This window comes from Streptomyces sp. NPDC037100 (assembly GCF_055606225.1).
The window spans coordinates 1-57,534 of sequence record NZ_JBVJSX010000018.1; the positions used below are offsets into that span (position 1 = coordinate 1).

Sequence of the window (57,534 nt, forward strand, 5' to 3'; positions counted from 1 at the left end):
AGACCGACCACGACTCCACCATCATCAAACTCCCCAACGGCCTGGAGGACCAGCTGCCCGCCCCGCTGGTCACCAAGGACAACGTGGACGACAAGACCCTGTGGGGCAACAACGTCGGCTGACGACCCGCATCTCCCACCCGCCGCGTCGGGGAACGCGCAGCCCTCGTCCCCCGACGCCCGCCCCGCCCGCGCGGGTACCCGCCCGCGCCCCTCGGCTCCAGCCTCCGTACACGAAGGACGGTATCCACCATGGCGGACACCGCGACCGCCCCGGCGACCGGCCCCGGCACTCCGGCCCCTGTGGCCGAGGCGACCGGCATCAGCAAACGATTCGGCGCGACCGTCGCGCTGCGCGACGCCCGTATCACCGTCGCCCCCGGCGAGGCGCACGCCCTGGTCGGACGCAACGGCGCCGGCAAGTCGACGCTCGTGTCCATCCTCACCGGCCTCCAGCAGCCCGACACCGGAACCCTGCGCTTTTCCGGCGAGGCGGCGCCCGCCTTCGGCGACATCGACGCCTGGCGCTCCCGGGGGGCCTGCGTCTACCAGCGCTCCACCATCATCGGCGACCTGACCGTCGCCGAGAACCTCTTCCTGAACCGGCAGAGCGCCTCAGCGGTGCAACCCATCCGCTGGAAGCAACTGCGCAAGCGTGCCGAGGAGTTGCTCGGCGAGTACGGCGTGGCCGTCGATGCGACGGCGCGGGCCAAGGACCTCACCGTCGAGCAGCGGCAGTTCGTGGAGATCGCACGGGCCCTGTCGTTCGGGGCTCGGTTCATCATCCTCGACGAGCCGACCGCGAAACTCGACGCCCGCGGCATCGACCGGCTCTTCGACAAGCTCCTCGACCTCCGGCGTCAGGGCGTCGCCTTCCTCTTCATCTCCCATCATCTGCAAGAGGTGTACGACCTGTGCACCACGGTCACGGTCTACCGTGACGCGGCCCACATCCTCACCTCGCCCGTCGCCGAACTCGGCCACCAGGCGCTGGTGGAGGCCATGACCGGCGAGTCGGCCTCCACGATCGCCGCCACCGCCGGCCGGCCTCCCGTCGCGCGGGCGGATACCCCGGAACTGCTGGCGATCGACGGCCTGACACTGCCCGGCGTCTGCGAGGACATCTCCCTGTCGGTCCGCTCCGGCGAGGTCATCGGGCTGGCCGGCGCCACCGCCAGCGGCAATGTGCAGGTGGGCGAGGCGATCGCCGGTCTGCACCGCGCCAAGGACGGCCGGATCACAGTCGGCGGCAGGAGCGTACGCACCGGCAGTGTGCCGTCCGCGCTCACCGCCGGGGTCGGTCTGGTCCCCGAGGACCGCCACCTCCAGGGGCTGGTGAACAACCGCAGCGTGGCGGAGAACGCGACCCTCACCGTCACCGACCAGCTCGGCCCGTTCGGCACGGTGCTGCCGGCCCGCACCAAGGCGTTCGCCCGGCGCATGATCCGGGACCTCGACATCAAGACCCCGGGAGCCGCCACCCCCGTCTCCGCGCTCTCCGGCGGCAATCAGCAGAAGGTCGTCGTGGCCCGCGCCCTGGCCACCGACCCGCACGTCCTGGTGGCCATCCGCCCCACCAACGGCGTGGACGTCAAGTCCAAGGAATTCCTCCTGAGCCGCATCCGGCAGGTCGCCGACGGCGGCAAGGCCGCGCTGATCGTCTCCGACGAACTGGACGATCTGAAGGTCTGTGACCGGGTCGTCGTCATGTTCCACGGGCGCGTGGTCGCCGAGTTCGACCGCGGCTGGAAGGACGAGGTCGTCGTCGCCGCCATCGAGGGTGTCAGCGGCGACACGGCCTCCGCCACCGCGTCTCCCGCATCCGCCGTACCCGCCTCAACCGGCGCAGACGAGCACGGAAGGTAGTCATGTCCGCCACCACAGATCTCACCCAGCCCGCAGTGAGCAAGGCCGAGCCGGCCGCCGCGGACACCACGCGCCGCCGGGTCGACCTCGGGCGCTTCCGTGAACTGTCCCTGGTTCCGGCGATCCTCGTCCTGGGCCTGATCGGGTTCATCGTCTCGCCGGCGTTTCTGACCGCCGACAACCTCATCGGTGTGGCCCAGCAGTCCACCGAACTGAGCCTGCTGGTGCTCGCCACGACCTTCATCCTGGTCGCCGGACGGATGGATCTGTCGCTGGAGTCGACCATCGGTGTGGCTCCGGTCATCGCCGTGTGGCTCGTGCTGCCGAGCAGCGGCGGGCGGTTCAGCGGGCTCGGTCTCTTTCCCGAGTGGACGGCGATCCCTCTCTGTCTGCTGGTCGGCGTGGTGATCGGTGCCGTCAACGGGTTCCTCATCCTGAAGCTGCGGCTCAACGGCTTCATCGTCACCCTCGGCGCCCTGACCATGCTCCGAGGCCTCCAGGTCGCCCTCTCCGAGGGCCAGTCGATCGTCGAACTGCCCTCCTCCTTCACCTACTTGGGCAAGGCGTCCTGGCTCGGCGTCCCTGCCGCCATCTGGGTGTGCGCGCTGCTCTTCGCCCTCGGCGGCAGTGCACTGGCCTGGCTCCGGCACGGCCGGGCGCTGTACGCGATCGGCGGCAACACGGAGGCGGCCCGTACCGCGGGCATCCGCGTCGACCGCATCGTGTGGATCGTCCTCATCCTCGGCAGCGTCCTCGCCGCGTTCGCCGGCATCCTCTACAGCGGCCACTACGGCTCCATCTCCGCCACCCAGGGCAGCGGCTGGATCTTCCAGGTATTCGCCGCGACCGTCATCGGCGGAGTCAGTCTCAACGGCGGCAAGGGCTCCGTGTTCGGCGCCCTCACGGGTGTCCTCACCCTCCAGCTGGTCGTGAACGTCATGACCCTGGCGGGCGTACCGGCGCTGTGGAACCAGTTCCTGAACGGCGCCATCATCATCGTCGCCCTGATCATCTCCCGGTTCGCCTCCGGCGAGAAGCAGGAATAGCCGCGTACCGCAAGGGGCTCCGCCGACCCGGCTCGGGCCGGCGGAGCCACCGGCCGGCGCATCCCCGACTCAGAGAGGCACCCTGGTGGCACTGACGGACGAGGCGATCGACAAGATCAAGGCGATGATCGTCGCCGGCGAACTCGCGCCCGGCTCCCGGCTCCCCAAGGAGGAGGTCCTCGCCGGACAGCTCGGCCTGTCCCGGAACTCCCTGCGCGAGGCGGTCCGGGCGCTGACGGCCATGCGCATCCTGATCACCCGGCAGGGCGACGGCACGTACGTCTCCAGTCTGGAGCCCCATCTCCTGCTGGAGAGTCTCTCCTTCGCCGCCGACGTCTCCCAGGGCCACACGGCTCTGCAGTTGCTCCAGGTACGACGACTGCTCGAACCGCAGGCGACGGGGCTGGCAGCCGCGCTGCTCAAGCCGGACGATCTCCGGGAACTGCGCAACATCCTCAAGCGGTCCCGGACCGTCGCCACCGTGGAGGAGTTCGTCGCCCACGACATCGCCTTCCACCTCAGGATCGTCGAGGCGGTCGGCAACCCCGTGCTGTCGATGCTGCTGCAAGTGCTCTCCACCCGCACCCAGCGTGTCCGCATCGTCCGCGGCAGCCAGACCCGTCAGGCCCTGAACAGCGCTCACGAGGACCACGAGCAGATCCTCAGCGCGCTTCAGTCACGCGACGCCCTGCATGCCGCCGCTGCGGCGACCGTCCACATCACGGCCGTGGAGCAGTGGCTGGCCACCAGTCTGACCGATGACCCGATCCGAGCGATCGACGACTGACCTCGCGATCCCCTTCGCCCCTGCCGCCATCCGGTCTCCCCCTCCCACGCACGGACCGGATGGCGGCAGGCCATTTCGGGCGGGAGTCAGGAACAGACCGAGGCCGCTGCTCGACTCGGATCCCGAAGCGGTCGGCGTCACTCAGGACCGGACGGTGCCGCCCACCGACATCGCCGTCGGCAGGACCGCCACGACGGCGAAGACTCTCGGCGGCCGCTCCCCCACTCCCCGGTCAAGGACTCGGGTCCCCGCTTCCTGCCCCTTTGGACTGCCGGTCAGACGGCACACCCTCACCCTCACCGAGACGGGCCGATACGGGGCTCGGGGCCCCCTCCGAAGGGAGGCGGCTCCGTGCGTCCGCCGGCCGGGGCCTGATCGCGCCTACCGCAGCGTGGACAGATCGACGGCGTTGGCCATGGCTTGCATTCCGGCGTCGTTGGGGTGCAGATGGTCACCGCTGTCGTAAGCCGGAAGCATCCGGGCGGGGTTGTTGGGGTCCCGGATGACGGCGTCGAAGTCGACGACCGCGTCGAAGGCGCCACTCGTGCGGATCCAGTTGTTCACTGTCACCCGGATGTTGGCCAGGGAACTGCTCTGCGTGGAGTGGGGCAGCATGGTGCCGCCGATGATCCTCACGCCGGCGGCGTGTGCCTGGGCGATGATGTTCCGGTATCCGCTGATCAGCTGGTCGGCGGTGAGGGAGGGGGTGCCGTTGATGTCGTTGATGCCCTCCATGAAGATCACGTCCCGTACGCCCGGCTGGCCGAGGGCGTCGTGTGCGAACCGGCTCACACCGGCAGGTCCCTGGGGATCCCAGCCGGTCGCGCGGAGCACCATGTTGCCCGAGATGCCCGCGTCGGCGACAGCCAGCCGCTGACCGCCGCTCGCCGACTGCAGCCTGGCAGCCAGGCGGTCCGGCCAGCGCCGGTTGGCGTCGGTCGTGGTGTTGTATCCGTCGGTGATGGAGTCGCCGAAGGCCACCACGGTTCCGGTGGTCACGGCGGCCGGCACGACGTCCACGCCAGACAGGTAGTGCCAGCTCCACATCGAGGTGGTGAAGTTGGTGGCGGCGTCCTCGCCGGCGTGGTTTCCGGAGCCGGCCGCCGACCGGTACGAGGTCTGGAAGGCGTCACGATGGAAGGTGGAGGCGCCCGTCGTGCCCCGCAGGTACACGCTCACCAGGAGGTCCTGCCCTGCGGTGACCGACATCGGGATGACGTCGCTGGTGAGTTCCGCCCCGGCGGCGACGGTCGGGCTGCCGGATCTGCCGAAGGTCACGGTGTGGTGCGTTCCCGGTACCGCTGCCGCGCCGCCGGACCGCACGGCCACGTCGACGGCACCTACGGACAGCGGAGTGGTGCTGCGCAGGTTGGACAGACGGATGCGCACCCCGGAACCGGCGACGCTGGTGTGGACGACCATCCGCAGCGTCTGCTCGGAGAAGGTGTCACCGCCGGCGGTCATGCCGGGGCCGAAGGCCACGACCCGGGAGCGTTCGGTGAGGCTCCACTGCTGGTTCCTGTTGCCGCTGCACGGCCACTGGACGAGCGGTGTGTTGTCGCCCGTCGAGCTGCCGGAGACGTCGAGGCACATTCCGCTGTTGACGGACGTGATCGCGGAGCCGTTGAAGTTCCAGCGCTGGTTGTTGTTGCCGCTGCACGGCCACTGGATGATCTGCGCGTCCGCCGCGGTGGACCCGCCCGACACGTCCATGCACTTGCCACTGTTGATGTTCACCAGCGAGAACGAACCGTCTCCCTGCGCGACGGCCTGCCACAGCTGGTTCGGGTCGCCGGAGGGGGCGTTCTGCACCACGGCCGCCGCGTCGGCCGGCGAGGCCGACTGGACCTGTGCGTTCTTGCCGCTGTGCGCCACGGTCAGCGCGTACACGTGGCCGTCCTGCGGTCCGGTGGCGGCCGTGGCCACGTCGACCGGGACGAGCGACATCCCCAGGACGGCGAGAGCCACTACTCCCGTGGTGGCCGTCCCGTTCCGACACCGTCTCATGAGCCTTCTTTCCATGTCGTGCTGCTCCTCATCGGTCACACGGTGCCAACGAAGCCGACGGCCCCCGCCGGAGCCGTTCGGCTCCGCATCACCGGAGGACTCGGCACGCCGGAGGGCCGCCCGAGCCGCCAGAGGGGGCCGGCCCGGGCGGAACCCTGGTCTTGCCTGACGGGGCGGCTGCCGCGTCACCGGGATGGGCATCCGGCCTCGGGGGCCGGCCGAAGGCGGCCCCCGAGGTGTCGAAGCCGCGGTGCTGCGGGCAGCGGCTGGTGCTTGGTTCGGGTCAGGTCCGCGTCCACTGCTGGTTGGTACCGGCGTGGCACGAATAGAGCTGGAGCTTGGTGTTGTTGGCGGTGCCCCCGTCGATCGCATCGATACAGAGACCGGACTCGACGCCCACGATGGTGCCGTTCGAGTTGAGGTTCCACTGCTGGTTGCCGCCGCCGTTGCAGGACCAGATCTCCACGGGGGTACCGTTGGAGGTGCCATGGTCCTTCGCGTCCAGGCACTTGTCGCCGAACACCCGCAGCTCCTTGGCCGGGGTCAGAGTCCACTGCTGGTTCTCGCCCCCGTGGCAGTCCCACAGCTGCGGCAGAGTGCCGTTGGTCTGGTTGTAGCCCGGCACGTCCACGCAGCGGCCGGAGCCGACGCCGACGAGCTTCGTGGTCGACCCGATCGACAGGTTGTCGAACTGGCCCGTCTCTCCCTGGCTGTTGCCGTAACCGGCCTGTCCCGCGGTGTAGGTGCTGTCGTTGACCGACCCCACCTTCACGCCGTCGATCCAGGCGGTGATCGTGTCGCCGTGGAAGCCCAGCCTCAGTTTGTGCCAGGAGTTGGTGCCCAGCGCGGAGACCGTGCCGCTGGCCAGCGTCACGAAGTTGTTGTCGGTGTTGTTGCGCAGAATGGACCAGGCACCGGTGTCGCTGACCCGCAGGTAGTAGCCGTTCAGGCCCTCCGGACCGAAGGAGTGCTGCCAGGTGGCGCGGCCGATGAGCTCCGTGTAGCCCGCCTTCTCCAGCAGTACGTCGCTGGAGACCTGATAGTCCTTCCAGCCCAGGTCACCGAAGAGCGCGTAGGGGTGCGACAGGGTGGCCCAGGTGATGGGCGCCTGTGCCGACATCTGGCGGACGCACTTTCCGGCCCGTCCGCCGCCGCAGCCGGCGACCTCGTAGGCGCCCTGCTGGTCCTGGATGTACTTGGCCTCGGTGCCGGTGGCGTAGCTTTCGTAGGAGTCGGCGTACGGAAGCGCCAGGGAGCCCTTCGCCGGACTGACGGCGGTGCCCTTGCCCTGCCCTGTCGTGGTGGTGACGGTGTAGACGTATCCCGGCTGGACGGTGAGCGAGTAGGCGCCCCCGGAGGGGGTGATGTCGTTGAGGCGCACCATCGCGGTCGAGGGGTCGGTGGAGTTGACGTTGGTCGACCAGACATGGACGGTCCCGGTGGACAGTCCGCCGGTCACCGTGAAGTTGAGCGTCTGCGCCGCGGACGCCTGTGTGGTCTCGATGACGGTGCTGTAGTCGGTGTTGTTGGTGGACTTCAGCGTCACGTAGCTGCCGTTGGTGGCGCTGCCGCCGATGTAGCCGGTGGAATTGTCGAGGTACTTCCAGCCCGGTGAGGTGAACTGGGTGGTCTGAGCGGTCACCCACAGGCTCCGGCCCGTGGAGTACCAGCCGGACCAGGGCTGGTTGGCGACCATCAGGCCCATCGTCGAGTAGGGCAGGTTGGGCGTCATGGCAGCGATGACCGGCCAGTTGATGGTCGCGGTCATCCTGCCGTCGATGTAGTCCCGGTTGTTCGCGCGGGCCATGGCCGCGGCGCCGCTGTTGTAGTCCTGTGAGCCGTTCTCGCTGGCCCACAGCGGCTTGCCGGTGGCCTTGGCGTTGGCGGAGCTCGGGCAGGAGGTCTGGGGGGTGCCCCAGCCGCACGGGTAGTGGGAGCCGATGACGTCCACGGCGGAGGCGAACGTGGAGTCCTTGAGCATGTCGTCGGCTATCGCCCAGCCCTGGTCGTCCGAACCCACGATCTTGATCGAGGAGTAGCCGGCCTGGTTGAGCGCCGAGCGCAAATTCTTGTACCAGCCGATCTGGTAGCCGCGCTCGTTCCAGCCGCCCAGGTAACTGATCTTCAGGCCGTGCGACTTGGCGCAGCCCAGCCAGGAGACCAGATAGTTGATCATGTCGGTGGACCAGAAGTTGCCGCCGCCGATCCAGCCCGGCGCCCCCCAGGCGAGGGCGGCCAGCTTGATTTCGGGGTTGCGGGCCACCGCCTGCTCCATCAGCCAGAACTCGTATCCGGCGTTGCAGTTGATCGTGCCCCTGGTGTGCTCGATACTCTTCTCGGCGCCGCTGGTCGAGTTGGTGTCGCCGCCGATCTCCGCCTTGAGGATCTGCAGGTTGGCGCCGTAGCCGGGCTTGAAGAGGTAGTCCAGGATCTGGCTGCGCTGCGGCTCCGGGTAGTCGATCAGCAGTCTGCTGTTGCCCCCGCCACCGCTGATGGCGCCGATGCCGTCGAAGGTACGCCCGGCCGAGGTGCCGTCGAGGGTGATCGACGTCGCTGCCTGGGCCGGGGCGGCGACAAGCATGGACCCCATCATTGCCATGACGAGCGCACACACCACGGCAAACGTCCGCCGCAGGCGCGCGGAGCGGCACGGCGCCGCCTGCCGGAGGCAGCCGTTGCGCCCGGTGGGCGGATGTCTGTGGAGCAGCATCCAGTTCTCCTCAGGTTGTTTGATGATGGCGGATTCCGTTGGAGGGCGGGGGGTGACGGATCGCGTGGCCGGACACGCTCACCGGGGGAACGGATCTGCAAATACACCCCATGTATGTGAAAGGTTTGTTCACCATCCGTTGGACCCTCACGGCATCGACGCTGAAGGTATGTGCGAGCCTGTCCAGCGTCAATGCTTCTGACACCCCGGATACCTGCTGATCCGTAACGAGGGACCACCCGAGGGTGGCCGAACAGGCGCAACTCGATCCGCCGCATGAACCCGTAAAGACATCCGATGTATCGCAGGGGTCCCGCTATCGTCTTCTCGCGCCGGCCCCCAGGCCGCGACCATCCACAAGGGGCGTCACCTCATGGCCGATCAGGAGAAGCCACAAGATCGCACTTCAATGGACGGGGGTGGCTCCTCCCAAGGGAAGGGCCGAAACGGAGGGCGCCGATCGGGGCGACGGGCGGCGTCCTACTGCCGTGGTGCAGGAGCTAGCCCGCCGTCGGGATCAGCCACCGCAGCCCGCATCTGCCCCAGCCACGGCCGGCCGCCCAGGACGAGGAGTCCGGACGCGGCCTCATCCCCGTCGACACCGTCGCCGACGACTGGGGCGTCCGCCCCTACGAGCAGGGGAAGACCACCTGGTTCGCCCTCCGGCTGTGACCGGCGATACCCCGGCGTCCCGCCCCCGCACGGCGGGCTCTCCGGCAGCGGCCCACAGCACCTGGCCGACCGCTCGTGGCGGGGCGCGCGAGCACAAGCGACCGGCCGAGGCGACGATCGCGGCTGACCTGCCGTCAGCGCCGTTCGCGGCGCCGAGCCGAGTCGACGCGGCGATGACCTGCGGATTCCGGCAGCTTGATCCCCTACACCACTTGGCGGGACGCCATCTGTCACCAACGGCGTCGTGTGGCGCCTACTGGCGCTGCACCGCCACCCTCATCGGTGCTCGACAGGACAGCAGGCCGAGCATCGGACTCCGAGCCCGTCGCTCCCGCCGCGATGCGCATATCCGGCAGACGGCAAACGACCGCGCGCAGGGCCACCGCCGCCTCCGTGCGCGCCAAGGACGCACCCGGGCAGCGGTGAGCCACACCGGCCGGGCGTTCTGCTCGGGCGCAGATCTCGAAGAGGTCGCGGACGCAGGCATGCAGCGAGGCACCGAAGCCTGCTGGGCCTGGTGCGCACGATGCCCGGACCGGTGACATGGGCCCTGGTGGAATCGCCCTGGTGCGGCCGGAGTTCACGGTCCTCTTGCGCTGCTCCCGGGCGAAGGCGGGGTGGCGAGGCCACCGGCCCGTCACCGGTCGACCCGGGGGAAACTTGCAGTGAACGTCACCTGACCTGCGACGGGCAGGGGACCCGGCCGCGCGGATTCCGTGCGGCCAGTCCCGTTCGATGACCCCGCCGCGGGCGGTTTTCGACAAACGGATCAGGCGATCCGGGCCGCGGGTGCCGGCAGCTCGTCGGGAAGACGCCGACGCCGTGCGGCGTACCGCTGCCCGGCATGCAAAGGCACAGCGGGCTGTGCGGGGCGACCCGGCGCCTCATCACCGCGCCGATGCCGACAACGGCTCGCCACGGAGCGCGGACGTCAGCAGCACTCGGACTCCCTCCTCGGTGATCGCCGCGGGGTTGGCGTAGGGATCGCGCGTCGCCAGCTCGACCGCCCGCGGGATATCGGCCTCCGTCAGGCCCAGCTCGCGCAGTGAGCGCGGAACCGGCAGCGACCACGCGAGCTGCTGGAGCGCCACCGGCGCGCTGACGCCGTCATCGGCGCCGAGTGCGTGCGCCACTCGCGCCATCGCCTCAGCGGCGGTGGCGGCGTTGTAGGCGGCCGCGTACGGCAGCACCACCGTGTGGGTTTCGGCGTGGGGCAGGTCGAAGGCCCCGCCGAGCACGTGACAGAGCTTGTGGTGCAGTGACATCGCCACCGATCCCAGACACGCACCGCACAGCCATGCGCCGTACAGCGCCTCGCCACGCGCCGCGAGGTCCTTCGGAGCCGCGACCACGGCGCGGATCGAGCCGCTCAGCGCGCGGATCCCCTCCTCGGCCATCAGTGACACCAGCGGTGACCGGTCCGGCGCGTACAGCGCCTCCACCGCGTGGGCGATCGCGTTCATCGCGCTGGCCGCGGACACCGCCGGTGGCAACGCCAGCGTCAGTTCGGGGTCGTACACCACCGCCCGGGGCTGCACCCGGGGATCGCGGCCGGTGCGCTTGACGCCGTCGTCGGTCACGCCCCAGATCGGGGTCATCTCCGATCCGGCGTACGTGGTGGGGACGGCGAGCACCGGCAGGCCCAGGTCGAGCGCCATCGCCTTGGCCAGACCGATCGGCGAGCCGCCGCCGACGGCCACCACCGAGTCGGCGCCCGCCGCCGCGGCTGCCTCCACCGCCGCGCGCGCCACCGGCGCGGGCACATGCATGACGGCATGCGGATGGATTCCCGCGGCTCGGTGCCCGAGGGCATGGAGCGCCCGGCGCCCCAGCGCTTCGCCGCCGGGAGTGCAGACCACGAACGCACGCTCGAACCCGAGCTCGGCCGCCTCCTCACCGAGCAGGCCGAGCGCGCCGGCCCCGAAACGGACGCGTCCCGGAAGGCCGCGGTGGAGGAACGAACGCGTCTTCACTCCTGCTCCTCCGCTGCCAGCACGATGTCGAAGACGGCGACCGTCGAACCGTCACCCCCGGGTTCGAAGCGGATGATCAGTTCGGGCGCCACACCGAACACGGCGTCGGAGTCGAGGTAGTCGCTCTCGGCGTCGAACACCTCGGTCGTCAGCGGCCGGTAGCCGTCGGCGGTGACCAGCAGATGGATATGGGCCGCGCGCCACGGGTGCCTGCCCGTCGCCTCCAGCAGCGCTCCCACCGGCCCGTCGTCGGGGATGGTGTAGGGCACCGGCCTGATCGTGCGGATCTCGTAGCGGCCGTCGGCGTCGGTGGTGTACTTGCCGCGCAGGTTGAACTGGGGCTGCTTCGGATCCTGGATCGCGTACAGCCGGTTGGAGGCGTTCTGCCAGACGTCCAGGACGGCTCCGGCCACGGGATTGCCGGCCACGTCGGTCACCCGGCCGCGCAGCATCGCCGACGGGTCGCCGTCGTCGCGGTCGACCATCGTGGCGCCGAAGTCCCGGTGCGGGGAGCCCGCGGCGTAGAACGGGCCGGTCAGCGTGTGGATCGTGGTCGCGTCAGCGGTACTCGACGTCTCCACCAGGCTGGAGAGACCGAGTACGTCCGAGAGCAGCTCGAACTCCTGGCGCACGTCGTCACACATCTGTCCGACGGCGGTCAGGAACCGTACGGCCGCACGGCGCTCCTCGGTGTTGAGCCGGAGCTCACGCGCGAGCGCGTGCACATGCCGGACCACGGCCGTGATGATCTCCCGCAGCCGCTCGTCGGGCGTGTCCGCGAACGTCTCCAGCACCTGGTCGAGCAGCAGGTCGGGGCTGAATCGAACGGGGGGTACCTCGTTGCTCATCGGTGGAGTGCTCCTTCTGCGCCGGCGAGCCACACCGTGCCCTGCCCGTACAGCCGCTCCACCTGGGGGCCGGTCAGGCCCGGCATGTCGTCCTTGACCTGGTAGCCGATCCTCGTCTGCAGGTAGGCCAGGTGCCGGTACCCTTCCGGGAACCGGGCCAGGAGTTCCGGGTCCAGGCGCGGTGCCGCTGACGGATCGACCGGATCGATGCGGTCCTTCTCGTAGATCGGCTGGCGCAGCACCAGCCCCCACCGGCCCTGCCGGCGTTCGAAGAAGTCGTAAAAGCGACCGGTACACACCACGTCGCACAGCACACCGTCTACTTCGGCCCGCTGCGCGATCGTCATCTTGGTCTGGGCGACCGCGCGGTCGCCGCTGACGTCGATACTCGATCCGCCGAGAAAGTGCAGGATCCGCACCCCCCGCTCGAACCCCTCCACGCTCATCCGGATGAAGTCCTCGAACGGGCCCTGCCACCAGGTCGCCTCCATCCGCCCGTCCTCGTGCCACACGGTGCGGAAACGGTCCCAGTCGAGCGCGTCGCGCCACACCGCCCAGGACTCGATCAGCTCGCGGATCACGAGGCGGTCGGCTACGAGTCCATCCGCGGTGGGCCGCGTACTCGTTGTCATCTCTAGGGTCTCCGTCTGTTCAGTATTGCGTGATCGTCAGGTGCCGAGCCGTCCCGCGTGCCGGGCCCGCGGCTCGCCCTTGGCGAAGAGCACGGCGGTGATCGCCCGCACGGGCAGGTGCCCGGGTCACACCTTGGCGCGGGAGCGCACGCGCCCGCGGCGGGCCGGCGGCAGCGGGATCGGGGCCGGGCCGGGGACGACTGTGTTGGCGAGCGTGCCGATTCCCTCGACGGTCAGGGTGACCGTGTCCCCCGGCTTGAGAGGCGGGTAGTCGTCGCGGCCGTACCGGCCCCACAGCTCCATCAGACAGCCAGAGCCGCACGTACCTCCGCCGAGCACGTCGCCGGTCTTCACCCAGGTCCCACGGGAGGCGTAGGAGACGAGTTCCTCGAAGCTCCAGGCCATGTTCGCGAGCGTGTCGTGGCCGAGCTCCCGGCCGTTGATCCACGCGCGCATGTCGAGGTCCAGCCGGTCGTCGCGGCGGTAGCCCTCCAGCTCGTCCGCCGTGACGATCCACGGCCCGAGCGTGGTGGCGGTGTCCTTGCCCTTGCACAGCCCGAGCCCGAGGCGCAGCTCCGAACCGGCCAGGTCGCGGGCCGACCAGTCGTTGAGGATCGTGTAGCCGGCGATGTGTGCGCCGGCCTCCCCGGGGGCGAGGTTCGAGCCCGGGCGGCCGATGACGGCCGCCACTTCCAGCTCGAAGTCGAGGTCGACGCATCCCGGTGGCATCGTGACCTCGGCGTCGGGGCCGATGACGGCGTGCGGATTGGAGAAGTAGCAGAACGGCGACTCGTAGTAGACATCGGGGATCGTGGAGCCCGGATAGATGTACTGACGCACGCCCTCGGTGTGCGCCTCGAACACCGAGAAGTCACGCACGGTGGGCGGGTCGACCGGTGCGAGCAGCCGCGCCTGCGAGAGCTGGATCTCGTTCTGGGTCGCACGCGCGGCGATCCGTTCCCGCTCATGGGGTTCCGCCGAGAGCAGGTCGAGCACACCGACTTCCGACGCCAGGATCCGCGCGGCCTCACCGCCGGGCGACACCACGGCGGCCCGCACTGTGCCGTCCGTCTCGATACGGGCGATTCTCACTGGTGTACCTCCTGGTTCAGGGTTTTCCTTCGGCCGGTCGACGCGAGCCCGACGGGCGTGGCGCCGACCGATCTGTTCGCACACGGTTCCCGGTGCGCGTCGCGGCATCGTCCGGCCGCGGTCTCCTTCAGGCCGGCGGCCACGTCACGGGGTGACCGCGTGTTCCGCTGCGTTGTCCTCCGCGTTGGCGTGCGCGGCCGCCGGCCGGCGACGGGCGAGCAGCAGGCCGGCGGCCAGCAGGGCCGTGGCGACGCCCAGAACACCGACCGCGCTCGCGAGGCTGCCTACAGCGGACTCCACGGCGAGCAGTACCAGCGGGCAGACGAACTCGCCCCCGAAGAACGCCCCCGTCCACAGGCCGATGCCGCGACCACGGTCGGCGTAGTCCAGCCTGGACATCGCCATCGTGAGCAGCGTCGGCAGCGTGACGCCGGTACCAAGGCAGTTGAGCACCGCACCGACGACCATGACTGCGGGGCTGTCGGACAGGGCCATCACGCCGAATCCGACCGCGCACAGGGCCAAGGCCGCGGGCAGCCTGGTCGCGGGGCTTCCGGGCAGCCTGGTGGAGGCGAGCGAGCCCGTGACCGAGGCGGCGCTGGCGAGCGCGCCGGCCAGTCCCATGACTCCGCTGGAGCGCACCCCCAGGTCCTCCAGCAGGTACGCCATCTCGACGGGCACGGTGTAGAAGACCATGGCGCCGAAAACCGTGAGCACGCACAGTCCCACCATGCGACGTATGGGGAACGGCCGCCGCACGGGTCGGGTGGTGTCGCTGGACGCGCCGTCCCGTGGCTGGGGTTTGGGCAGGGCCGCGGCCATGAGCGGCGCGAGCAGCAGACCGATGCCGTAGATCCAGAACGGCGCACGCCAGCCCGCCGAACCGACCGCGCCGCCGAGGACGAAGAAGGCGGTCGCGGAGATGCAACCATAGGTGGTCTGCAGGGCGAGATAGCGATCGCGTCGGCGTCCGGTGTAGTAGTCGCCGATCAGCGTGGTGCAGCAGGTCATGATCGCGGCCTCGGCGACGCCCACCAGGACGCGGCTGGCCACGATGGCTTCGAGTGAGTCCAGCCAGAGCGGGGCCGTGCCGAACACCGCGAACAGCACTGTGGAGATCACCAGGAGGCGTTTGCGGCCCAGGCGGTCGACGACGACGCCGGCGAACGGAGCAAGCAGCGCGAGTGCCAGCGCGGGGACGGTCAGGACGACGGGGACCAATACCCTCGCCCCCGGCACCGCCTGGAAATGGTGCTGCATCTTCGGCAGCACGGGGGCGATCAGGATGGCACCGAGGATGGGCAGACAGCTGCCGGCCATGAGCAGCGTGGCACGCAGCCGGCCCGCCTGCTCGGCTTCGGGGACGGCGGTGTCGGCGGACACGGGGGACAGCGGGGAAAGGGATGGTCCAGGCATGCGGCGGCTCCACATTGCGGGGCAGGGGTGTCGGCGCGTGCCACCGCCTGTGGCCGTGCCACGTCGCGGGGCGTCGATGCACCCGAGGGAGGGATGTGCGCCCTGCATGGCGGGCGACAGCAACTGCCCCGACTATGTGCCAGAGCCACCCCCCTGCCAAGCCCTCACCGGATCGGTTCGCCGGATATGTTCATCCGCCCTGTGAATGCGAGGTCGTCGTTGCTCTTGGCGGTGATCGACGCCGCGACCCGCTTGGCCGTCTCCCGCAGCCAGATGTGCGCGGCGTCGCGGGTGTGTACCGGATGCCACCACAGCACCTCGCGCAGCGGCGCGGCTTCGTAAGGAGGTTCCATGATCCGCACCCGGAACGCGCTGCACAGGCGCTGTGCGAGGAGCTCTTGGACGAGAGCGATCCGGTTGGTGCCGGCCACCATGCTCGGCAGCAGGTGGAAGCTGGCGACGGAGACCTCGGTCCTCGGCTCGATGCCGAGCATGCCGAGTTGCCTGGCCGCCGGGGCGTCGTAGGTGCGCTGGTAGGTCACCCACGGCAGCCGTGCCAGATCCTCCAGGGTGAGCCGCTCGCCAACCTCGGGATTGTCCTCCGCGACCAGGAAGACCCAGCGGTCCTGGTACAGCTCGGTGGCCGGGAAACCGCTGATGACTCCGTGCGGCATGAACAGGCCGTCGGCCGCGCTGAGCATGGTGGCGGTGTCCACGGAGACCTCAACCGGGGGCGGGGTGAACCGCAGGCGGATGCCCGGCGCCTGCGCGTGGACGACGCGGGCCAGTTCGGTCCCGAAAACAGCCACCGCGTAGTCGGAGCCCAGGAGGTTGAACTCGCGGGAGTCCGTGGCCGGGTCGAAGTGGGCCTGGCTGGAGAAGAGGCGTTCCAACAGGTCGCAGGTGGCCAGGGTGCGGTCGAGGAGGACCTGGCCGAGAGCGGTCAGCTCGTAGTGGCCGCCGACACGCGCGAGCAGCTCGTCGTCGAAGTGCCGGCGAAGCCGCGCCAGGGCGGCGCTCATCGCGGGCTGGCTGAGGCCGATCCGCCGTCCCGCGAGGGTGACGTTGCGCTCCTCCAGCAGTGCGCGCAGGGCGACGACGAGGTTGAGGTCCAGGCTGGCCAGGTTCACGGTGCGCTCCCACCACTCACGAAAACGAATGCATAAACGCCACGGATGATCTGATCCACGGAATCGATTTCCCAGATTCAAGGAGGTGAGGCCACATTAGTCGCATCGCAATGAGGAGGACATCTCCATGAAATCCCACGTCTTTTCCCCACCCCTCGCCGGACCTTTCGCGCTGGGAACACTGTCCGCCCCTGACGGAACGCCCTTCCCGGCTCTCGTTACCCCCGACGGTCGCGTACTCGACCTGCGCTCGGCAGTCGGTGCCCCCGCACTGACAATCCGCACGCTGCTGGAGTCCTGGGACACGATGCTGCCGCGCCTGCGCACTCTGGCGGCGGACGCGTCCGCCGCCTGGCGGCCCTTGGAGGGCCTGCGGGTGCATGCCCCGGTGGAGCCGCGGCAGATCTTCCAGTCCGGCGCCAACTACCGCCAGCATGTGATCGATCTCGAGGTCGCCCACCGCGTCCCCGACGACCACCGCACGGTCGAGGAGGCCCGCGCCGAGATCGCCGCGATCATGGACCGGCGGGCGGCCGAGGACCTGCCGTACGTGTTCATCGGCCTGCCCAGCACGATCGCGGGACCGTATGACGACGTCACCCTCCCCGCCTGGGCCGAACAGCCGGACTGGGAGCTGGAGTTGGCGGCGGTCATCGCCAGGCCGGCCCACCGGGTGCCGGTCGAGAAGGCGCTGGAGTACGTCGCCGGGTACACGATCGCCAACGACCTCACCGACCGCGCCACCGTCTTCCGACGCGACATGAAGGCCATCGGCACCGACTGGCTGCGCTGCAAGAACGCCCCCGGTTTCACCCCGCTCGGGCCCTGGATCGTGCCGGCCGAGTCGATCGCGGACCCGGGCGACCTGCGGGTCACGCTCAAGCTCAACGGCGAGACCATGCAGGACGAGTCCACCAAGGACATGCTCTTCGGGGTCGCGCGGCTGGTGTCCTACATCTCCCGGACCGCCCGGCTCCTGCCCGGCGACCTCGTCCTGACCGGCAGCCCGGCAGGCAACGGCATCCACTGGGGCCGGCTGCTGCAGGGCGGCGACGTCATGGAGGGCTCCATCACCGGGCTGGGCATGCAGCGCACCCGCTGTGTCGCGGAAGGTGCCACGGCATGATCGACCGTACGGATCCCGAGGGCTCGATCGCCCAGGCCGCCAAGGCGTACTCCAACTGGGGCCGCTGGGGCGAGGACGACGTGCTCGGCACCCTCAATTTCCTCGACGAGGCAAAGCGCCGTGAGGGCGCCGCTCTCGTCCGGCGAGGCATCAGCTTCTCCCTCTCGCAGCGCTTCGACATGAACGGCCCGCAGAAGGGCTGGCGGCGCCGGACCAACCCGGTGCACACCATGCTCGACACCGGCACCGACGCGGCCCTGGACAACCAGGGATTCCCGCACGGCCATGGCGGTGCCGACGACGTGATCGCGATGCCGTTGCAGTGCTCCACCCAGTGGGACGGGCTGGGGCACATCTTCGACCACGGCAAGGCGTGGAACGGGCGGGACTCGGAGAAGGTGGTCACCGCCTTCGGCGACCTCGTCACCGGCATCGAGCACATGGCCCCCCACGTCGCCGGGCGCGGCGTCCTGCTCGACGTGGGCCGAGTCCTCGGAGAATACGGCGAGTTGCCCGACGGTTTCGCGATCGCCGAGGAGCACCTGACGGCGACCGCCGAGGCGCACGGGGTGACCGTCGGCCGCGGGGACATCGTCGTCGTACGGACCGGACAGCTGGCCCGCGCTCGCCGCGACGGCTGGGGCGACTACGCAGGCGGGGCCGCTCCCGGTCTGTCGTTCACCACGGCCGGCTGGCTGCACGGCACCGAGATCGCCGCGATCGCCACCGACACCTGGGGGTTCGAGGTCCGGCCGAACGAGTTCGAGCACGCCTTCCAGCCGCTGCACCAGGTCGTCATCCCCAACATGGGGCTGCTGATCGGCGAGATGTGGGACCTCGACGCCCTCGCCGAGGACTGCGCGGCCGACGGCGTGTACGAGTTCTGGCTCACCGCCGCCCCGCTGCCCATCACCGGAGCCGTCGGCTCCCCGGTCAATCCGATCGCCGTCAAGTAACCAACGGACAGGGAAGTTTCCCATGACGAAAGAGCCCGCTGTCCTCGTCATCGGCGGCGGTGCCTCCGGCAGTGCCGTGACCGTCCTGCTGCGCCGGGCAGGCATCGCGGTGGACCTGATCGAGGCCAAACCCGACTGGAACGCCACCACCGGTTCCGGCATCACCCTCCAGGGCAACGCCCTGCGCGCACTGCGCGAACTCGGCCTGTGGGAGCAGGTGAGCGCATCCGGGTCCGCCTTCGGATCGCTGGGCGTGACCGCCCCGGACGGCACGCTGCTGTTCGTCGCCGAGGACATCCAGACCGGCGGTCCGGATCTGCCCGCCACTCTGGGCATGCAGCGTCCCCAGCTGCAGCAGATCCTCATCGACGCGGTCCGCGCCTCAGGTGCCGGCGTCCGCCTCGGCATCACCGTCGAGACCCTGGACCAGGACGCCGACGGCGTCTCGGTGCGCTTCAGCGACGGCAGCGCGGGCCGCTATGACCTGGTGATCGGCGCCGACGGCCTCAACTCCGCCACTCGCGCCATGATCGGCGTCACCGACAAGCCCGAACCCACGGGTATGGCCATCTGGCGCGTCCCCGCCCCGCGCCCCGACAGCGTGATCCGCTCCGACCTGACGTACGGCGGCCCGGCCTACATCGCGGGATACACCCCCACCAGCCGGACCACCCTCTACGCCTTCGTGGTGGAGGCCAACCGGGACCGCGCCTCCATCCCGCCCGAGACGTACGCGGACGAGATGCGCAGGCTCGCGAAGGGCTACGGCGGCGCCTGGCCGGAGATCACCAAGCACATCACCGACCCGGCACAGGTCAACTACACCTGGTTCGACCGCCTGCTGGTGGAGGGCTCCTGGCACCGGGGCCGGGTCGTCCTGGTCGGCGACGCCGCCCACTGCTGCCCGCCCACCCTCGCCCAGGGCGCGGCCATGTCCCTGGAGGACGCCCTCGTGCTCGCCGAACTGCTCACCAGCGGGCGCGACTGGGACGACGAGCTGTTCCACGCCTACTACGAGCGCCGCGTCCCGCGCGTTCGGACCGTCGTCGACGCGTCCGTGCAGCTCGGTCAGTGGCAGCTGGACGGAGTGCGCGACGCCGACGTGCCGGGTCTGATGGTCCGCACGATGAACGTCCTGAAGGAGACGCCGTGACGACGCCCACTGTCGACGTTCACGCCCATGTGCTGCTGCCCGAGGTCGACGCGCTGGTGGCGGAGCTTCCCGGGCTGGCCCGGGCCAGGGCCCTCGACGCCCGCCGTAACGGCCCGGCCGCCCTCGCCGTCAACGGTCCCATGGTCGCCGAGCGCATACGGAAGCTGACCGACCCGGCCGTCCGGCTGGCCGCCATGGACACCCAGAAGGTGGACGTCCAGCTGGTCAGCCCCTCCCCCTCGCACTACCACTACTGGACGGACGAGGACACGGCCGAGAAGGTCTACCGGATCGCCAACGAGGCGACGGCCGCCCACTGTTCCGCAGCGCCCGACAGACTGCGCGGGCTGGGGCTCGTGCCCCTCCAGCACCCCGAGCCGGCCGTGCGCGGGCTCGAACACGCCCTGGACCAGGGCCTGCTGGGTGTCGAGATCTCCAGCCACACCCCCGGCCGAGAGCTGTCCGACCCGGCGTACGAACCCTTCTGGTCCCGCGCCGAGGAGACGGGCGCGCTCCTCTTCCTGCACCCGTTCGGCTGCACCCTCGACGAACGCCTCGACCAGTGGTACCTGTCCAACACCGTCGGCCAGCCCACCGAGAACGCCGTGGCCCTCTCGCACCTGATCTTCTCCGGTGTCCTGGACCGGCACCCGGAACTGAAGGTGATCGCGGCGCACGGCGGTGGCTACCTGCCCACCCACATCGGCCGCTCCGACCACGCCTGGTCCGCCCGCTCCGACGCGGGCGCCAACTGCGCGCACCTGCCGAGCAGTTACCTCAGACGGCTGTACTTCGACTCCCTCGTCCACGACCCGCACGTGCTGCGGGAGCTCGTGCGAGCGGCCGGCGCCGACCGGGTCCTGCTCGGCTCCGACTTCCCCTTCGACATGGGCACCGAGGACCCGGTCGGCGCCCTGCACGCCGCACGGCTGCCCGACGCCGACTTCCACGCTGTGCGCGGCGACAACGCGGCGGCACTGCTGGGCTTGACCTGACCCTCACACAGGAGGAAACCCACCATGAGCGCACGTCTGCTCACCCACCTCAGGCACGTCGACCTGGCCGTGCCCGACTACGACAAGCAGCTTGACTTCTACGGCGGCGTCTGGGGCCTGACCAAGGTCGCCGAGGACTCCGGCATCTCCTTCCTCGCCGCCGAGGGCTCCCCCGAGCAGTACGTCGTACGGCTGCGCAAGGCCGAAGAAAAGCGCCTCGACCTGGTCTCCTTCGGCGCCGCGAGCCCCGCCGACGTGGACGCTCTCGCCGAGCAACTTCTCGCGGGCGGCGTGCAGTTGATCTCCCAGCCGGGCAAGGTGGACACCCCGGGCGGAGGCTACGGGTTCCGCTTCTTCGACATCGACGGCCGAGCCATCGAGGTCTCCGCCGACGTGGAGGTGCGCAGGCACCGCAAGATCGAGGCGAAGGAGTCGATCCCGGTCAAGCTGTCCCATGTCGTCCTCAACTCCCCTGACCTGAACGTGACTCGGGAGTGGTACGAGCGCCACCTCGGCTTCCGCCTCTCCGACACGCTGCACTCGCCGCGCATCGGTGAGGTCATGCACTTCATGCGGATCAACAGCCTGCACCACTCCATGGCCATCGCCCAGTGCCCGCACACCTCCCTGCACCACATCTCCTTCGAGATGCGCGGCCTGGACGAGTTCATGCGCGGGTCCGGCCGCGTGATGCGGGCCGGTTTCCGCAAGATCTGGGGCCCGGGCCGGCACATGGCGGGTGACAACACCTTCACCTACTTCCTGGACCCGCAGGGCAACACGGTCGAGTACACCACCGAGCTGGAGGTCCTGGACGAGGACACCTGGCACCCCCACGTCTTCGACTTCTCCAAGCCCGAGGTCACCGACCAGTGGGGCACCGCCAACCCGATGAACGAACTGATCGCCAAGGAGTCGTTCAACGACGTCGACCGCGGCTGCTTCGTCGCCCCGCCGGTCTGACCGGCGAGGCCCTCGATCCCCGGGGGCGCGGTAGCCCTGTCAACTGCCCTGACTACCTTGCCGTGCCCCCGGGTCCTTGTGCCCACCCCTCCCGCCGACAGGAACCTGCCATGCGTTTCGCCGCGTACGAGTACCGAAACCGACGCCATGTGGCCGTCGTCGAGGAGGACGGCACGCTCTACCCCCTGCCCGGCGTCTCCTCCCTGACCGGGCTGCTGGCGAAGGGAGGCGGCCTGCCCCGGCTGCTCGACGCGGGTGCCGCGACACTCGACGTGCCGGCCGGGCCGCACGTCTCCGAGGTACGCCTGCTGGCGCCGCTCCAGCCGTCCACCGTGCGGGACTGCTGGACGTTCGAGGAGATGGTCGCCTACGCCTCGCGCGGCACGGTCGTCCGCCCCGGCGACGTCCTCGGATCCGGGACCTGCGGCAACGGCGGCTGCCTCGCCGAGCTGTGGGGCCTGCGCGGCAGGCAGGACCCGCCGCCGCTGAAGCCCGGCGACACGGTCACACTCACCGTGGAGGGCATCGGCGCCATCTCCAACACCGTGGTCACGGGCGCCGATCCCGTCCCGCTTCCCGCTGCCCGCCGACGCATTCGGGAGCGGCCGTGACCGAACCGCACCCCGAACGACTGCTCGGGTTCATCACCGGCGCCGAGATCCCGGCCGACGGCGGCCTCACCGCGCACGGCGGCGCCAAGGCCATTTCCGACGGGCTGGGCGAGCACATCTGAGCCGGCAGGAACAGAAAGGAACTTCATCCGTGGACAAGGTTTGTGCGAGCGCTGTCGAGGCGGTCGCAGACATCCCTGACGGTGCGTCGCTTGCCGTCGGCGGCTTCGGCCTCAGCGGCATACCCGACGTGCTCATCCAGGCGGTGTACGACCAGGGTGCGACCGGTCTGGAGGTCGTGTCGAACAACTGCGGAGTCGACGGGCGCGGCCTGGGTGTCCTGCTGGCCACCGGCCGCATCTCCCGCGTCACGGGCTCCTACGTGGGTGAGAACAAGGAGTTCGCCCGCCAGTACCTGTCCGGGGAACTGGAGGTGGAGCTGGTGCCGCAGGGCACGCTGGCCGAGCGCCTGCGCGCGGGTGGCGCGGGTATCCCCGCCTTCTACACTCCGGCGGGTGTCGGCACACAGGTGGCCAATGGCGGCCTGCCCTGGCGCTACGCCGCCGACGGCACGGTCGCACTCGCCTCCCCGCCGAAGGAGACCCGTGTTTTCGCCGGCCGTACGTACGCCCTGGAACACGGCATCACCACCGACTTCGCCCTGGTACGCGCCTGGCGCGGTGACCGCCACGGCAACCTCGTCTTCCGCAAGGCGTCGGCCAACTTCAACCCCCTCGCGGCGATGGCCGGCCGTATCACCGTCGCCGAGGTCGAAGAACTGGTGGAGCCCGGTGAGTTGAACCCCGACGCGGTGCACGTGCCGGGCGTTTTCGTCCAGCGGGTGGTGGAGCTGACCGGCGAACAGGCCGCGGACAAGCAGATAGAGAAAAGGACCGTACGCGCATGAGCACCACCCTCGGTACACGACCAGGCTGGACCCGGGACCAGATGGCCGCCCGCGCCGCCGCCGAACTCACCGACGGCTCCTACGTCAACCTCGGCATCGGCCTGCCCACCCTCATCCCCGGCCACCTTCCACCCGGCGTGCATGTCGTCCTGCACTCGGAGAACGGCATCCTCGGCACCGGTCCGTACCCGACCGAGGACGAGGTCGACCCCGACCTGATCAATGCCGGCAAGGAAACCGTCACCGTCCTGCCCGGAGCCTCCTTCTTCGACTCCGCCCTGTCCTTCGGCATGATCCGCGGCGGCCACATCGACACCGCCGTCCTCGGCGCCATGCAGGTCTCTCAGAACGGCGATCTGGCCAACTGGATGATCCCCGGCAAGATGGTCAAGGGCATGGGCGGCGCAATGGACCTGGTCCACGGCGCCCGCCGGGTCATCGTCCTGATGGAGCACACCGCCAAGGACGGCACCCCCAAGATCGTCGAGGAGTGCACCCTGCCGCTCACCGGCGAACGGTGCGTCCACCGGATCATCACCGACCTCGGCGTCCTCGACGTCACCGACAACGGCCTCGCCCTGATCGAGACCGCGCCCGGCGTCACGGTCGAGGACATCACGGCCCGCACGAACGCGCCCCTGCGCTTCGACCCCCTTTCCGCCGCCTGCTGAACTCCTCTGCAGGCCACCGCGAAAAGGGTATTGATCCGCCGGACGGATGGACGGATCCGGCAACCCGATGTTGAGAGGGCTAGGCGTCGGGGCAGATCTGGCCGATGATCGTCTTCAGGTGCCGACGCCCGCTGCTTGCGGCTTGGTCCGTCGGTGCACCCATGCGCCGCTGCCCGGTGAGGGTCCGCGGTACGGCTCGTCTCTCCCCCCACGGCTTCGTACGCGAGTTTCAGCGCATTCCTGGCATTCACCGTGAGGAGAAGGACCGCATATGCAGTTCCCCGTCCGCAGCAACCGGGCGCAGACCGTGGGCGGCGCGTTGAGCTGGCGCACCATCCGCGGGCGTGTGACGGTCGTCCTCGCCGTACCCACATGCCTGCTGCTGGTGGTGGTCGGCCTGGCCGTCGTCGGCCAGCTCCAGGCCTACCGGGACGCCCGCGGCACGAGGGCGCAGATCGAGGTGGCACTGCGCATCCAGGAGCTGGTGCACAACCTGCAGTCGGAACGCTTCTTCACCAACGGCCTGCTCGCCGGTGACAAGAGCCACCGCAACCGGCTCGACCGCAGCCGCGACCGGGTCGACGCCTTCCGGCGTGAGGTGCGTGAGGAGCCGGTCGTGGCCGGGGCGATGAGTCGCCTCGAACGGCTGACCGCGATCCGCGACGGCGTGGACTCCGGCTCGGCCGACCGGACGAAGACCCAGACCTACTACACCGACGTCATCGGTGCGCTCAGCGCCGCGGACCCCACCGCCGACACGGTCACGCGCGGCGACCAGCTGTTGCGCGACGACCTGGCCGCCCTGGAGGCCCTCGCCGAGGCGAAGGAGGCCGGCATGCAGGAATGCAGCCTGCTCAGCGGCGTCCTGGCCGCGGGGTCCTTCCGGGGGACGAACTACCCCGACTTCATGGACAGACACGCCACCCGCGTCTCCGCCCTGGGTCGCTTCTTCAAGATCGCCACTCCGGCGCAGCGCGACGCCGTCACGAAGATGTTCTCCTCGCCGGTGACCCGGCGCCTCGACTCCGTCGAGAACACGGCCATGAAGGCTTCCGACGGCTCACGGATCCGTGCCGACGCGACGGCTTTCGCCAATGACATCGTCCGCCTCGACTCCACCGTTCACCAGGCACAGCGCCGGGTCGACTCCGACGTGGAGGCCCGTGCCAAGACCCTCAGCGACGAGGCCACCGCATCCTTGGCCGGCTACCTCGCCCTCGGCGCGCTGGTGATCGCGGCCCTCATCGCCGCCGCGGTCATGGCCGACCGCTCCATCACCAGGCCCCTCGACGGGCTCGCCCGCGAGGCCGACGACATCGCCCGGCGCCGCCTCCCCGAGACCATGGCCCGCATCCAGGCCGGTGAACTCGACCAGATCGAGGACGAAAAGCAACCGCGCGGCAGCGCACAGGAGATCACCAGGGTCGTCGCGGCGCTGCACAACGTCGAACACACCGCGCTCGGACTCGCCGCCGAGCAGGCCGTGCTGCGCCGCAACACCGCCGAGTCCCTCGCCAGCCTCGGCCGCCGCAACCAGGGACTCGTCCGCCGCCAGCTGGCCCTGATCACCGCCCTGGAGCAGCAGGAGCTCGACCCCGAGGCGCTCGCCGAACTCTTCGAACTCGACCATCTCGCCACCCGTATGCGCCGCAACGCGGAGAGCCTGCTCGTCCTGGTGGACGAACGTGCGCCCCAGATCCGCACCACGACCGCCACGAGTCTTGAGCTGGTGCAGTCCGCCATCGGAGAGGTCGAGCAGTACCGACGGGTCACCATGGCCCAGATCGAGCCCTGCCGGATCAGCGGCCGTGCCGTCGCCGAGCTCTCCCACCTGCTCGCGGAGCTCGTCGAGAACGCCCTCACGTTCTCCGCACCGGAGCAGCCCGTGGAGGTCCATGGCTGGGGCGACCGCGGCGAGTTCAACATCGCCGTCGTCGACCACGGCGTCGGCATGTCCGCCGAGGACCTCGCCCGTGCCAACGCCCGCATCGCAGGGGAGGAGGCCTTCCTCGTCGCGCCCACCCGCTACCTCGGCCACTACGTCGTCGGCCGCCTCGCCCGCCGCCACGGCGTCGAGGTCATGCTCTCCGACACCCCTGGCGGAGGAGTGTCCGCGCTCGTCACTCTTCCCTCCCGGCTCCTCACCCCCGACGACGACGCCGCACCGCCGGACCGGCGGAAGTACGTCTCCTCCATGCTCAACGGCTTCCGGGCGGGCGTCACGCGCGCCGAGGCCGGATAGGACCGACTCGCCGTGACCTCCGCACCCAACAGCCTCGGCTGGCTCGTCTCCGACTTCGCCCGCACCGCGGACGGCGTCACCCACGCGGTCGCCGTCTCCTCCGACGGCCTGCTCATAGCCGCCTCCGACGGCCTCACCCGCGATCTGGCCGACCGCCTGGCCGCCGTCGTGTCCGGCATCACCTCCCTCGCCCAGAACGCCGCCCAGACGCACGGCTTCCGCGGCATGAAACTCGTCCTGATCGAAATGCTCGACGGCTTCATGCTGGTCAACCAGATGCGCGACGGCTCCTGCCTCGGCGTCCTCGCCGAGGAGGGCTGCGACATCGGCCTCGTCGGCTACGAGATGGCCGTCCTCGCCGACCGTGCCGGCGCGCTTCTCACCCCGCAGCTCGTCGGCCGACCCCGCCCGGCACCGCTCACGCGCTGAGCCGGCCCCGCCGGCCGTGCACCTCAGGCAGAGTTGCGGCCGACGAGGAGCTCGCGGAAGGGGTCCATGCCCGGCTCCAGTCCGGGCGTCGATCCGTCACTCGCGCCGGGCGGCCTCCGGTGGCGTGGCCGCGCTGGGTGAGCCACCGGAGAGAGCTGCCGTCACGGGCCTGGAACTTCCACGCCTGCCGGTTGATGAACGCACCGCCGTACAGGGCAGGTTCAGCCTGCCCTGATGCGCAAATCGCTCGGCGACACGTGCCAAGTTCGTCAGAACGCCCGACCGAGGTGATCGCGTCGGGGCGGTGGCATTTCACCGCGATCTCGGTCCAGGACGGGATGGCGGGAGGAAGGCCGGGTGCGCCGCGGCTGTCCTGGGCACGGCGCACCCGGCCGGCTCGATGGGCTGTTCGACGGCCTTGGCGTTCGGGCTGTTGAGGGCGATCGCGTTGACGCCTGAGCCGGCGGCTCCGGTGATGGGCAGCGGGGCGGCGGTGAGCCGGAGCTGGGAGACGGGGGACCCAGCGGAATCGCCGTAGCGGCCGTGCCACGCCTCGGGCACCGGTCCACGCGGAAAGGCGAGTAGTCGCAGCGACTCCCCGCGGTTGATGCCTGCTTGGCGAGCCGACCCGAACCCCGATTCCCACGGGCAGTCCGGGTTCCGGTCGCGGCGGCCCGCCGAGCGGTCAGCTTGTGAGGTTGCTCTGGGAGAAACCGTAGACGCGGTTGTCGGGGGCGCGGAAGAAGCAGTAGCGGTAGTCCGTCCCTCCTGCACCTATGCCGGGGATGGTGTAAACGCGAGAGACCCATTCAGCGCCATGCTCTTCCATGTAGGGCATGGCTTTGTCCAGATCGATGGTGTTGAAGCCCATGGCGATAGACGTGTCGCTCGTCCGCCAGGGATAATTAGGGGCCTTGGGTCCGTAGAGCTCGTACAGGCTGTCGTTCTCCGTGCCGACAACAGCGAACTGAGTGTCTTCGAAGTGCATTGAGAGACCCAGACCGCGGTCCGTGAGATTCCTCATCTGTGCGTATTGTTCGGCGGTCACGGCGACGGCGCTCCACTGAAGCTTGTTGATCCCGGCCGCGCCCGTGGCACTTTCGGGCACGGGCTGGTGGACGTCGATGTTGCTCTGGGACAGCCCGTAGACGCGGTTGTCGGCAGCGCGGAAGAAGCGGTAGCGGTAGTCCGTCCCTCCTGCTCCCACTCCGGGAATGACATGAACGGGAGAGACCCATTGCGCGCCGACCTTCTCCAGCACCGCCCCGGCCTCTTCCAGGTCCTTGGCGTCGAAGCCGATTGCGGCGGAGGTGTTGCTGGTGCGCCAGGGGTTCTGGGGAGCCTTCGGTCCGTAGAGCTCGAACAGGTTGCCGTTGGGCGTGGAGAACACGGCGAACTCATCCGAGCCGAAGACCTGTGTCAGCCCCAGGGCCTTCTCGGTGAACTCCTTCATCACCGGGAACTGCTCGGCGGTGAGCGCGACAGCACCCCACTGCAGCCCGGTGATACCGGCGGATCTCTTGGTGTTGGTGGTCGAGCCCCGCGTGACTGCCTGCGTCGTCAGGGGATTGATCACCGCGAGGGATGCGCCCAAGGCCAGGCCTGCGGTTATGGCGGTGCGTCGCGTGAGATGCGTGGACATGATTGCGTCCTCCTTTGGCCGAGCCCGTGAAGTTCCGGGCTGCGCGTGGATGGTCAAGCTCTGCAGGTGCAGGTGCAGGTGCGAGTGCAGGTGCAGGTGCAGGTGCACAGGAAAGTGGGATGCCCGCTCGCGGTTCTTCGCCCGCTCGCCGCTTGTCAGAAGCTTTCGAGTGCAGGCATTCCAGGGACTGCTCGAAAGCTGGGCCCGGTGGTGCGGGCGTCAGCGGCTGCCCCGACTATCAGCCAGAACGACGGGTGGGGCCACCCCTCATCCGATCGGTATGCCGGATATGGTCATTCGCCCGGTGGATGCGGCGTCGTCGTGCTGCTGTCGGCCATCGTCGCCGAGACCCGCGCGGCTGTTTCCCGCAGCCAGATGTGCGCGGCGTCGTGGGTGTGGACCGGATGCCACCACAGCATCTCCCGCAGCGGCGCGGCGTCGTAGGGAGGCTCCATGATCCGTACCCGCAGGGCGCTGCTCAGGCGCTGTGCCAGGAGTTCTTGGACGAGAGCGATGCGGCCGGTGCCGGCGACCATCCACGGCAGCGCCTGGAAGCTGGCGACGGAGACCTCGGTCCTCGGCTCGATGCCGAGCATGCCGAGTTGCCTGGCCGCCGGGGCGTCGTAGGTGCGCTGGTAGGTCACCCACGGCAGCCGTGCCAGATCCTCCAGGGTGAGCCGCTCGCCGACCTCGGGATTGTCCTCCGCGACCAGGAAGACCCAGCGGTCCTGGTACAGCTCGGTGGCCGGGAAACCGCTGATGACTCCGTGCGGCATGAACAGGCCGTCGGCCGCGCTGAGCATGGTGGCGGTGTCCACGGAGACCTCAAGCGGGGGCGGGGTGAACCGCAGGCGGATGCCCGGCGCCCGCGCGTGGACGGCACGGGCGAGTTCGGTTCCGAAGATCGCCACCGCGTAGTCGGTCGCCAGCAGGGTGAACTCGCGGGAGTCCGTGGCCGGGTCGAAGGCGGCCTGGCTGGTGAAGAGGCGTTCCAGCAGGTCGCAGGTGGCCAGGGTGCGGTCGAGGAGGACCTGGCCGAGAGCGGTCAGCTCGTAGTGGCCGCCTACACGCGTGAGCAGCTCGTCGTCGAAGTGCCGGCGAAGCCGCGCCAGGGCGGCGCTCATCGCGGGCTGGCTGAGGCCGATCCGCCGACCGGCGAGGGTGACGTTGCGCTCCTCCAGCAGTGCGCGCAGGGCGACGACGAGGTTGAGGTCCAGGCTGGCCAGGTTCATGGCACGCTCCCACCACTCACGAAAACGAATGCATAAACGCCACGGATGATCCGATCCACGGAATCGATTTCCCAGATTCAAGGGGGTGAGGCCACATTGGTCGCACCGCAATGAGGAGGACACCTCCATGAAATCCCACGTCTTTTCCCCACCCTTCGCCATAGGACTCCCGGCGGGGCGGTCCTGCACGTCGCCGAGGACGTCCAGACCGGCGGCGACGACCTGCCCGGCGCCCTCGGCATACAGCGCCCCCGGTTTCAGAAGATCCTCATCGCCAGTGTCGGGTCGCGACCTGTGGTCCCGCGACACGCAAGTCCGCCTCGGCCCGTGCAAGGGCAAGGGCATCGGCGCCGTCTCCCACACCGTGGTCGCAGGCAGAGAGCCGGTCCCGCTGTCGACCGCGCACCGTCACACCCAGGAGCGGCCATGAACGACCTGCACCGCAAGAGGCTCCTCGGCAAGGTCGTGGTGGTCACCGGCGCCGCGCGCGGTCTCGGCGCCGCCGAGGCCGAGGCGCTGACCCGTGAGGGCGCCCGCGTCATCGCCACCGACGTCGAACCCGGGGAAGGCTGCCGCCGCCTCGACGTCACCAGCGAGCGGGACTGGGCCGAACTGGCGGCGGAACTACGGGCGTCGTACGGCCGTATCCACGGCCTGGTCAACAACGCGGGCATCACCTGGCGCGACCGCCTCGGCGACGTACGCCCCGACGACTTCGCCCGCGTCCACGCCGTCAACGTCACCGGCCCGCTCCTTGCCATCCAGCACCTCATGCCCCTCATGCCGCCTGGCTCGTCCATCGTGAACGTCGGATCGGCCGCCGGGCTCACCGGCCACTACCCGGTCGCCTACACGGCCAGCAAGTGGGGTTTGCGCGGCCTGGCAAAAACCGCCGCCGCGGAACTCGGCCCACGCGGCATCCGCGTGAACACCATCCATCCCGGCTTCATCGAGACCGAGATGACCGCCTCCGCCGCGCCCGCCTTCCGCGAGGCAAATGTGCGTGAGACCCCCCTCGGTCGCACCGGCACGGTGGACGAGGTCACCCCGCTGGTCGTCTTCCTGCTGGGCGACGACGCCTCCTTCGTCACCGGTGCCGAGATCCCGGTCGACGGTGGCCTCACCGCGCACGGCGGCGCCAAGTCCATCTCCGACGCGTTGCGACCGGGGGCGTCATGAGGCGGCTGGACGGCAAGGTGGCCCTGATCTCGGGAACGGCCCGTGGCCAGGGGAAGGCGGCGGCGCTGCGTTTCGCGGCCGAGGGCGCGATCGTCGTCGGTGGCGACCTGCTGCACGAGGCGGCACTGGAGACCCAGCGGCTGATCGCCGAGGCGGGCGGCACAGCCCTCGTCCCCGGCCCGCTGGACGTGACCTGCGAGGACTCCGTGCGGACGTGGGTGGAGGAGGCCGTGGACGCCTTCGGCGGCATCGACATCCTCTACGCCAACGCCGGCGCCGTCCGCTTCGGAGGCGTCGACACCCAGCCGTATGAGGACTTCACCTTCACGCTGCGCGCCGAACTGGACTCGGTGTGGCTGGCCGCGCACGTCGCCTGGCCCCACCTGGTCCGCAGCCGCGGCTGCATCCTCACGGTCGGCTCGACGGCCGGACTGACCGGCTCGCTCACGAACCGGCGTACCGCGCACTCGGCCTCCAAGGGCGCCGTGATCGCGCTGACCCGGCAGTTCGCTGCCGAAGGCGCCCCGCACGGCATCCGAGCCAACTGCATCAGCCCCGGAATGGTCGAGACCGAGGGCTCCCGCGACAACCTCCTCGCCACCGACCACCCCATGCGCACCATCGCCCGCCACATCCCCCTCGGCCGCGTCGGCCTGCCCGACGAGGTCGTCAACGCCGCCGTCTTCCTCGCCTCCGACGAGGCGTCGTACATCACTGGCGCCAACCTCGTCGTCGACGGGGGTTGGTCGGCCGTGCTCCCCGGCTGAAAGAATCCCAAGGGTTGGCAACCCAGGCCGGTGACTCGCTGTGAGCGTGTCAGCCCAGCGTGGCGGGTTCGGCGGCGCCGTGCCGGAGGCGTAGTCGGATCGGTGTTCGAGGCCAGCCTCCCGGCGTGCGTTCACAGGTCCTGTATCTTCCACGACAGCCTCGTCCATCCAAGGCCCGCACAAGAGGCGAGCCCGGTGCGGCGGGAAAGCGGGCGGTCTGCGGAGAACGCGTGCCCGGTCCCGTCGCGGCACCATCGAGCCACGTCGGCAGCAGTCCCTCAATCCCCAGGGGAGCACCGTCCGAGCCCGTCGCCCTGGCGAATCGCCTGCGCCCCGGGCTCAGCCCCCGTCGAGTCGACCGAGTCACGACGAAAGCCGCATGAGGCACTCATCACCCGAAAGCATCATAATTGGCTTAACTTGATCGATGAGCGTTCCTCGAGGTCGGATGAGTGTGTCCAGTCATGATGTCGGCGACCGGTCGTTCACCTTCGACGGCCTGGCCGCCGCTGTGCTGGACACCCGGGGGACGGTGTTGCGGTGGACCGGAGCGGCGGCCGAGCTGACTGGGTTTCCCGCCGATGAGGTCTGTGGTCACTCGGTGCGCGAACTCCTGGCCGACGTTTCCGCCGGACTGCCTGCCCTCGACCTTCCGACCGGGAATTCGGCGTCCGGGCGAGTACGGCTGCGGCATCGCTCTGGCGGCACCGTCCATGTCACCTTCCGGGCGATGCAGGTGGAAGGCTTGGCCGAACTCTTCGTCCTGGCAGCGCCGACGGAAGTCGTGACGGATCGGGAGCAAGGCGTCGCGCTCTTGCGTGCGCTGTCCTCACAGAATCAGATCGGGATCGCTCTGCATGGCACGGACATGGCCATCGTGCGGAGCAACGCCGTCTCGGGGATCTTCGGCGCTCCCGGACTGCCGATCGGCGGTTCACTGCGCGACATGATGGCCGCCGAGGACGCCGAGGATGTCGAGGCGGTCCTGCACCAGGTGTTGGAGACGGGCACACCAGTGGTGGGGAGGGAGCAGTGGACAAGGTCGCGGGAGGACTCGGCGCGGCGGTGGGCCACGTCGCTGTCCGCATTCCGTCTGGAGGACGGGGGCGGGCACCCTATAGGCGTTGCCGCCGTGTTCAGCGACATCACCGAACACCTGAGGGCTCGTAGGCACCTGGAACTCCTCCGCGAGGCGGCCGTGCGCGTCGGGGGTTCCCTGGACGTCATGCGCACCGCGCAGGATCTGGCGGACCTGCTCGTCTCCGACCTCGGGGATTTCGTGGTAGTGGACCTCGCCCTTGCCGTGTTCGACGGAAACGAGCCATCCAAGTGGGTGGGCGGCGGAGACATTCGCATGCGTTGCGCCGCTATGGCCCCGGCGGACGCGACACCACCGGTCGGTATGAACCGAGGTGATGTGCTCCCTCCGCTCCCTGACCAAGCTCTGCTGCGTAGCCTCCAACAGGGCAGGACGGTGATCTTCAGCCGCGATGAGTTCGTCGCCATGCTCGGCGATCCACGGCTGGTCGAGCTTTTCCTCCCCAAGAGCTTCCACTCGGTGATGGCTGCGCCGCTGTACGCCCGCGGCCTCATGCTCGGTGATGCGTTTGTCTGGCGCATCGACCAATCCGAGCCGTTCACCGGGCAGGAGGCGGATCTGATGACGGAAATCGCCTCAAGAGGCGCACTGGCCATCGACAACGCCCGCCGTTACACACGAGAGCACCGTGCGGCCGCCGCATTGCAGCAACGCCTGCTTCCTCCGGCCACCACCGACAGCCCGGCCGCCGAGACCGCCGGCGTCTACCTGCCCGCAGGCGGAGGGGCCGAGATCGGTGGTGACTGGTTCGACGCCATTCCCCTGCCCTCTCTCCGGCTGGCCCTTGTGGTCGGAGACGTGGTCGGCCACGGCATGCACGCGACCGCCACCATGGGGCGCCTACGCACCGCCATTCAAACCCTCGCCGACCTTGAAATCGAACCCGACGAGCTGCTCACCCGGGTCTCCGACCTGGTTCAGCGTCTCGCGGCGGAGGCGCCGGCCGGCGACCACGACACGGTCGGCGCCACGTGCCTGTACGCGGTCTACGACCCGGTCGCCCGGCACTGCACCATCGCGAGTGCGGGGCACCCGGCACCCCTCATCGTCCGGCCTGACCGGACCGCCCGACCGGTCGACATCCCTACCGGGCCGCCGCTCGCCGTCGGCGGCATGCCGTACGAGATGACCACCATCGATCTCGAGCCGGACTGCGTCCTGGCCCTCTACACCGATGGTGTCGTCGAACGGGATGACCACGACATCGACCAAGGGCTCCAGTACCTTATGAAGTCCCTTGCCAGTTCCTGCCGCCCGGAGCGCGCTCTGGAGGACACCGGCCGAGCCGTCTTCACCGGCCTCGGGAACCAACCACCGCGCGACGACATGGCCCTGTTGCTGGCCCGCACCCGCGCCATCCCCGCGGAGGCCGTCGCGCACATGGAGTGCCCGGCCGACCCGGCCGCCGTCGCCGACGTCCGCGACTGGACGGCCCGACGGCTCGCCGCGTGGGGTCTGGAAGATCTTGCATTCACCACCGAACTCGTCGTCAGCGAACTGGTGACAAACGCCATCCGCTACGCCCGCCCGCCGGTGGACCTGCGCCTGATCCACCACAACGGTCTGGTCTGCGAGGTCACGGACTCCAGCAGTACCCAGCCTCGCCTGCGGCGCGCGCACACGACCGACGAGGGAGGGCGCGGCCTGTTCCTCGTCGCCCAGCTCACCACACGCTGGGGCTGCCGCTACGGCCGGAACGGAAAGACCATTTGGGCCGAGCAGCTCATGGACGATGTCCGCTGAGCTTGTGGCCTGCTGTCACGGGCAACGATCGTTGCCGACGGCTCCTCCATCAACCTCGGCGTCGGCCTGCCCACCCTCATCCCCGGCCGCGTCGTGCTGCACTCCGAGAACGACCTCGGCGCCCTCGACGTCACCGGAGACGGACTCGCGCTCGGCGAAACCGCCCCTGTTCAGGGCGAGGCGACAGCGGGGGCACAGCACCCATATCCGTGCGATGGATGACGGCATCCCGGAATCCGATCCTCCACGGCATTCCGCCCGGACCCTCCATCCGTCACGGTAGCGGTACTTCCTCGACCGGTGAGCTCCTCACGGCACAGGAGCGAGTCGGGCTGTCTGCCACCCTTCCACGTCCGCTCAAGGCCGGCGTTTCCGCAACCACTGCGTTCGTCCACACCCTCAACAACCGGGAGGCCCATCGTGACCGCACAAGGAACTTCAACCACTCGCAAGGTGCTGGGACTGGCGCCGCTTCACCGGTCCGGCGCAGCCGCACCGCTCCTGGCCCGTGTGACAGCCGGATCAGTCATGGCCGTCCATGGAGTGGACAAGCTGCTCGAGGGACCGACCGGCTTCAGCGCCTTCCTGGGAAGTCTCGGAGTGCCCGAGCCCGTGGTCATGGGCTGGGCCGTTGCCCTCGGGGAGACGATCGGCGGGGCCCTTTTGCTGCTCGGCCTGGTCTCCCGGCTGACGGCGGTCATGCTGACCGTGCACCTGTGCGCCGCCATGGCCCTGGTCAATGTCAACATCGGCTTCATGACTCCCCACACCGGGCGGGCTTCCGGGGCGGGTGCGGAATTTCCCCTCGTTCTCATCGCTGCCTTCGGGGTGGTGTTGTTGGCCGGCCCTGGGCCTCTCTCACTCGACCGTTTGCTGGGCATCGAGCGAGTCCCGGCGGGCCGACTGCGCGACGCCGGGGAGCCTGCCGTCGAAGCCGGACAGTCGATCAGCCTCGGACGTCAGGCCACAGCGGCAGCCACTGTCCCGAACATCGCTCCGGAGGCGTGACGGCACCGTCGAGCTGGACTGCCGGCCGAAGGGGATGCGGCTGATCGCCCCCAAGGAACGGCAGCCCCCCGGGGCCAACTGCGCTTCACGGCACACGACGCCGTCCTCGGCGGGCCTCAGTCGTGGCCCACGCGCGTCTCCATGACCTGCACCAGCCGTTCCAGCGCCTTGCACACCCACTCCCGGTCCTCTCCGAGCCCCGCCAACAGGTCGACCTCCGCGGCGAGTTGGCGGGGGAAGAGGTCGTCGACGGCCTGGGCGCCGGCCTCGGTGACGGTGACCAGGGCGGCACGGCGGTCGGCGGGGTTGGGGGTGCGGGCGATGAAGCCGCGCTTCTCCAGTTTGCCGAGGGTCTTGCTCACGCCTGCCCGGGACAGCCCCAGCCGCTCGGCCAGGCCGCGGGCGATGACCGGGTCGGTCGCGTGGCGAAGGGGGATGAGCACGTCGACCTCAGGCGCGGTGAGAGGGGCGCCCGCGTAGAGGGGTTCCACAGCGCGGCTGAGCAGGCCCGTGGCGTGCTTGAGCAGGCCGATCAGCTCCATGGGGGAGGTGTCCAGGCCTGGGTTGTGCTCGGCCCACTGGGTGCGGATGTCGGCGGCGGAGGCCGGGGAGGAGGACATGCGGCGTACCTTCCCTGCATTTGTTAGCTGGTGAACTACCCGTTACCTTTATCTCCATGGTACCTCCGCTCCCCTCTCGTATGCACCGCGCAGCCGAACCCGCCCCCGCCGTCCCCGCCCCAGCCGGGCGTGCAGCCGCCGCGCTCGTCGCCGTACTCGGCGCCCTGACCGCGGTCGCGCCCCTCACCACCGACATGTACGTCCCAGGCTTCCCCGCGATGGGAGACGCGCTCGGGGCGAGCAGTTCGGCCGTGCAGCTGACGATGACCGCGTTCCTGGCCGGACTGGTCATCGGCCAGCTGGTCATCGGACCGCTCAGCGACGGGCTCGGCCGGCGCCGGCTGCTGATATCCGGGTCCGCCGGGTTCGTGCTCTTCTCCCTCGTCTGCGCCGTCGCCCCGAACATCGCCGTCCTGACCGGCGCCCGCTTCCTGCAGGGTGTGACCGGCGCGGCGGGCATGGTGCTGGCCCGCGCCGTGCTCACCGACCGCTTCCACGGCACCGAACTGCCGCGCTACTTCGCGGTTCTGTCCCAGATCATGAGCGTCGCACCGGTCGCCGCGCCGGTGCTCGGCGGGGTCATCCTGTCCGTGTCCACCTGGCGCGCGGTGTTCGTCGTACTGACCTTGCTGGGTGTTCTGCTGTCGCTGGCTGTGGTGCGGGCGGTGCCGGAGACCCTGCCGCCCGAGCGGCGGCACGGCGGCGGGGTTGTGAGCGCTTTCCGCGCCATGGGCTCGCTGCTCGCCCACCGCACGTTCATGGGGTACGTCCTCGTCATCGCCCCCGTCTCGGGGGCGCTGTTCGCCTACATCAGCGGCTCCAGCTTCGTCTTCGAGAACCTCCACGGGGTCTCCTCGACGACGTACTCCCTCATCTTCGCCACCAACGCGGTAGGCATGCTCATCGCCGGGGCGGTCTTCTCCCGACTCGCGAGGCGGGGCGTACGCCTGAACACGCTCCTCACGGCCGGAGTATGCCTCTCCTCGCTCGGCGCACTGGCGCAGGTCCTGCTGGTCGTGGTTGTGGGCGAGAGCCTCGCGGGCACCTGGATCACGCTGTTCGTGACGGTCAGCGGCATCGGCCTTGTCTTCCCGGGAGTCATGAGCATCGGCCAGGCGGTGGGCCGGGTGGCTCCGGGTGCGGCGTCCGCGCTCATGGGCGGCCTGCAGTTCCTCTGCGGGGCTCTCGCCTCACCGCTGGTGGGACTGTTCGGCGAGGGCAGCTCCCTGCCGATGGCACTGATCATGCTGATCGCCGTGACCGCGGCAGGGATCGCCCTCGTCGGGATCGCCCGGCCCTGGCAGGGGCATGGTGAATCGGGTGATGCGAAGTAGGGCGCGCGCCCACGCGGGTGCGGCACGAACTCCCTTCATGAGAACCACCGTGGGCGAAGGGCGTCACGCTCGGCTGCAGCTTCGGGAGTGGGGCCCGCGGTAGCGGGGCGGCCGGAGTCTCCCGCCGCGATCAGTGCTGAGGGTGCGGTTGGGAGCGGAACGCGGGCCGCCGCTTTGTAGTGGTCCTGGGCGCGAGACGGCCGACTTCGATGCGCATCCTGATGGCGTGGAACACCTCGATCACGCCGAGGACGATGGCCATGATGCCCGCCGCCAGGGTGAGCGCGCCGATCGAGGTGAACGGCGAGACGATCAGCACGATGCCCGCCAGCATGCCGATGATCCCGCTGAACAGCATCCAGCCTCGCGCCGGCGTGTCCGGGGACATGGCCGCCGTGGCCGTCACCATGGTCCCGCGCAGCAGCCAGCTGAAGCCGATCCACAGGGCGAGCAGCAGGATCGACTGCAGGGTGCCGCGGAAGCAGATCAGCCCGAGCAGGACGGACAGCGCCCCCGCGAGGAAATGCAGGGCCCGAAGATGCCCGGGGATGTGCGTGCCGAAGGCGGCGGCCAGCTGGAAGACACCGATGACCAGCAGATAGATGCCGAAGAGCACGCCGACGACCCGCAGCGTCTCCTCCGGCCAGGCAAGGACCGCGACGCCGAGGGCGATGGCAGCCAGGCCCGTGGTGAGAAGGATCTGCCAGCCCATGTTCGCCAAGCCTGCCAGGCTTCCGCCGAGGGAGGCCTCTGGTGGCCCGGTGCCGTGCTGGGGCCCAGTACCGGTGCCCGATGGGGAATCGGAGGGAGATGTCATACCAGCTCACGCCTTCCGAGAAGAAAGGGGGCGAATCGGTTCCCCTCCATCGTCACCCCGCCCGGCCCCATATCGCCTGACGAGGACGGAGAGGGCCGAGTGAGACCTGCTGCGCTGGTGCCGTCGACCGGGACGATGCCGCATCGCGCGATCTCCATGCGTTGCTCGCGATGCCCACAATGCCAGGGCTCCTCGGCCCCCGGAGGCTCGCCGACGATACGCGCGGAGACGCTTCCGGTCGGCATCCTGATGCTCATCTCGCCCGTGCGGTACGAGCCCGGGCGGGGCCGGCGGGCATGCGGGGACATCAAGCGGTGCGGCACCGTCCAGACTTCGCACAGCTTCGGCAGCGCCTTCGGGTCACGGTCAGGTGCACGATGCCGACGAAGGAAGGCGGGCGATGCACGGACACTGGATTGCTCGTAGATTGATAGGTCAGGGCAGGCGGTGGCGCTCGCGAGCGACGGAGAGCGCGTAATGACAGCGGATATCGACTTCACGGCGTTCTTCGACGCCACACCAAGCCCGTACCTGGTACTGGACACGGACCTGGTGATCCGCTACGTCAACCCGGCATGCCTGAGGAGCACCGGGCTGACCAACGACGAGTTGATCGGGAAGTACTTCTTCGACGCCCTGCCGGAAAATCCCGGCGTCCACGACGACGCAGAACGGAACCTGAAAGCGTCCCTGCACCGGCTTCTGGAGACCGGTCAGCCGGAAACCGCGGTGCTGCAGCGGTACGACCTTCCGCGCCCCGACCAGCCGGGCGGGTTCGAGGGACGATGGTGGTCCGTGATCCACACCCCGCTTTCCGGAGCTGACGGCAAAGTGAAGTGGATCATCCAACAGGTAGAGGACGTCACGGCCTTCGTCCACTCACCTCGGGAACGTCAGCTCAGCGAGGAGTTGGCCGAGCGGGCGAAGGGCACGGCAGCCGAGCTCTACGCGCGGGCCCGTGAGCTGGACCGGCTGAACCAGGAACTGCGTGCAGCCCATGCCCGTGAACAGCGGGTCGCCCTCACCCTGCAGGAAGCCATGCTCTCCGTCCCCGACCTGGACCGGCACAGCAACATCGCCGTGCGCTACCTGCCGGCGACCGCGTCACTGAATGTGTGCGGCGACTGGTACGACGTCGTCGACCTCCCGCCCGACCGCTACGCCGTGGCCGTCGGAGACGTCGTCGGCCACGGCCTGCACGCCGCGGCCGTCATGGGCATGCTCCGCAGCGCCCTGAGCGCCGTCATCCGCGCCATCCCCGGCCCCGCCCAGGCCCTGGAGGTCCTTGGCCTCTATTCCCGCTACGTGGACGGCGCGATGGCCGCAACCGCGGTCAAGGTACTCATCGACCCCCGCAGCAAGCTGCTCATCTACAGCAACGCCGGACACCCACCACCGATCCTGCTCCACCGCGACGGGACCTGCGAACTGCTGACCAAGGCCACCGATCCCCCACTGGGCGCACGCGAGCACCACGTTCCCCGTCCCCAGGCCGGCCTCTCGTACACCCCGGGAGACACCCTCGTGCTGTACACCGACGGCCTCATCGAGCGCCGCGACGAGGACATCGACGCAGGCCTGGGACGCCTGACCACAGCCCTGGCCCAGGACCAAACCCTCCCCCCTGACCTGCTGGCCGACGCACTCCTGGCCCGCCTCGACGTCGCTGATGGCGCCCCCGACGACATCGCTCTCGTCATCATCCGGCTATAAGGCGGTTGGAGGGCCAGGCAGGGTGGACCAGCAGTGAGGGTGGAGCTTCCTCACCAACCACGCCCGCACACTCCTCTCTTCACCACCTGGCACGATCTGCAGGAATACGCCGCGTACGACCCCGGGGGCCGCGATCTGCGATCGGCATCGCCGACTCGCCCGAAGCCTCGCCCCGTTACCGGAGGAGTCCCTGCCCGGCTCCTCTTGCGCCTCTCGTACAGGTGCGCGGGGGCGTCCCACCCCGGCCGGGTCTCATCGGATGTGCTTCGCCGGCTTGGTGGCGGCGTTGAGGAGGTATTCCAGGGGGCCTCGGCGGAAGAAGCGGGACCAGATCGCGGCGAACACGGTCGCCCCGAGGACGAACATGATCAGCGGCACCCATGATTGCTGGGTGCCGGTCCCGGCGGGCACGGACAGCGCGGACTGGGCGAGGAAATGGCCGACGTAGGCGGTCAGGGACATGGTGCCCACGGCGATGACCGGCTTCGCCAGGCGGCGCAGTCGCGGCAGGCGGTCCATCGCCACCGTCGCGCCCACGATCACGAGGATCGCGACGCCTACGCTGCCGATGATGTCGAACGTGGTCCCGCTGTGCGGCCCGGCCTTCAGCAGGAACGATGCGGACATCTCGGGGAACGACCCCCCGTCCGGGGACATCGAACCGCTGGCGGAGGGCATCGAACCGGAGCTGCCGGACGACGACCCGTCTTCCGCCATGCTCCTCAACCCGTCCGATCCGGCGAGCAGCAGGGACATGCTGTAGGCGGCGGCGGTGAGGGCGGCGCCGAGCGCGGCGAGGCGCTTTTGAACGGTGCCGGAGGACAGGTCGAGGCGGCCCAGCGCCATGCCCGCGATCACGAACGACATCCACGTGAGCGCCGGGTAGAAGCCGGTGAGCAGCAGGTCGAGCACTCCCACCTCGCTGAGGCGGCGGAGCGGGTCGTAGGCGTTGATGCTCTCCTGGACCGACGGAGTCAGCAGCGAGGTCAGGACGAACGCCAGCTGCGGTGTGACGAGGGCGAAGGTGGCCGCGATGATCGCGAGGGTCCTGGCGCTCAGTCGCACCAGGGGCAGGGCGAGGAGGAAGTAGACCCCGTAGAAGCCGAGGATGATCACTCCCCCGTACTCCATCGCCAGCACGGTGCCCAGCACCAGCAGGATCACGGCGCGGATCGCGATGCGGGCCTTCGCCTGCCGGCCCGCCAGGCCCGTCTTCGGCTCGCGGCGGCCGGCGATCAGCATCAGCGAGAACCCGGCGAGGGTGGCGAACAGGACCGACGAGTGGCCATCCGCTATGTAGCGGATCCAGCTCGCCACGCCGCTCGTGGCGGACAGCGGGGGGCCGATGTGCACGACGTACATGCCGAACACCGCCAGCGCGCGGGCCAGGTCCACCCCGACGAGGCGTCCCATCGAGGGACCGGCCGAGGCCGGCACGGCGGACTCGGGGGAGGTTCGGGGCGGCGGAGGTGAGTTCTCCGGGAGAGCTGACGTCTCCTGCGGCGGCTGCGTCTGTGTCATACGGCAAACCTCGCGCGGAGCTCAGGGGGCGGGCCATCCGGCAGGCGTCGGTAACGCCCCCGCCGACCGGCGGGTACCGCCCTGCCGACCGGCGGAACCTCGTCCCCGACCCGGTCCGGTGCGACCGGGAGGTGGTCTTGTCCAGCCACTCGGCGGGGGTGGACCCGACGGTTGCCGGATGGGTGCGGGGCGGCCGGGCTTCCAGGGTGGAGGCATGACACACCGTGCGCGGCGCAAGGAGCCCGACACCTCCCACGCCTCACCAGCCGACGAACCGGGGCATGACGTGGTCCCTCGCAGGGGCGACTTCCTGGAGTTCCTCGGCCTGGTGCTGGCTGCGGGCGCCCTCGTCCTGGTCGTCGTACGCCCTGAGCTCCCCGAAGCGTTGGTGCGCGCCCTCTCCTCGAGCACACCCGGACTCGTCCGCTGAGCCGGCACACCATCACGCCCGGTCCGCCCGGCACCGTCCATGCGGTGCCGGGCGGACCGCAGAAGGAAGGAATGTTGTGAACACCCCATCCGCCCCGGCGAAGGATGAGACGTCCCTGTCTGCCCGGGAGACGGTCAGGGCGCTGTACGGGTATGTCCGGCCGCACCGTTGGTCCGTTGCCCTTGGTCTGTTGTGTGCCCTGGCGGGGGCCGCCGGGGCACTGCTGCAGCCCTTGGCCACGAAGGCGCTGGTGGACCGGATGGCCTCCGGTGGGACCATCGCCGGGATCCTGATCGGGCTCACCGTGCTGGTGGTGGTGGGCACGGCGGTCGAGGCGTTCGGCGCGTATGTGCTGGAGCGGACGGCGGAGTCGGTGGTCCTGGCCGCTCGACGCACCGTGGTGGGGCGGCTGTTGCGGCTGCGACTCGCGGAGTTCGAGCGGATCCCGCCGGGTGATCTGATGTCCCGCGTCACCTCGGACACGACGCTGCTGCGGGCGGTCAGCACGCAGGCGGTCGTCTCCGCGGCCACGGGTGCGGTCGCGTTCGTCGCGGCGATCGTGATGATGGCTTTGCTCGATGTCGTGCTGCTGGGTGTGACGCTCGGCGTGGTCGTGCTGGTCGGCGGGGCCGTCGCGCTGGTCATGCCGAAGATCGCCCGGGCCACCGAGCGATCGCAGCAGGCGGTCGGGGAGATCTCCGTCGCGTTGGAGCGGGCCTTCGGGGCGTTCCGCACGGTGAAGGCGTCCGGTGCCGAGGGCCGGGAGACCGCCCGGGTGGAGGCGGCGGCGCGGCGGGCGTGGCGGCACGGCGTGAAGAGCGCGAAGTGGGAGGCCGCGGCGGGCTCGGCCGACGAACTCGCCGTCCAGCTGGCCTTCCTCGCGGTACTCGCGGTCGGCGGGGCGCGCGTGGCGTCCGGGGAGATCCCCGTCTCCACCCTCATCGCCTTCCTGCTGTACCTCTTCTACCTGATCGAGCCGGTGTCCACGCTGATCGAAGCCGTGACCTCCTTTCAGGAGGGGGCGGCCGCGATCTCCCGGATCGCGCAGGTCGAACGCCTCTCCACAGAACCGGCCGACCGGCGGAGGGTCTCCCTGCCCAAGCAGGGGGCAGCGGTGCCGGATCCGGCATCGGTCCGTTTCGAGGACGTGTCCTTCCGCTACCGCCCGAACCTGCCGTACGTCCATCGGCAGGTGAGTTTCGAGGTTCCGGAAACCGGTTTGACGGCCTTCGTCGGTCCCTCGGGCGCGGGCAAGTCGACGGTGTTCGCGCTCATCGAGCGGTTCCACGAGGTCACCGGCGGCCGGGTCCTGGTCGACGGCAAGGACGTCCAGGACTGGTCCCTGTCCGAGCTGCGGTCCGCCATCGGGTACGTGGAACAGGACGCGCCCGTCTTGGCCGGCACCCTGCGGGAGAACCTCGTCTTCGCGGCGCCCGGCGCGAGCGACGACGACATCCGCGACGTCCTGGCCCGCACGAAGCTCGACACCCTCGTCGAGTGCCTGCCCCACGGCCTGGACACCCCGGTCGGACACCGCGGTTCGAAACTGTCGGGCGGCGAACGGCAGCGCGTCGCCATCGCCCGCGCCCTGCTGCGCAAGCCCCGGCTGCTGCTCCTGGACGAGGCGACCTCGCAGCTCGACGCCGTCAACGAGCTGGCGCTGCGGGACGTCATCGCGGAGGTGGCACGGGAAACCACCGTGCTGGTGGTGGCCCACCGCCTGTCCACGGTGACCGGAGCCGACCGCATCGTCGTCGTGGACGCCGGCCGGGTCCGCGCCGTCGGCACTCACGAGGAACTGGTGACCGAGGACCCGCTGTACGCACAACTGGCGGCCACCCAGCTCCTGACCCCCGCCCGATGACCCACCACACGCCAGGTCGTCCGGTCGGTCACTGCCCCACGCCCGGCCGGACAACCACCCACACCCACACCCACGCAGACCAAGACCGCGAAAGGCCCCCCATGTACACCGAGCGTTGACCGGCTCGGCGAGATCACGGACGAGTACGGCTGGCCGACGGAGGAAGTGGTCGGCGAGGAGGCCGCGCGCGCAGCGTAGCTGGTCGCCCAGCACGCTGACCGGCAGCTTGAAATTCAACGACGCGCCCTGAAGCTGCTGCGGCAGGCGGTGTCGGCAGGCTCGGCCAGCCCACGCGAGCTGGCCTTCTTGTGCGACCGCACGCTGGTCAATGAGGGCCGCAAGCAGATCTACGGCACTCAGATCGCCGGCGTGAAGGACGGGGCACCGGTTCTCTGGCCCTGCGAAGAGCCCGAGCGCATGGACGAACTCCGCGCAGAAGTCGGCATCGAGCCCTTCGACGAGTACGTCGCCAAGTTCGCAATGGCCTGACCCCGCTGCCCCCGTCCGCATCCGCATCCGCATCCGCATCCGCATCCGCATCCGCATCCGCATCCGGCGGATCCCTGTCCAGGGTTCACCTGCCGTAGGTAATGATCCGCCGGACAGGCCCTGAGTAACAGCTCAGTCCGCGCTGAGCGGGATCCGCAGCCGCACCCGGTAGCCGCCCTCCGTGGTCGGGCCCGCATCCAGGGTGCCGTGCAGGATGTCGGCACGTTCCCGCAGCCCGACGAGGCCTTGCTGGGAGCCGGGGAGGGACAGGGAAGGACGCGTGGATGGGGTGTTGGTGACGGTCACTCCGATGCCCTCGCCGTCCTGCCACAATTCGACGCTGGCCGTGGCGCCAGGTGCGTGTTTGCGGACGTTGGTCAGCGCTTCCTGAACCGTACGGTAGAGGGCGCGTTGGGTCGGTGTGCTCACAGTGGGCGGCAGTTCCCCCGTCAGCTGTACATGAGTGCCGCTCGATTCCACGAGTTTACGCAGGTCGGCAAGGGTGGGCTGAGGCGTCAGCTCGGTGGCGTCGCCGCCGGAGGCCCGCAGCAGGGTGACCATGGTGCGCAGTTCGTCGAGCGTGGTGACGCTCAGCGAACGGATCGTGCGAGCGGCCTCCTTGGCGTCCACGTCCCGGGCGGCGACCTGCAACGCCCCGGCCCGTACGGCGATCAGACTGACCTGATGGGAGACCACGTCGTGCATCTCCCGGGCCAGCTGGGCGCGTTCGCGAGCGAGGACGGCCTGGGCGTGCAGGGTCCGCTCGTGTTCCCTTGCCTCCTCGATCTCGGCCAACCGCCGCGCCAGGTCCCGCTGTGCCTGGAGTAGCTGGCCGAAGAGGACCGGTGCCGCGGCCGTAGCCAGGCCGTACACGAAGAAGACCAATGTCATGGTCCGGTCGACCTCGGCCAGGGGCCACGGAGTGCTGCTCGCGACGGCGGCCAGGGCGACGCACACGGCGAGGAGACGGCGGTTGCGGGAGCGTTCGGCCAGGGTGAACAGCGCCGCGAGCACAGCGACGGCGACATCCTGCATCAGCGCGACGGGCAGGGTGAGCAGGAACACGACGAGCGGGAAGCGGCGCCGGAAGGCCAGCGCGGTGCACCCGACAGCCGCCAGCGCGAGCTCGAGGCGCGTGGGCTCCCAGTTGTTCAGCCGCACGTCCACGGCCGCCGCGGCCACCAGGGCGAGGTCGATGACCGGCGCGGGAACCCGCTGCCACAGGGCGCGTGCACGGCTCATCCGCCGGTCTCCGACCGCAGGCGCTCGTCGAGTAGCCCGGCCCGCTGCGCCAGCAGCGCCGCCTGTACCCGGCTCGCCACGCGAAGCTTCGTCAGGATGGCGCTGACGTGGTCCTTCACCGTGCCCGCCCCCAGGTGGATACGCGCCCCGATGTCGGCGTTCGACAGCCCCTCCGCCACCAGGACGAGGACGTCGCGCTCCCGCGCGGTGAGCAGCCGGACCCGCGCGGCCTCCTCGTCGACGGCCGTCCCGGTGCCGGGGTGGCTGTGCAGCAGCGTCCGCGACGCCTTGGGGGACAGCACCACACCGCCCGCGGCCAGGGTGCGCACCAGGTGGGCGAGCTGCTCGGGCTCGGTGTCCTTGAGGAGGAAACCGGCCGCGCCGGAGTGCAGGGCGGTGAGGATGTACTCGTCGGCGTCGAACGTGGTCAGCATCGCCACCACCGGCGGGTCCGGCATCGTGCGCAGTTCCCGGAGCACGGTGAGCCCGTCGACGTCCGGCATCCGGATGTCCAGCAGCACCACGTCGGGCCGCTCCCGGCGGACCGTCTCGACCGCCTCGCCGCCACTCGCGGTCGCGACGACCTCGATGTCCTCGGACGCGCCCAGAATCAGCTGGAAGCCCGAGCGGACCAGAGCCTCGTCGTCGACCACCATTACCCGGATCACGCGCTCCCCCTACCCTTCGTTCATACCGTCCGGCCCATGCCGACTCGACCCTAAAGCCCCGATCGGTCCCGGCGGCCTGCTGAGCTGCAGCTCCAGCCACACGGCGGGGTAGCACCCACCACTCGGCAGGGCCACGGCAGCCTTCTGCCGGATGGGCCGTGATCGGCCCGGCCTCCAGTCTGAGGGCCATGACCCATCACCCGGACTCCGCGCTGCTCCCGGCCGATACCCCGTCTTCTGGAGGTGAGCGTGGTGAGTTCGCGGCGTGAAGGAGGGATTGGTGTCGATGGCCTTCAGGAGCGACATGTCTTTCCTATTGGAGCTTGAGAAGTTGGTGGCCGCGGCCACGGTCGACGAGCTGCTGCCAAGCGGCAGCTGACACACGCTCGTGGGCATGGCCCGTTCCCGATGTGCGGAGGCCGATACGAGCCATCGTGGCTGGTGCCGAGGTGGCCGGGTGGCTCGGCTACGGTTGTCGGCACGGGCGCACTGAGGGTGACGCCGTTCGAGTGGAGCAGACGAATGGGGCACGCGCTCGACGCTTGTTCGACAGTTCATGCCGCAGTCGGCGGACGCCCGAGGCAGAAGGAGCGACGGAGAAAAGGTCGTGCAGCTCCTTGCTGATGGTGATGCCCAGCAGGGTGCTCAGCCGGCGGTGTACCCGCCGTCGACGGTCAGGACCGATCCGGTCACGTACGACGACTCCCGCGAGGCGAAGAAGAGCACCGCGTCAGCGACCTCTTCAGGGGTGGCGAGGCGTTGGAGCGGGATCGTGCTCTCGCGCTGACGGCGGTAGCCCTCGGGGTCAGGCCTGCGCTGGAACGCCGCTTCGATGATCGGTGTGGCGGTCAGACCCGGAGCCACGACGTTGACCCGGATGTTGCGCGGGGCCCATTCGATCGCGGCGCCCTTGGCGAGCATGATGAGGCCCCCCTTGGCGGCGGAATACAGGACCTGCCCAGACATGCCGACCATGCCCAGCCGTGAACTGACGCAGACGAACGAGCCGCCGGTCTCGGGCATCAGCGGGGCGAAGTGCTTCATCACCAGGAACGCGCTGAGCAGGTTGCTCTCGAGCACGTTCCTCGCGTCGTCGCAGGCCATCTCGGTGAGCGGACCGTCGGCCTGCAGGCCGTGGTTGAGGACGACGACGTCGACGGTGCCGCAGGTCTCTGCGGCCTGCTTGGCCAGGTGCTCGACGAACGTCTCGTCGTTGAGGTCTCCGGGAACGTACAGATCGTCGGGCTCAGCGCTGTCGAGCCGCTCCCTGCGGCCGGTGAGCAGGAGCCGGCCGCCCTCACGGCGGAAGTGGGAACTCACCGCCTGCCCTATGCCACTGCTGGCGCCTGTCACCAGGGCCGTGACGTTCTTGAGTCTCATGTCAGGCACTCCTCATTACGGGGGAGGTCGGTCGGGGGTGGGGGGCTTGGAGAGGACGGGGGTCTCGTCCCGTGCCGGTCAGTTGAGGAATCCGCGGGCGTCGACCGGCCAGCGCTCCAGCGACGTGCCCGTGCTGTCGGTGACGATCAGTTCCTCGAAACCGAGGACGACGGGGCATACATGGTTGGGCACCACCGGTACGACGCTTCCGACGCTGGGGCGGAAATCGCCGTCCGGCAGCGGGAGGAACCCGTGGTACTCGTTGACCTTGGACAGGACCGCCTTCGTGCCGGCGATGCCGCCGTAGCCGATCTCGGGGCTGCCTTCTTTGCTGAGGGCCTTGTTGCCCACATCGACGATGACCTGGCCGGGGACCCAGTCACTGACCACGGTCCCGGCGACGAACAGCGCGATCTGGTCCTCCGCGCAAGCACCCAGCCGGGCGTTGTTCAGATCGCCGAAGACGTACTCGCCGGGACGGATCTCGGTGATCACGGTGCTGCTGGTGGAGAACTCGACGGTGGGCGTGGAGCCGGCGCTGACCACCTCTGCGGTGACCCCGACGCCTTCGAGGCCGCGTACCGCGGTGGTGAGCGCGGCTTCCTGGTCCTGCGCGGCACGCCGGCGAGCGTCGCGACCGGCGCAGCCGTGACCGGGATAGGTGAAGACGCCTGCCGGCACCAGACCGCGCTTGCGGGCGGCGAGCGCGAGGTCGCCCGCGAGCTCGGGCGGCGCCCCGGAACGACGGGCGCCGCAGTCGACCTCGATCACGACCTGCAGGCGGTCCGGTTCGTCTCCCATCGCGTCGGCGAGGGCCTCGATCGCAGCGACGTTGTCGACGCCGACCCGCAGCCGGGCGGACTCGGCGAGCCGGCGGATCCGGGGCTTCTTCGATCCCGCGGCCCAGATCGGGTAGGCGAGGAAGATGTCGTCGAAGCCGGCCGCGGCGAAGACCTCTGCCTCACCGACGTTTCCCGCGGTGATCCCGACCGCGCCGGCCTCGATCTGGCGCCGACCGATCTCCACGCACTTGTGTGTCTTGACGTGCGGCCTGACCTTGATGTTGTGCTGGTCGGCGAAGCCCTGCATGCGGTCGATGTTGCCCTGCATGACGTCGACCAGCACGATCGGCGCGGGGGTGTCGATCCGCTCGACCAGAGCGTCGAGTGCTCGTTGCAGCTGATTCACGCTGCCCTCCTTGTGGTTCTGCCTGGACCGATCGAGGGGAGACGATCGAGGGGCGCGGGTGCTGACTCCCCTCGATGCCAGACGTGCGTGCCCCGCGATATCGCGCGCACTCGGGTAGACCGCCGTCGGGGCCGCCCTACGCAGCGGTGATGACCATCTGGATCTCGACCGGGGTGTTGAGCGGCAGCCCGGCGACACCGATCGCGGTGCGGGCGTGCCGCCCGTTCTCGCCCAGTACCTCGATGAGCAGTTCACTGGCCGCGTTGGCGACCTGCGACTGCTCACCGAAGTCCGGCGTACTGGCCACGAAGACCAGCATCTGCACGATCCGGACCCGGTCCAGATCGCCCACCGCCTCAACGGCGGCTGCAAGGCAGTTCAGCACGGCATGGCGCGCGAGCTCCTTCGCGGTCTCCAGCTCCAGGTCCCGGCCGACAACGCCCTGACCCAGCAACTTACCGTCCCGGTAAGGGAGTTGGCCGGAGATGTGGATGCTGGAGTCCACCGCCCGGTGGTGCACGTAGTACGGGTTCTCCCGGAGCTCGGGAAGGGCCAGCCCCAGGGTCTGAAGCCGATCGGAAGCCGAGTCGGTGTTCGCTGCCGAAGTCTCATGATTCTTGATCATCTGTACTCGGCTCTCCTCTCGAGGAACGGCGGCGACAAAACCCCTTATGTTGGCTTAAAACCGTCAAGCTATTGTCGTTTGTCGACCATATGGCTGTCCGTCGAGCGCTGTCAATACGAACTTCAACCTCGAACGCGGCCGCGGAATCAGTTCGAGAGTGCGACGTGGCGGTTCAGGGCAAGCGCGCAGCGGCCCTTCAGGGAAGCGCCTGTAGCGTGAGACGCCAGGCGGGTTCGGGACTGACCGAGTGCCTACGGGCACGGGCCGGAAGGAACGCCGGCCCCATCACCGTGCCGGGACGACCGCCGGCAAGGACATCATGGATACTCTGCCGTCCGCGGTCGCGCCTCCAGCACGGCACACCCACCGTGGCCGCGACTGAGGCCCGGACGCCGCACCAGTGTGCGGGACGGCATCCGGGCAGGCCAAGAACGGGGCGCTCGGACGGGCAGCGCGCGTTCGGCGACCGATGATGCGGTGCGACAAGCGCACCATGCGGGTCAGTGCGCCATCTCGGCCATGTCGCAGGTGTGGCAGACCACCCTGCGTGCCGGGATGCGGCCGTACGTAGCACCCATGCCGATCTGGCGGGTGACCTGCACCTGTCGTACGCGGGCATGGTTCTCACAGGTGGCCAAGCCGCAGCGCGAGCACACACCGATGCCGGTGGTGTCGCTGCGCGCCTCCTGGAGGCAGTCGTAGCACCTCATGTTCAACTCCGATTTCAGCAGGGGCCAGGTGCAGCAGCCAACCCCCATGGACAAACCCACCCAGGCCACGCACACCTACTCAAGGAGCTTGAAAACTAAACCCAAGTTTAGACTTTGTCAAGACTGAGATTCGATCGTGAACGCATGGCCAGTGCGCGATGAGTGAAGCCCCTTGACCCGCTGACCCGCCCGACCCGCCCGACCTGACTACCAATCAGCGCTTGCCGTTCAACGGCACAGTGAACGCGGTCCGCGTCCCCGAGCCTCGCGACACCGCGCTCCAGGGGGAGTCGCCCGCAGATACGTCGACAACGTCGGCAACCTGGGCACGGCGCGGACGGCGCCGCCGGAATGCATGCCGATCAACGGTTACGCATACGCCTCACCAGCCGCGATCGGCCCGCAGCTGCCCCACCCCGAACGGAGTCGGCGACATAGGCGCATTGCCTGGTCGCGGTGCGCGGGCGGGTCCGTCACCGTGCGCGCGGCAGTTGCCGGATGGAAGCCGACCGATCGCGGCCACGACAGGAGGCACCCAGGACTCGACGCAGCCGCTCGATCCGGCATACGCCCGCCGGCAAACCCTTCACCGATGCCTGCCCGTGGTCGCACACCTCGACCACCGAACGCAGCGGCGTCGACGCCGTGGCGAGCAGGCTTGGATGTTTCACGCAGGCTGGCATGGCCTCAGACATGCCGGGACGCAGGCTCCCCCGGATCTTCCGTCTTGGCCCCCAGTCCCATGGGGAAATGGGCGGCCAGTTCCCGGCGGAACGCGTCGGTGTCGCCACCCAGGGCAACGGCGGCCAACCTCTCGTGCTCGACGACCAGTTGCTGCGGGTCGTCGCTGTAGGTGCGGTGGTCGACGCTGAGGTGGAGGCGCAGCTTGGTCTCCCAGCCGTTCCAGAGACTCTGCAGGACGCCGTGGCCCGAGAGATCGTAGAAGAGCCTGTGGAATCGGAGGTGCGCGTCGATGCTGGCCGGGATGTCGCCCTTCTCCATGGCCCGGCGGAGATCCTCGACGGTTTGCAGCAACTGGGGCCGCTCAGGACCGCGCAGTGCTTCGGCCGAGAGCTCGGCGGCGTACGGCTCGACACGCAGCCGGACCGAGTCGATCTCGGCGACCTCCCGAGCGCTCACCTCTACGACGAACGCCCCACGGTAGGGGATCTTCACGACGAGGCCTTCCTCCTCCAGCTTGGTCAGCGCCTCGCGCAGCGGGGACCGGCTGATGCCGAGGTCCGCGGCGATGTGCGCCTCGCGCAGCTGGCCACCAGGAGGCACGGCCCCATCGAGGATGGCGGCTCGCAGTGTGCGGTAGACACCTTCAGGCGTCGTCGTCCGCTGCTCCTGCCACTCGAACTTGTGGTCCACCCCGTGGCCCTCCCTCAGCGATTGCCGACCACTTGGTCGTTTGTCGACTATACCTCCGCCGGTTGCGCCAACGTCATCGAGTGGGCTGCGCCGGTCGATCACCTCATGCATACGGCAGGGGGGTCAGCGCCGCCCTGCCCCAAGGCGCTCCTCTGACGCTGTTGACAGCTCAGACACGCTTGGTCGACAATCGACCAGGCAAATGGTCGACAATCGACCACAGTGGGCCACTCCACTTAAACACACAGGAGGACCAGTGGCATTCGACATCAAGCCCAAGTTCGCGACGTTCGACATGAACGGAACGCTGATCAAGTTCAGCATCAACGACACGATGCGCGAGATCCTGGGCGACCGACTGCCGGCCGAGGTCGCCGATGAGTACCTGCGGATCTGCAAGGCGTACCGGATCGACGAGTGCACGGGCGCTTACCAGCCGTTCCACCAGGTCGTCGCCCGTTCCATGGAACGCGCCTCGCGCAAGGTCGGTCTCGAGTACCGGGAGGAAGACGCGCGGGCGGTGTACGAGACCATCCCCACCTGGGGCCCGTACTCCGGTGTCACCGAGGCTCTGAACCGCCTGGCCGAAGAGGTCCCGCTGGTCATCATCACGAACAGCGACACCGCGCACGCCAAGCGCCTCGCGGAGAACCTCAAGGCCCCCTTCGAGGTCGTCATCAGCGCCGAGGAGATGGGCATCTACAAGCCACGGCTCGGCGCGTTCGACTACATGTTCGACAAGCTCGGTGTGACACCCGACGAGCTCGTGCACGTCTCCGCGAGCCCCATGTACGACCTGCGCCCGGCGGCTGTCATGGGTATCAAGAACAAGGTGTACATGGACCGCGGCTGGGAGCACGACGAGCACTGGCTCGGCTACGAGCGGATCACCGACATCGCCGACCTCCCGGTCCTCTTCGGCCTGCCGCGCCCCTGACGTCCGAGCGGAGAACTGAAGAACCCGAGAACAGGAGAACTGAGGAAATGGTCCACAGCAAGGCGGTGGCGGCATGAGCCTGCCCCTGCCTCAGACCGTCAAGGGCGACTCGGCTTCGGAAAGGCTCCAGAACCTCGGACTGGAGCTGCCCGACCTTCCCGGCAACGCATATTTCGTGCACCACCGGGCGGTGGCCTCCAGCATCCACATCTCCGGCCAACTCCCTTACCGGGACGGTGAGTTGCTGGGTCAGGGCGTTGTCGGCCGGGACCTGGAGCTGGAAACCGCGAAGGAGCTCGCGCGCCATGCCGCGCTGAACTGCCTTGCAGCCGCCGTTCAGGCGGTGGGCGATCTGGACCGGGTCCGGATCATGCAGATGCTGGTCTTCGTGGCCAGTACGCCGGACTTCGGTGAGCAGTCGCAGGTCGCCAACGCGGCCAGTGAACTGCTCATCGAGGTACTGGGCGAGAACGGGCGGCACGCCCGCACCGCGATCGGTGTCGCCGGGCTGCCGCTCAACACCCCGGTCGAGATCCAGATGATCTGCACCGCGGTGTAGCGGCGCGTACCGAAGCGCCGATGGTGCCGGTCGACGTGATGCGGGAACCATCGGCCGTGTGCAGGACTTCGGCGCCGAGCACAGCCTCGACTCCAGGCCATACGTCACAACGCACATATCAAGGCCTCCCTCCAGCGCAGGTCAGCGGCCCCGAGGCCCCCATCCGCGGGCGTGGGGGGCCTCGGGGCCGGCGCCGGCACCCGCTCAGGCACCTCGCCACTCCCCCGCGGAGATCGCCGCCGCCGTTGGCTTCCTCGCGTCGTCTGAGTCCTCGTACATCACCGGGGCAACCCGCCCCGTCGACGGCGGCCACACCGCCTTCCCGCACCGGCCCACACGGTTCCCAGACACAGAAGAAGGACACGACATGAACGCGCTTGCGGCACCACCCCGAAACGGAGAGCTTGGCTTCTGGGTGGCCCAACTGGCCGACAAGAAGCCCTCGTTCCCCCGTTTCACCGGCCCGGACTCCGTCGACGTGGCCATTGTCGGCGGCGGCTACACCGGCCTGTGGGCGGCGTACTTCGCCAAGAAGCTCGAACCGTCGCTCTCGGTCGCCGTCTTCGAGTCCGAGCAGGTGGGCTACGGCGCGTCGGGGCGCAATGGTGGCTGGCTCTCGGCCATGCCGCCGGGAAACCGTGCCACCTTCGCCCGCGCCGGCGGAGGGCTGGAGGCGAGCCGGGCGCTGCAGCAGGAGTTCGTCGCCGGCGTCGACGCGGTCCTGGACATCCTTGAGGCCGAGGGGATCGATGCCGATCAGCACAAGGGCGGAGCGCTCGTCGCCGCCCACACGCGGGCGGGGCTGGGCCGCCTTGTCACCCGGCGTGAAGCAGAACTGAAGTACGGGCTGACCGACGACGAAGTCCACCTGCTCGACCGGGACGAGTTCCAGTCCCGGATCAACATCTCCACCGTCCACGGCGGACTCTTCTACAAGCACTGCGCGCGGATCCACCCCGCGAAACTCGTCTACGGCCTCGCCGACACCCTGACCTCCATGGGCGTCAGGATCTACGAGAGCAGCCGCGTGGACCGTGTCGAGGGCAAGACCCTCATCCTGGCCGACGGACGTGTCACCGCGGCCAAGGCGTTCATCTGCACCGAAGGCTACTCGGGACAACTGCTGGGCCGCCGGAGCCTGATCCCGGTCAATTCCTCGATGATCGTGACCAAGCCCCTGCCGGAGGAGGCATGGCAGCAGATCGGCTGGGACGGGCCCCAGTGCCTCAACGACTCCGCGCACACCTTCATCTACGCCCAGCGGACGTCGGACGGCCGTATCGCCATGGGGGGCCGCGGTGTCCCCTACCGCTTCGGGTCCGGCACGGGGGGAGCCGGTGCGACCGCCCAGTCCACCATCGACCTGATCTCGCACAAGCTCAGTACCTTCTTCCCTGGCATCCCCTTCGAGGTGGATCACGCCTGGTCGGGAGTCCTGGGCGTCACGCGTGACTGGAACGGCGGCGTGCACTGGGACCCGGCATCCGGGATCGGATCGTCCTCCGGCTACGCGGGGCACGGCGTCACGGCAGCCTATGTCGGCGGCAGGACCCTCGCGGAGCTCGCCTTCGAGAGGGAAACCGAACGGACCACGCTTCCCTGGGTGGGCTACCGGGCGCCGAAGTGGGAACCGGAACCCGTTCGCTGGCTGGGTGTTCACGCCATGTACCGGCTCTTCGGTATCGCGGACCAGTGGGAAGAGCGCAGGGGCTCCAGCAAGACCTCACTCCTGGCCAGATTCGGCAGCCGCCTCGCCGGACTCCACGAGTAAAAGAAAAGGGAACTGCTGTCATGGACGCACAACTCGCAGTCATCGGCTTGGGCAGCATCGGAAGCATGGCCCTGTGGCAGGCCTCCCGGCTGTCCGATTCGGTAGTCGGTTTCGAGGCCGCCACCCCCGCTCACGGCCGCAGTGCCGTCGGCGGGGACACCCGCCTGTTCCGCATGATCTACCTCGGCAGGCCCGAGTACTACCCCATCATCGAACGCTCCCGCGGCCTCTGGGCCGAGCTCGAAGCCGAAACCGGGCAGCAGGACATCCTCACGCCTACCGGGGGCCTGTCCATCGGGACGGCGAACGGCAGCTACATCAACAGTCTCCTCGAGGCAACGCGCATCACCGGAGCCGAGCACTACGTCCTCAGCCGGGAGGAGATGGCGGAACGCTACCCCCAGCACAATCTCCGCCCCGACGACTGCGCCGTCTACGACCCCCGCGCCGGTGTTCTGCGCACCGACCGCGCCGTCAGCGCTGCCGTCGCGGCGGCCCAGGCAGGCGGCGCCACCGTCCTGCAGAACACACCCGTGGACAGCATCACCGAAACCGACCACGGCGTGGTCGTCACTTCGGGCGACAGAACCTGGACGTTCGAGAAGGTCGTCGTCGCCTCGGGCGGCTGGTCCCGAAGGCTCATGCCCGACCGCCTCAAGGCCGTCACGGAAACCCATCGGATCGTCCTGACCTGGTTCATCGCCCAGGACGGCACGCAGTTCTCGCCGGAGAACTTCCCCGCCTTCAGCCGGTGGTACGAGGATCGCTCCATGTACGGCGCGCCCGCCGTCGACGGCGTGACGGTCAAGGCATCGGTGGACGGACCGGTGGCCGGGCTCGCAAGGGCAACCCCCGACCCGGACGCCGTGCCCAGGGAACTCACCCGGGAAGAAGTCGAAAAGGTCACCGAGATCGTCACCGAATTCTTCCCCGGCCTGATCCCCACCATCGCGCGCGCCGACGCCTTCCCCGACCTCTTCACCCAGGACAGGCATCCCCTCATCGGCTGGCTGGATCAGAACAGCAGCATCTACTGCGCCACCGGATTCTCCGGCAAGGGCTTCAAAATGGCGACCGGCTACGGCCACATCGCCGCGCACGAGGCGCTCGGCAAGCAGACAACCGAAGGCCTGGACTTCGTGCGTCCGGGCCGGTTCAAGACCAGGTAACCGCCCACTCCTGCCGCCTCGGCGCAGTGGCCTCGGTATCGCCGTCCGGCTGACGGTCGTTGCAGGACTCAACTCTTGATGTCCCGCAACGGTGCCGAGAGGCCGTATGCCGAACGGGCCCTCTGGGCCGTCCTCGCCCCGGCCGCCGTCCTGGAGCCCTGCTCGGGGCGCTCGCGGTCAGGGCGGCCGGTGGAGTACGCATCCCGCGGCTGAGGCGGCGGGCGTCGGCCGACCCCGGAGCGCACACGGACCATCCCAGCGGGACGGCGCAGACGGTGTCGGAACGACCGCGTACGCCCGTACTCCTACAACCCAGGAACAGACGGACACCACCATGCCCGATCTCATCTCCCGCGCCCTGACCCGCCGAACCGTCCGGACGACCAAGCCTTCACGCGAGCGGACCTGGAAGCATCTGTCACCGCTGCTGCGGCTGCTGATCCTTACCCAACTCACCTCTGGTATCGGCTTCTTACATGGGTGGATGGTCGGCTTCGTCCTGGGTCTGCGCACCTTCAGCCAGCAGGGCCTTTTCGTGGTCGGCGGCGCACTCGTCGACCGCTACGGCGTACGCCCGATCGTGCTGGCCGGCTGCGCGCTGCGGGTCGCCGGCTTCACCTGGCTGGGGTACGCGGAGCAGACCTGGACGGTGATCGGCGCGGTGCTCCTCATTTTGCCCACGGCGAGCATGCATCAGCCCTGGCTCCGGGCCTCGTCCAGGTGGGTCCTCGAACGCGACGTCCGTTATCCGGTAACAACACGACTGGCCACGCACCAGACGTGACAACAAACTTGTCCAACTGGTGACAGCTACCGTGTCCGGTCAGCGACGCCGAGCACCCGTCGGGTCTCGGCGGCGATCTGCTGTGTCTCGCCGGTTGCGACCACGAGGACCGGGACACTTCTCACCGCCTGATCGATGCGCCGGAGGCCTTCCCGCATCAAATCGTCCAGTTCGGGGACGAGCAGCCCGCCTCGTACACCGAGAACAGTCAGGGCCGAGCAGATCTCCTCGCGAACCTCGGGTTGGTCCTCGCCGATCTCGCCGGTGAAGACCAGCGCGTCCAGCCGGTCCAGCGAGGCGGCCATCGAGGCGATGCCCCTGCGGCAGCTGAGTGTGAACGTCGCCAGCGCCAACGCGGCCGCGGCATCACCCTCCGCGCGGGCGCGCACCAGGTCCCGGGTGTCTCCTGAGGTACCGGAGAGGCCGAGCAGACCGGAATGCCGGTGGAGTGTGTCATCCAATTCGTCCGTGCTCAGACCGTGCCGCCGCTGCAGCCACAGCAGCGCGCCGGGGTCGAGGCTGCCGCTGCGCCGGCTCATCACAAGTCCTTCCAGCGGAGTGAGGCCCATGGTGGTGTCCACGCTGCGTCCGTTCCGGACGGCGCAGGCCGAGCAGCCGCCGCCCAGGTGCACGAGCACGACCTGGAGGTTGTCGACGGGTCGGCCCAGGGCCTGCGCCGTCCTCTGCAGTGCCCACGAGTAGGAAAGCCCGTGGAAGCCGTATCGGCGGAGCCCGTATTCGGCTCGCCATCGTTCCGGCACGGCGTACGTGCACGCCTGTGCCGGCAGATCCTTGTGAAAGACAGTGTCGAAGCAGGCGACATGAGGAACGTCGGGCAGGAGTTCTCGTGCGGCATCGACCACATGCAGGGCAGGGGTCACGTGCAGCGGCGCGAGATCGGCGACGTCCTCCAGCAGAGCCCGTACGGGTGTGTCGATCAGCGTATGTCCAGTCAGGTGCGGACCGCTGTGGACGATGCGGTGACCAACCGCCGCAGGAGCGGGCACCTCGCTGAGAAAGTTCCGCAGTTCCGCCGCCGCAGCAGGCCCCGGAGGCTCCGAGGCGTCTCGATCCGCCACCCGTTCACCGTCGGCCGCGAACAGAGCGATGTGGAGGCTCGAAGAGCCAGCGTCGAGGACCAGTACGTGACCATCACGGCTCTCGTGGGAGCGGTCAGCTCTCATCACACACCTCCAGTGCACCTGCGTCCTCCGGCACGGTGTGCCCGCCACAGAGCGCGACCCCGTGCTCATGGCCGGCCTCGGCGCGGACCGGGTTGTGCTCCGCCCAGCTCTCCAGGGCGGTGAGGAAGGCACTGATGTCCCAGTCGCCGTCCTCCAGGCGGGTGCCGACGTTTCGGCCACGTCGGACTTCGACCTGTTCGTTCGCCGGCCAGGGGCACCGTCGGTGTCCGTCTGCCGGCTGATCCCCCTGCGGT

Annotated in this window: 46 protein-coding genes and 5 pseudogenes; 30 read left to right on the forward strand and 21 right to left on the reverse strand. The window is 69.4% G+C overall.

What is annotated here, in order from left to right; translation table 11 throughout:
* The 4 genes and pseudogenes from ACZ7EG_RS37170 to ACZ7EG_RS37185 form a co-directional block, all read left to right on the forward strand.
* A pseudogene (locus ACZ7EG_RS37170) lies at positions 1-122 on the forward strand (sugar ABC transporter substrate-binding protein); the annotation flags it as partial.
* Positions 123-251: 129 nt separating this feature from the next.
* On the forward strand, positions 252-1,865 hold the full coding sequence (locus ACZ7EG_RS37175) for a sugar ABC transporter ATP-binding protein (RefSeq protein ID WP_471088814.1): 1,614 nt from the start codon (positions 252-254) through the stop codon (positions 1,863-1,865).
* Positions 1,866-1,867: 2 nt separating this feature from the next.
* A complete protein-coding gene (locus ACZ7EG_RS37180; RefSeq protein WP_471088816.1) occupies positions 1,868-2,911 on the forward strand; it encodes an ABC transporter permease in 1,044 nt (347 codons plus the stop codon).
* Between the two features lie 85 nt (positions 2,912-2,996).
* Positions 2,997-3,698, forward strand: a complete 702-nt coding sequence (locus ACZ7EG_RS37185; protein ID WP_471088818.1) for a FadR/GntR family transcriptional regulator — start codon at positions 2,997-2,999, stop codon at positions 3,696-3,698.
* Positions 3,699-4,079: 381 nt separating this feature from the next.
* On the opposite strand, the gene ACZ7EG_RS37190 is transcribed toward ACZ7EG_RS37185, so the two are convergent.
* The 8 genes from ACZ7EG_RS37190 to ACZ7EG_RS37225 form a co-directional block, all read right to left on the reverse strand.
* Entirely contained in the window at positions 4,080-5,666 is a 1,587-nt protein-coding gene (locus ACZ7EG_RS37190) for an RICIN domain-containing protein (protein ID WP_471088820.1), read from the reverse strand.
* Positions 5,667-5,988: 322 nt separating this feature from the next.
* The gene (locus ACZ7EG_RS37195; protein ID WP_471088821.1) at positions 5,989-8,286 is read right to left on the reverse strand and encodes a ricin-type beta-trefoil lectin domain protein; all 2,298 of its coding nucleotides are present in this window, start codon (positions 8,284-8,286) and stop codon (positions 5,989-5,991) included.
* 1,688 nt (positions 8,287-9,974) lie between these two features.
* Positions 9,975-11,060 (reverse strand): maleylacetate reductase, encoded by a 1,086-nt coding sequence (locus ACZ7EG_RS37200; RefSeq protein ID WP_471088823.1) that lies wholly within the window; start codon positions 11,058-11,060, stop codon positions 9,975-9,977.
* The gene (locus ACZ7EG_RS37205; RefSeq protein ID WP_471088825.1) at positions 11,057-11,908 is read right to left on the reverse strand and encodes a dioxygenase family protein; all 852 of its coding nucleotides are present in this window, start codon (positions 11,906-11,908) and stop codon (positions 11,057-11,059) included. The genes ACZ7EG_RS37200 and ACZ7EG_RS37205 overlap by 4 nt, the downstream gene beginning before the upstream one ends.
* Entirely contained in the window at positions 11,905-12,540 is a 636-nt protein-coding gene (locus ACZ7EG_RS37210; protein ID WP_471088827.1) for a nuclear transport factor 2 family protein, read from the reverse strand. Before ACZ7EG_RS37210 ends, ACZ7EG_RS37205 begins: the two co-directional genes overlap by 4 nt.
* Positions 12,541-12,666: 126 nt before the next feature.
* Positions 12,667-13,632 carry a fumarylacetoacetate hydrolase family protein gene (locus tag ACZ7EG_RS37215; RefSeq protein ID WP_471088829.1) on the reverse strand — a complete coding sequence of 322 codons (966 nt, stop codon included), beginning with the start codon at positions 13,630-13,632 and terminating at the stop codon, positions 12,667-12,669.
* A gap of 144 nt (positions 13,633-13,776) precedes the next feature.
* A complete protein-coding gene (locus ACZ7EG_RS37220) occupies positions 13,777-15,048 on the reverse strand; it encodes an MFS transporter (protein WP_471088831.1) in 1,272 nt (423 codons plus the stop codon).
* A 164-nt stretch (positions 15,049-15,212) separates the two neighbouring features.
* Positions 15,213-16,178, reverse strand: coding sequence for a LysR family transcriptional regulator (locus ACZ7EG_RS37225; RefSeq protein ID WP_471088833.1), 966 nt, complete (start codon positions 16,176-16,178; stop codon positions 15,213-15,215).
* 127 nt (positions 16,179-16,305) lie between these two features.
* Between ACZ7EG_RS37225 and ACZ7EG_RS37230 the strand changes: the two genes are divergently transcribed.
* The 11 genes and pseudogenes from ACZ7EG_RS37230 to ACZ7EG_RS37280 all read left to right on the forward strand — a co-directional run bounded on the left by ACZ7EG_RS37230 (position 16,306) and on the right by ACZ7EG_RS37280 (position 26,231).
* Positions 16,306-17,304 carry a fumarylacetoacetate hydrolase family protein gene (locus ACZ7EG_RS37230; RefSeq protein WP_471088835.1) on the forward strand — a complete coding sequence of 333 codons (999 nt, stop codon included), beginning with the start codon at positions 16,306-16,308 and terminating at the stop codon, positions 17,302-17,304.
* Positions 17,301-18,260, forward strand: a complete 960-nt coding sequence (locus ACZ7EG_RS37235) for a cyclase family protein (protein ID WP_471088837.1) — start codon at positions 17,301-17,303, stop codon at positions 18,258-18,260. The genes ACZ7EG_RS37230 and ACZ7EG_RS37235 overlap by 4 nt, the downstream gene beginning before the upstream one ends.
* Before the next feature lie 22 nt (positions 18,261-18,282).
* Complete coding sequence (locus ACZ7EG_RS37240) at positions 18,283-19,413, forward strand: FAD-dependent oxidoreductase (protein WP_471088839.1); 1,131 nt, start codon at positions 18,283-18,285, stop codon at positions 19,411-19,413.
* The gene (locus ACZ7EG_RS37245; RefSeq protein ID WP_471088841.1) at positions 19,410-20,408 is read left to right on the forward strand and encodes an amidohydrolase family protein; all 999 of its coding nucleotides are present in this window, start codon (positions 19,410-19,412) and stop codon (positions 20,406-20,408) included. Before ACZ7EG_RS37240 ends, ACZ7EG_RS37245 begins: the two co-directional genes overlap by 4 nt.
* A gap of 24 nt (positions 20,409-20,432) precedes the next feature.
* Positions 20,433-21,371, forward strand: coding sequence for a VOC family protein (locus tag ACZ7EG_RS37250; protein ID WP_471088843.1), 939 nt, complete (start codon positions 20,433-20,435; stop codon positions 21,369-21,371).
* A 110-nt stretch (positions 21,372-21,481) separates the two neighbouring features.
* On the forward strand, positions 21,482-21,982 hold the full coding sequence (locus ACZ7EG_RS37255) for a fumarylacetoacetate hydrolase family protein (protein ID WP_471088845.1): 501 nt from the start codon (positions 21,482-21,484) through the stop codon (positions 21,980-21,982).
* Positions 21,983-22,011: 29 nt separating this feature from the next.
* Positions 22,012-22,104: pseudogene (locus ACZ7EG_RS37260) on the forward strand (3-oxoacyl-ACP reductase); the annotation flags it as partial.
* Positions 22,105-22,133: 29 nt separating this feature from the next.
* Positions 22,134-22,889: a CoA transferase subunit A gene (locus ACZ7EG_RS37265; protein WP_471088847.1), complete on the forward strand. Its 756-nt coding sequence runs from the start codon at positions 22,134-22,136 to the stop codon at positions 22,887-22,889.
* A complete protein-coding gene (locus ACZ7EG_RS37270; RefSeq protein WP_471088849.1) occupies positions 22,886-23,560 on the forward strand; it encodes a CoA transferase subunit B in 675 nt (224 codons plus the stop codon). The genes ACZ7EG_RS37265 and ACZ7EG_RS37270 overlap by 4 nt, the downstream gene beginning before the upstream one ends.
* Before the next feature lie 271 nt (positions 23,561-23,831).
* Positions 23,832-25,802, forward strand: a complete 1,971-nt coding sequence (locus ACZ7EG_RS37275) for a sensor histidine kinase (protein ID WP_471088851.1) — start codon at positions 23,832-23,834, stop codon at positions 25,800-25,802.
* A gap of 12 nt (positions 25,803-25,814) precedes the next feature.
* Complete coding sequence (locus tag ACZ7EG_RS37280; protein ID WP_471088853.1) at positions 25,815-26,231, forward strand: roadblock/LC7 domain-containing protein; 417 nt, start codon at positions 25,815-25,817, stop codon at positions 26,229-26,231.
* 685 nt (positions 26,232-26,916) lie between these two features.
* On the opposite strand, the gene ACZ7EG_RS37285 is transcribed toward ACZ7EG_RS37280, so the two are convergent.
* Positions 26,917-27,873, reverse strand: a complete 957-nt coding sequence (locus tag ACZ7EG_RS37285) for a VOC family protein (RefSeq protein ID WP_471088855.1) — start codon at positions 27,871-27,873, stop codon at positions 26,917-26,919.
* A 293-nt stretch (positions 27,874-28,166) separates the two neighbouring features.
* Positions 28,167-29,105 (reverse strand): LysR family transcriptional regulator, encoded by a 939-nt coding sequence (locus tag ACZ7EG_RS37290; RefSeq protein WP_471088857.1) that lies wholly within the window; start codon positions 29,103-29,105, stop codon positions 28,167-28,169.
* Positions 29,106-29,531: 426 nt separating this feature from the next.
* Here ACZ7EG_RS37290 and ACZ7EG_RS37295 point away from each other — a divergent pair, with 426 nt between their 5' ends.
* From ACZ7EG_RS37295 to ACZ7EG_RS37315, 5 genes and pseudogenes are all read left to right on the forward strand, one after another.
* A complete protein-coding gene (locus tag ACZ7EG_RS37295) occupies positions 29,532-30,284 on the forward strand; it encodes an SDR family NAD(P)-dependent oxidoreductase (protein WP_471088859.1) in 753 nt (250 codons plus the stop codon).
* Positions 30,281-31,051: an SDR family NAD(P)-dependent oxidoreductase gene (locus ACZ7EG_RS37300; protein WP_471088860.1), complete on the forward strand. Its 771-nt coding sequence runs from the start codon at positions 30,281-30,283 to the stop codon at positions 31,049-31,051. Before ACZ7EG_RS37295 ends, ACZ7EG_RS37300 begins: the two co-directional genes overlap by 4 nt.
* A gap of 448 nt (positions 31,052-31,499) precedes the next feature.
* Positions 31,500-33,893, forward strand: a complete 2,394-nt coding sequence (locus tag ACZ7EG_RS37305; protein ID WP_471088862.1) for a SpoIIE family protein phosphatase — start codon at positions 31,500-31,502, stop codon at positions 33,891-33,893.
* A gap of 9 nt (positions 33,894-33,902) precedes the next feature.
* Positions 33,903-34,010: pseudogene (locus tag ACZ7EG_RS37310) on the forward strand (succinyl-CoA--3-ketoacid-CoA transferase); the annotation flags it as partial.
* Positions 34,011-34,346: 336 nt separating this feature from the next.
* Positions 34,347-34,901, forward strand: a complete 555-nt coding sequence (locus ACZ7EG_RS37315) for a DoxX family protein (protein WP_471088967.1) — start codon at positions 34,347-34,349, stop codon at positions 34,899-34,901.
* A 116-nt stretch (positions 34,902-35,017) separates the two neighbouring features.
* Here the strand turns inward: ACZ7EG_RS37315 and ACZ7EG_RS37320 are convergent, their stop codons facing one another.
* Entirely contained in the window at positions 35,018-35,521 is a 504-nt protein-coding gene (locus ACZ7EG_RS37320) for a MarR family winged helix-turn-helix transcriptional regulator (RefSeq protein ID WP_471088864.1), read from the reverse strand.
* Between the two features lie 56 nt (positions 35,522-35,577).
* On the opposite strand from ACZ7EG_RS37320, the gene ACZ7EG_RS37325 reads away from it, so the two are divergent.
* On the forward strand, positions 35,578-36,855 hold the full coding sequence (locus ACZ7EG_RS37325; RefSeq protein ID WP_471088866.1) for a multidrug effflux MFS transporter: 1,278 nt from the start codon (positions 35,578-35,580) through the stop codon (positions 36,853-36,855).
* Between the two features lie 130 nt (positions 36,856-36,985).
* Here ACZ7EG_RS37325 and ACZ7EG_RS37330 read toward each other — a convergent pair whose 3' ends face one another.
* The gene (locus ACZ7EG_RS37330; RefSeq protein ID WP_471088868.1) at positions 36,986-37,672 is read right to left on the reverse strand and encodes an HdeD family acid-resistance protein; all 687 of its coding nucleotides are present in this window, start codon (positions 37,670-37,672) and stop codon (positions 36,986-36,988) included.
* 477 nt (positions 37,673-38,149) lie between these two features.
* Between ACZ7EG_RS37330 and ACZ7EG_RS37335 the strand changes: the two genes are divergently transcribed.
* Positions 38,150-39,385, forward strand: coding sequence for a PP2C family protein-serine/threonine phosphatase (locus tag ACZ7EG_RS37335; RefSeq protein ID WP_471088870.1), 1,236 nt, complete (start codon positions 38,150-38,152; stop codon positions 39,383-39,385).
* Positions 39,386-39,637: 252 nt separating this feature from the next.
* Here ACZ7EG_RS37335 and ACZ7EG_RS37340 read toward each other — a convergent pair whose 3' ends face one another.
* Positions 39,638-40,906 carry a DUF418 domain-containing protein gene (locus tag ACZ7EG_RS37340; RefSeq protein WP_471088872.1) on the reverse strand — a complete coding sequence of 423 codons (1,269 nt, stop codon included), beginning with the start codon at positions 40,904-40,906 and terminating at the stop codon, positions 39,638-39,640.
* 214 nt (positions 40,907-41,120) lie between these two features.
* Between ACZ7EG_RS37340 and ACZ7EG_RS37345 the strand changes: the two genes are divergently transcribed.
* The 3 genes and pseudogenes from ACZ7EG_RS37345 to ACZ7EG_RS37355 form a co-directional block, all read left to right on the forward strand.
* Positions 41,121-41,336 carry a hypothetical protein gene (locus tag ACZ7EG_RS37345; protein WP_471088874.1) on the forward strand — a complete coding sequence of 72 codons (216 nt, stop codon included), beginning with the start codon at positions 41,121-41,123 and terminating at the stop codon, positions 41,334-41,336.
* A 76-nt stretch (positions 41,337-41,412) separates the two neighbouring features.
* Positions 41,413-43,200, forward strand: coding sequence for an ABC transporter ATP-binding protein (locus ACZ7EG_RS37350; protein WP_471088876.1), 1,788 nt, complete (start codon positions 41,413-41,415; stop codon positions 43,198-43,200).
* Positions 43,201-43,317: 117 nt separating this feature from the next.
* Positions 43,318-43,689: pseudogene (locus ACZ7EG_RS37355) on the forward strand (DUF6624 domain-containing protein); the annotation flags it as partial.
* A gap of 132 nt (positions 43,690-43,821) precedes the next feature.
* Here ACZ7EG_RS37355 and ACZ7EG_RS37360 read toward each other — a convergent pair.
* From ACZ7EG_RS37360 to ACZ7EG_RS37390, 7 genes are all read right to left on the reverse strand, one after another.
* Entirely contained in the window at positions 43,822-44,931 is a 1,110-nt protein-coding gene (locus ACZ7EG_RS37360; protein WP_471088878.1) for a sensor histidine kinase, read from the reverse strand.
* Positions 44,928-45,587 carry a response regulator gene (locus tag ACZ7EG_RS37365; RefSeq protein WP_471088968.1) on the reverse strand — a complete coding sequence of 220 codons (660 nt, stop codon included), beginning with the start codon at positions 45,585-45,587 and terminating at the stop codon, positions 44,928-44,930. The genes ACZ7EG_RS37360 and ACZ7EG_RS37365 overlap by 4 nt, the downstream gene beginning before the upstream one ends.
* Positions 45,588-46,244: 657 nt before the next feature.
* The gene (locus tag ACZ7EG_RS37370; protein WP_471088880.1) at positions 46,245-46,979 is read right to left on the reverse strand and encodes an SDR family NAD(P)-dependent oxidoreductase; all 735 of its coding nucleotides are present in this window, start codon (positions 46,977-46,979) and stop codon (positions 46,245-46,247) included.
* 78 nt (positions 46,980-47,057) lie between these two features.
* The gene (locus ACZ7EG_RS37375; RefSeq protein ID WP_471088882.1) at positions 47,058-48,167 is read right to left on the reverse strand and encodes an alanine racemase; all 1,110 of its coding nucleotides are present in this window, start codon (positions 48,165-48,167) and stop codon (positions 47,058-47,060) included.
* 136 nt (positions 48,168-48,303) lie between these two features.
* Complete coding sequence (locus ACZ7EG_RS37380; RefSeq protein WP_471088884.1) at positions 48,304-48,792, reverse strand: RidA family protein; 489 nt, start codon at positions 48,790-48,792, stop codon at positions 48,304-48,306.
* A 500-nt stretch (positions 48,793-49,292) separates the two neighbouring features.
* On the reverse strand, positions 49,293-49,502 hold the full coding sequence (locus ACZ7EG_RS37385) for a DUF2180 family protein (protein WP_471088886.1): 210 nt from the start codon (positions 49,500-49,502) through the stop codon (positions 49,293-49,295).
* Between the two features lie 687 nt (positions 49,503-50,189).
* Positions 50,190-50,876, reverse strand: coding sequence for a GntR family transcriptional regulator (locus ACZ7EG_RS37390; RefSeq protein WP_471088888.1), 687 nt, complete (start codon positions 50,874-50,876; stop codon positions 50,190-50,192).
* Between the two features lie 256 nt (positions 50,877-51,132).
* Between ACZ7EG_RS37390 and ACZ7EG_RS37395 the strand changes: the two genes are divergently transcribed.
* The 5 genes and pseudogenes from ACZ7EG_RS37395 to ACZ7EG_RS37415 form a co-directional block, all read left to right on the forward strand.
* Positions 51,133-51,813, forward strand: a complete 681-nt coding sequence (locus ACZ7EG_RS37395) for a haloacid dehalogenase type II (RefSeq protein ID WP_471088890.1) — start codon at positions 51,133-51,135, stop codon at positions 51,811-51,813.
* A 73-nt stretch (positions 51,814-51,886) separates the two neighbouring features.
* Positions 51,887-52,372: a RidA family protein gene (locus ACZ7EG_RS37400; RefSeq protein ID WP_471088891.1), complete on the forward strand. Its 486-nt coding sequence runs from the start codon at positions 51,887-51,889 to the stop codon at positions 52,370-52,372.
* Between the two features lie 367 nt (positions 52,373-52,739).
* Positions 52,740-54,143, forward strand: a complete 1,404-nt coding sequence (locus ACZ7EG_RS37405) for an NAD(P)/FAD-dependent oxidoreductase (RefSeq protein WP_471088893.1) — start codon at positions 52,740-52,742, stop codon at positions 54,141-54,143.
* A gap of 20 nt (positions 54,144-54,163) precedes the next feature.
* Positions 54,164-55,312: an N-methyl-L-tryptophan oxidase gene (solA, locus tag ACZ7EG_RS37410; RefSeq protein WP_471088895.1), complete on the forward strand. Its 1,149-nt coding sequence runs from the start codon at positions 54,164-54,166 to the stop codon at positions 55,310-55,312.
* 334 nt (positions 55,313-55,646) lie between these two features.
* Positions 55,647-56,012, forward strand: a pseudogene (locus tag ACZ7EG_RS37415) (MFS transporter); the annotation flags it as partial.
* A gap of 110 nt (positions 56,013-56,122) precedes the next feature.
* On the opposite strand, the gene ACZ7EG_RS37420 reads toward ACZ7EG_RS37415, so the two are convergent.
* A complete protein-coding gene (locus tag ACZ7EG_RS37420; protein WP_471088897.1) occupies positions 56,123-57,175 on the reverse strand; it encodes an acetate/propionate family kinase in 1,053 nt (350 codons plus the stop codon).
* Positions 57,176-57,534: the final 359 nt, after the last annotated feature.

What these genes read in the sequence shown, in the direction of transcription:
- ACZ7EG_RS37175 (WP_471088814.1), top strand. Translation starts at nt 252, where the DNA reads ATGGCGGACACCGCGACCGCCCCGGCGACCGGCCCCGGCACTCCGGCC.
- ACZ7EG_RS37180 (WP_471088816.1), top strand. Translation starts at nt 1,868, where the DNA reads ATGTCCGCCACCACAGATCTCACCCAGCCCGCAGTGAGCAAGGCCGAG.
- ACZ7EG_RS37195 (WP_471088821.1), bottom strand. Translation starts at nt 8,286, where the DNA reads ATGCTTGTCGCCGCCCCGGCCCAGGCAGCGACGTCGATCACCCTCGAC.
- ACZ7EG_RS37205 (WP_471088825.1), bottom strand. Translation starts at nt 11,908, where the DNA reads ATGAGCAACGAGGTACCCCCCGTTCGATTCAGCCCCGACCTGCTGCTC.
- ACZ7EG_RS37210 (WP_471088827.1), bottom strand. Translation starts at nt 12,540, where the DNA reads ATGACAACGAGTACGCGGCCCACCGCGGATGGACTCGTAGCCGACCGC.
- ACZ7EG_RS37220 (WP_471088831.1), bottom strand. Translation starts at nt 15,048, where the DNA reads ATGCCTGGACCATCCCTTTCCCCGCTGTCCCCCGTGTCCGCCGACACC.
- ACZ7EG_RS37230 (WP_471088835.1), top strand. Translation starts at nt 16,306, where the DNA reads ATGAAATCCCACGTCTTTTCCCCACCCCTCGCCGGACCTTTCGCGCTG.
- ACZ7EG_RS37235 (WP_471088837.1), top strand. Translation starts at nt 17,301, where the DNA reads ATGATCGACCGTACGGATCCCGAGGGCTCGATCGCCCAGGCCGCCAAG.
- ACZ7EG_RS37240 (WP_471088839.1), top strand. Translation starts at nt 18,283, where the DNA reads ATGACGAAAGAGCCCGCTGTCCTCGTCATCGGCGGCGGTGCCTCCGGC.
- ACZ7EG_RS37250 (WP_471088843.1), top strand. Translation starts at nt 20,433, where the DNA reads ATGAGCGCACGTCTGCTCACCCACCTCAGGCACGTCGACCTGGCCGTG.
- ACZ7EG_RS37255 (WP_471088845.1), top strand. Translation starts at nt 21,482, where the DNA reads ATGCGTTTCGCCGCGTACGAGTACCGAAACCGACGCCATGTGGCCGTC.
- ACZ7EG_RS37270 (WP_471088849.1), top strand. Translation starts at nt 22,886, where the DNA reads ATGAGCACCACCCTCGGTACACGACCAGGCTGGACCCGGGACCAGATG.
- ACZ7EG_RS37275 (WP_471088851.1), top strand. Translation starts at nt 23,832, where the DNA reads ATGCAGTTCCCCGTCCGCAGCAACCGGGCGCAGACCGTGGGCGGCGCG.
- ACZ7EG_RS37285 (WP_471088855.1), bottom strand. Translation starts at nt 27,873, where the DNA reads ATGTCCACGCATCTCACGCGACGCACCGCCATAACCGCAGGCCTGGCC.
- ACZ7EG_RS37290 (WP_471088857.1), bottom strand. Translation starts at nt 29,105, where the DNA reads ATGAACCTGGCCAGCCTGGACCTCAACCTCGTCGTCGCCCTGCGCGCA.
- ACZ7EG_RS37295 (WP_471088859.1), top strand. Translation starts at nt 29,532, where the DNA reads ATGAACGACCTGCACCGCAAGAGGCTCCTCGGCAAGGTCGTGGTGGTC.
- ACZ7EG_RS37300 (WP_471088860.1), top strand. Translation starts at nt 30,281, where the DNA reads ATGAGGCGGCTGGACGGCAAGGTGGCCCTGATCTCGGGAACGGCCCGT.
- ACZ7EG_RS37305 (WP_471088862.1), top strand. Translation starts at nt 31,500, where the DNA reads ATGAGTGTGTCCAGTCATGATGTCGGCGACCGGTCGTTCACCTTCGAC.
- ACZ7EG_RS37320 (WP_471088864.1), bottom strand. Translation starts at nt 35,521, where the DNA reads ATGTCCTCCTCCCCGGCCTCCGCCGCCGACATCCGCACCCAGTGGGCC.
- ACZ7EG_RS37325 (WP_471088866.1), top strand. Translation starts at nt 35,578, where the DNA reads ATGGTACCTCCGCTCCCCTCTCGTATGCACCGCGCAGCCGAACCCGCC.
- ACZ7EG_RS37330 (WP_471088868.1), bottom strand. Translation starts at nt 37,672, where the DNA reads ATGACATCTCCCTCCGATTCCCCATCGGGCACCGGTACTGGGCCCCAG.
- ACZ7EG_RS37335 (WP_471088870.1), top strand. Translation starts at nt 38,150, where the DNA reads ATGACAGCGGATATCGACTTCACGGCGTTCTTCGACGCCACACCAAGC.
- ACZ7EG_RS37340 (WP_471088872.1), bottom strand. Translation starts at nt 40,906, where the DNA reads ATGACACAGACGCAGCCGCCGCAGGAGACGTCAGCTCTCCCGGAGAAC.
- ACZ7EG_RS37345 (WP_471088874.1), top strand. Translation starts at nt 41,121, where the DNA reads ATGACACACCGTGCGCGGCGCAAGGAGCCCGACACCTCCCACGCCTCA.
- ACZ7EG_RS37360 (WP_471088878.1), bottom strand. Translation starts at nt 44,931, where the DNA reads ATGAGCCGTGCACGCGCCCTGTGGCAGCGGGTTCCCGCGCCGGTCATC.
- ACZ7EG_RS37365 (WP_471088968.1), bottom strand. Translation starts at nt 45,587, where the DNA reads ATGGTGGTCGACGACGAGGCTCTGGTCCGCTCGGGCTTCCAGCTGATT.
- ACZ7EG_RS37370 (WP_471088880.1), bottom strand. Translation starts at nt 46,979, where the DNA reads ATGAGACTCAAGAACGTCACGGCCCTGGTGACAGGCGCCAGCAGTGGC.
- ACZ7EG_RS37380 (WP_471088884.1), bottom strand. Translation starts at nt 48,792, where the DNA reads ATGATCAAGAATCATGAGACTTCGGCAGCGAACACCGACTCGGCTTCC.
- ACZ7EG_RS37385 (WP_471088886.1), bottom strand. Translation starts at nt 49,502, where the DNA reads ATGAGGTGCTACGACTGCCTCCAGGAGGCGCGCAGCGACACCACCGGC.
- ACZ7EG_RS37400 (WP_471088891.1), top strand. Translation starts at nt 51,887, where the DNA reads ATGAGCCTGCCCCTGCCTCAGACCGTCAAGGGCGACTCGGCTTCGGAA.
- ACZ7EG_RS37405 (WP_471088893.1), top strand. Translation starts at nt 52,740, where the DNA reads ATGAACGCGCTTGCGGCACCACCCCGAAACGGAGAGCTTGGCTTCTGG.
- solA (WP_471088895.1), top strand. Translation starts at nt 54,164, where the DNA reads ATGGACGCACAACTCGCAGTCATCGGCTTGGGCAGCATCGGAAGCATG.